Origin of the sequence: Streptomyces sp. NPDC002785 (assembly GCF_040295565.1) — a bacterium.
Lineage (GTDB): Bacteria > Actinomycetota > Actinomycetes > Streptomycetales > Streptomycetaceae > Streptomyces.
The window spans coordinates 1-40,786 of the sequence record NZ_JBEOVN010000049.1; the positions used below are offsets into that span (position 1 = coordinate 1).

General features: G+C 69.8%; 28 protein-coding genes, 8 tRNA genes, 1 other RNA gene and 2 pseudogenes. 23 read left to right on the forward strand and 16 right to left on the reverse strand.

Annotated elements, in window-relative coordinates; genetic code table 11:
* Window positions 1-48: 48 nt before the first annotated feature.
* Window positions 49-136: transfer RNA gene (locus tag ABTZ94_RS14675), tRNA-Ser, on the reverse strand.
* A gap of 131 nt (window positions 137-267) precedes the next feature.
* Between ABTZ94_RS14675 and ffs the strand changes: the two genes are divergently transcribed.
* The 6 genes from ffs (at window position 268) to ABTZ94_RS14705 (ending at window position 9,499) form a co-directional block, all read left to right on the forward strand.
* Window positions 268-364, forward strand: an RNA gene (gene ffs / locus ABTZ94_RS14680) — signal recognition particle sRNA small type.
* A gap of 75 nt (window positions 365-439) precedes the next feature.
* The gene (locus ABTZ94_RS14685) at window positions 440-2,620 is read left to right on the forward strand and encodes a DNA polymerase III subunit gamma and tau (RefSeq protein ID WP_351201029.1); all 2,181 of its coding nucleotides are present in this window, start codon (window positions 440-442) and stop codon (window positions 2,618-2,620) included.
* 103 nt (window positions 2,621-2,723) lie between these two features.
* Window positions 2,724-3,974, forward strand: a complete 1,251-nt coding sequence (gene purD / locus ABTZ94_RS14690; protein ID WP_351201031.1) for a phosphoribosylamine--glycine ligase — start codon at window positions 2,724-2,726, stop codon at window positions 3,972-3,974.
* Between the two features lie 456 nt (window positions 3,975-4,430).
* Window positions 4,431-6,185 carry a M48 family metalloprotease gene (locus tag ABTZ94_RS14695; RefSeq protein ID WP_351201033.1) on the forward strand — a complete coding sequence of 585 codons (1,755 nt, stop codon included), beginning with the start codon at window positions 4,431-4,433 and terminating at the stop codon, window positions 6,183-6,185.
* A 680-nt stretch (window positions 6,186-6,865) separates the two neighbouring features.
* A complete protein-coding gene (locus ABTZ94_RS14700; RefSeq protein WP_351201035.1) occupies window positions 6,866-8,329 on the forward strand; it encodes a N,N-dimethylformamidase beta subunit family domain-containing protein in 1,464 nt (487 codons plus the stop codon).
* 255 nt (window positions 8,330-8,584) lie between these two features.
* Window positions 8,585-9,499: a phosphoribosylaminoimidazolesuccinocarboxamide synthase gene (locus tag ABTZ94_RS14705; protein ID WP_351201037.1), complete on the forward strand. Its 915-nt coding sequence runs from the start codon at window positions 8,585-8,587 to the stop codon at window positions 9,497-9,499.
* Between the two features lie 62 nt (window positions 9,500-9,561).
* Here the strand turns inward: ABTZ94_RS14705 and ABTZ94_RS14710 are convergent.
* The 7 genes and pseudogenes from ABTZ94_RS14710 to ABTZ94_RS14740 all read right to left on the reverse strand — a co-directional run bounded on the left by ABTZ94_RS14710 (window position 9,562) and on the right by ABTZ94_RS14740 (window position 13,249).
* Window positions 9,562-9,634 (reverse strand) — tRNA-Gly (locus ABTZ94_RS14710).
* Between the two features lie 22 nt (window positions 9,635-9,656).
* Window positions 9,657-10,268 carry a response regulator gene (locus ABTZ94_RS14715; RefSeq protein WP_351201039.1) on the reverse strand — a complete coding sequence of 204 codons (612 nt, stop codon included), beginning with the start codon at window positions 10,266-10,268 and terminating at the stop codon, window positions 9,657-9,659.
* A pseudogene (locus ABTZ94_RS14720) lies at window positions 10,265-11,239 on the reverse strand (sensor histidine kinase); the annotation flags it as partial. The pseudogene ABTZ94_RS14720 and the gene ABTZ94_RS14715, both read right to left, overlap by 4 nt.
* A gap of 75 nt (window positions 11,240-11,314) precedes the next feature.
* Window positions 11,315-12,254, reverse strand: a pseudogene (locus ABTZ94_RS14725) (ABC transporter ATP-binding protein).
* Window positions 12,255-12,485: 231 nt separating this feature from the next.
* Window positions 12,486-12,558, reverse strand: a tRNA-Gly gene (locus ABTZ94_RS14730).
* A gap of 98 nt (window positions 12,559-12,656) precedes the next feature.
* Window positions 12,657-12,728 (reverse strand) — tRNA-Gly (locus ABTZ94_RS14735).
* Between the two features lie 185 nt (window positions 12,729-12,913).
* A complete protein-coding gene (locus ABTZ94_RS14740; RefSeq protein WP_351201041.1) occupies window positions 12,914-13,249 on the reverse strand; it encodes a histone-like nucleoid-structuring protein Lsr2 in 336 nt (111 codons plus the stop codon).
* Window positions 13,250-13,632: 383 nt separating this feature from the next.
* Here ABTZ94_RS14740 and purS point away from each other — a divergent pair, with 383 nt between their 5' ends.
* The 8 genes from purS (at window position 13,633) to purM (ending at window position 22,969) form a co-directional block, all read left to right on the forward strand.
* Window positions 13,633-13,893 carry a phosphoribosylformylglycinamidine synthase subunit PurS gene (gene purS, locus ABTZ94_RS14745; RefSeq protein ID WP_351201043.1) on the forward strand — a complete coding sequence of 87 codons (261 nt, stop codon included), beginning with the start codon at window positions 13,633-13,635 and terminating at the stop codon, window positions 13,891-13,893.
* A complete protein-coding gene (gene purQ, locus ABTZ94_RS14750) occupies window positions 13,890-14,570 on the forward strand; it encodes a phosphoribosylformylglycinamidine synthase subunit PurQ (protein ID WP_351201045.1) in 681 nt (226 codons plus the stop codon). Before purS ends, purQ begins: the two co-directional genes overlap by 4 nt.
* Entirely contained in the window at window positions 14,567-16,816 is a 2,250-nt protein-coding gene (purL, locus tag ABTZ94_RS14755; protein WP_351201047.1) for a phosphoribosylformylglycinamidine synthase subunit PurL, read from the forward strand. Before purQ ends, purL begins: the two co-directional genes overlap by 4 nt.
* A gap of 357 nt (window positions 16,817-17,173) precedes the next feature.
* Window positions 17,174-17,812 carry a TetR/AcrR family transcriptional regulator gene (locus tag ABTZ94_RS14760; protein WP_351201049.1) on the forward strand — a complete coding sequence of 213 codons (639 nt, stop codon included), beginning with the start codon at window positions 17,174-17,176 and terminating at the stop codon, window positions 17,810-17,812.
* Between the two features lie 233 nt (window positions 17,813-18,045).
* On the forward strand, window positions 18,046-18,846 hold the full coding sequence (locus tag ABTZ94_RS14765; protein WP_351201051.1) for a maleylpyruvate isomerase family mycothiol-dependent enzyme: 801 nt from the start codon (window positions 18,046-18,048) through the stop codon (window positions 18,844-18,846).
* A gap of 37 nt (window positions 18,847-18,883) precedes the next feature.
* Window positions 18,884-19,705 (forward strand): META domain-containing protein, encoded by an 822-nt coding sequence (locus ABTZ94_RS14770; protein ID WP_351201053.1) that lies wholly within the window; start codon window positions 18,884-18,886, stop codon window positions 19,703-19,705.
* A gap of 603 nt (window positions 19,706-20,308) precedes the next feature.
* A complete protein-coding gene (purF, locus tag ABTZ94_RS14775; protein ID WP_351201055.1) occupies window positions 20,309-21,835 on the forward strand; it encodes an amidophosphoribosyltransferase in 1,527 nt (508 codons plus the stop codon).
* Window positions 21,836-21,895: 60 nt separating this feature from the next.
* Window positions 21,896-22,969 (forward strand): phosphoribosylformylglycinamidine cyclo-ligase, encoded by a 1,074-nt coding sequence (gene purM, locus ABTZ94_RS14780; RefSeq protein ID WP_351201057.1) that lies wholly within the window; start codon window positions 21,896-21,898, stop codon window positions 22,967-22,969.
* Between the two features lie 251 nt (window positions 22,970-23,220).
* Here the strand turns inward: purM and ABTZ94_RS14785 are convergent, their stop codons facing one another.
* Both ABTZ94_RS14785 and ABTZ94_RS14790 read right to left on the reverse strand, forming a co-directional pair.
* Window positions 23,221-23,478 (reverse strand): DUF3073 domain-containing protein, encoded by a 258-nt coding sequence (locus tag ABTZ94_RS14785; RefSeq protein WP_351201059.1) that lies wholly within the window; start codon window positions 23,476-23,478, stop codon window positions 23,221-23,223.
* A gap of 331 nt (window positions 23,479-23,809) precedes the next feature.
* Window positions 23,810-24,901 (reverse strand): Leu/Phe/Val dehydrogenase, encoded by a 1,092-nt coding sequence (locus ABTZ94_RS14790; RefSeq protein ID WP_351201060.1) that lies wholly within the window; start codon window positions 24,899-24,901, stop codon window positions 23,810-23,812.
* A 175-nt stretch (window positions 24,902-25,076) separates the two neighbouring features.
* On the opposite strand from ABTZ94_RS14790, the gene ABTZ94_RS14795 reads away from it, so the two are divergent.
* Window positions 25,077-25,922, forward strand: coding sequence for a DUF8083 family protein (locus ABTZ94_RS14795; RefSeq protein ID WP_351201062.1), 846 nt, complete (start codon window positions 25,077-25,079; stop codon window positions 25,920-25,922).
* 523 nt (window positions 25,923-26,445) lie between these two features.
* Window positions 26,446-26,652: a developmental transcriptional regulator BldC gene (gene bldC / locus ABTZ94_RS14800; protein ID WP_003949541.1), complete on the forward strand. Its 207-nt coding sequence runs from the start codon at window positions 26,446-26,448 to the stop codon at window positions 26,650-26,652.
* A 540-nt stretch (window positions 26,653-27,192) separates the two neighbouring features.
* Here the strand turns inward: bldC and ABTZ94_RS14805 are convergent.
* From ABTZ94_RS14805 to hrpA, 3 genes are all read right to left on the reverse strand, one after another.
* Window positions 27,193-27,435 (reverse strand): DUF6274 family protein, encoded by a 243-nt coding sequence (locus ABTZ94_RS14805; RefSeq protein ID WP_351201064.1) that lies wholly within the window; start codon window positions 27,433-27,435, stop codon window positions 27,193-27,195.
* 136 nt (window positions 27,436-27,571) lie between these two features.
* Window positions 27,572-27,646 (reverse strand) — tRNA-Asp (locus ABTZ94_RS14810).
* Between the two features lie 115 nt (window positions 27,647-27,761).
* Window positions 27,762-31,706, reverse strand: coding sequence for an ATP-dependent RNA helicase HrpA (gene hrpA / locus ABTZ94_RS14815; protein WP_351201066.1), 3,945 nt, complete (start codon window positions 31,704-31,706; stop codon window positions 27,762-27,764).
* Window positions 31,707-31,864: 158 nt separating this feature from the next.
* Between hrpA and ABTZ94_RS14820 the strand changes: the two genes are divergently transcribed.
* The 3 genes from ABTZ94_RS14820 to ABTZ94_RS14830 all read left to right on the forward strand — a co-directional run bounded on the left by ABTZ94_RS14820 (window position 31,865) and on the right by ABTZ94_RS14830 (window position 34,009).
* Complete coding sequence (locus tag ABTZ94_RS14820) at window positions 31,865-32,305, forward strand: hypothetical protein (protein ID WP_351201068.1); 441 nt, start codon at window positions 31,865-31,867, stop codon at window positions 32,303-32,305.
* Window positions 32,306-32,369: 64 nt separating this feature from the next.
* The gene (locus ABTZ94_RS14825) at window positions 32,370-33,164 is read left to right on the forward strand and encodes a DsbA family protein (RefSeq protein ID WP_351201070.1); all 795 of its coding nucleotides are present in this window, start codon (window positions 32,370-32,372) and stop codon (window positions 33,162-33,164) included.
* Window positions 33,161-34,009 carry a cytochrome c biogenesis CcdA family protein gene (locus ABTZ94_RS14830; RefSeq protein ID WP_351201072.1) on the forward strand — a complete coding sequence of 283 codons (849 nt, stop codon included), beginning with the start codon at window positions 33,161-33,163 and terminating at the stop codon, window positions 34,007-34,009. The genes ABTZ94_RS14825 and ABTZ94_RS14830 overlap by 4 nt, the downstream gene beginning before the upstream one ends.
* Before the next feature lie 38 nt (window positions 34,010-34,047).
* Here the strand turns inward: ABTZ94_RS14830 and ABTZ94_RS14835 are convergent.
* The 3 genes from ABTZ94_RS14835 to ABTZ94_RS14845 all read right to left on the reverse strand — a co-directional run bounded on the left by ABTZ94_RS14835 (window position 34,048) and on the right by ABTZ94_RS14845 (window position 34,332).
* Window positions 34,048-34,124, reverse strand: a tRNA-Phe gene (locus ABTZ94_RS14835).
* Between the two features lie 22 nt (window positions 34,125-34,146).
* Window positions 34,147-34,221, reverse strand: a tRNA-Asp gene (locus ABTZ94_RS14840).
* 38 nt (window positions 34,222-34,259) lie between these two features.
* A tRNA-Glu gene (locus ABTZ94_RS14845) sits at window positions 34,260-34,332 on the reverse strand.
* A gap of 354 nt (window positions 34,333-34,686) precedes the next feature.
* Here ABTZ94_RS14845 and ABTZ94_RS14850 point away from each other — a divergent pair.
* The 4 genes from ABTZ94_RS14850 to ABTZ94_RS14865 all read left to right on the forward strand — a co-directional run bounded on the left by ABTZ94_RS14850 (window position 34,687) and on the right by ABTZ94_RS14865 (window position 40,568).
* Window positions 34,687-35,037: a metallopeptidase family protein gene (locus tag ABTZ94_RS14850; protein WP_267004328.1), complete on the forward strand. Its 351-nt coding sequence runs from the start codon at window positions 34,687-34,689 to the stop codon at window positions 35,035-35,037.
* Between the two features lie 169 nt (window positions 35,038-35,206).
* The gene (locus ABTZ94_RS14855; protein ID WP_351201075.1) at window positions 35,207-35,776 is read left to right on the forward strand and encodes a hypothetical protein; all 570 of its coding nucleotides are present in this window, start codon (window positions 35,207-35,209) and stop codon (window positions 35,774-35,776) included.
* 208 nt (window positions 35,777-35,984) lie between these two features.
* Window positions 35,985-38,192 (forward strand): DEAD/DEAH box helicase, encoded by a 2,208-nt coding sequence (locus ABTZ94_RS14860; RefSeq protein ID WP_351201076.1) that lies wholly within the window; start codon window positions 35,985-35,987, stop codon window positions 38,190-38,192.
* A 231-nt stretch (window positions 38,193-38,423) separates the two neighbouring features.
* Window positions 38,424-40,568, forward strand: coding sequence for an FG-GAP repeat domain-containing protein (locus ABTZ94_RS14865; protein WP_351201078.1), 2,145 nt, complete (start codon window positions 38,424-38,426; stop codon window positions 40,566-40,568).
* The last annotated feature ends 218 nt before the right edge of the window (window positions 40,569-40,786 follow it).

The following is a 40,786-nucleotide window of genomic DNA, read 5'->3' on the forward strand; positions in this document are numbered from 1 at the left end:
CCCACTGCGAGCAGCGGGGGCCTTCGACGTATTGCCCGGTGAGAGCAATGGCGGAGGATACGAGATTCGAACTCGTGAGGGGTTGCCCCCAACACGCTTTCCAAGCGTGCGCCCTAGGCCACTAGGCGAATCCTCCGCGGCAAACAATACAAGACGTTGAGGAGTGCTCGCGAACCCGTTCCCCTCCGGCTCCCCTCCGGCTCGTCCGGGGCGGTTGCGGAAGGTGGGGCAGTGGACTCGCAGGGGTGGGGATCGGCTATGGTGGGCTTCAGCCCCTCACGTGGCGCTATCTGACTGAACTCCCCCAGGGCCGGAAGGCAGCAAGGGTAGGTCGGCTCTGGCGGGTGCGTGAGGGGCCCTTGTGTTTCCAGGAGGGTGCGGGGGCGGCGCTTCGCCGGTCCGGGGCCGGTTGTCGGTCCGCCCGGATAACCTCGTATGTGTGTCGTCCCTCGCGCTGTACCGCCGCTATCGCCCCGAGTCGTTCTCCGAGGTCATCGGGCAGGAGCATGTCACTGACCCGCTGCAGCAGGCCCTGCGGAACAACCGGGTCAATCACGCGTACCTGTTCAGCGGTCCGCGCGGCTGCGGCAAGACGACCAGCGCGCGCATCCTCGCCCGCTGTCTGAACTGCGAGCAGGGGCCGACACCCACGCCGTGCGGGGAATGCCAGTCCTGCCGGGACCTCGCGCGCAACGGGCCGGGATCGATCGATGTCATCGAGATCGACGCCGCGTCGCACGGTGGCGTGGACGACGCCCGTGATCTGCGGGAGAAGGCGTTCTTCGGGCCCGCGTCGAGTCGTTACAAGATCTACATCATCGACGAGGCGCACATGGTCACATCGGCGGGGTTCAACGCCCTGCTGAAGGTGGTCGAGGAGCCGCCGGAGCACCTCAAGTTCATCTTCGCGACCACCGAGCCCGAGAAGGTCATCGGCACCATCCGGTCGCGTACACACCACTACCCGTTCCGTCTTGTGCCGCCGGGGACGCTGCGCGAATATCTCGCCGAGGTCTGCGGCAAGGAGAACAGCCGCGTCGAGGACGGCGTGCTGCCGCTCGTCGTGCGGGCCGGGGCCGGGTCCGTGCGTGACTCGATGTCGGTGATGGACCAGCTGCTGGCCGGCGCGGGCGACGACGGTGTGACATACGCCATGGCGACCTCGCTGCTCGGTTATACGGACGGCTCGCTGCTCGACTCGATCGTGGACGCCTTCGCGGCGGGAGACGGGGCCGCGGCCTTCGAGGTTGTGGACCGGGTGATCGAGGGCGGCAACGACCCGCGCCGCTTCGTCGCCGACCTCCTGGAGCGGCTGCGTGACCTGGTGATCCTGGCCGCCGTGCCGGACGCCGGGGAGAAGGGCCTGATCGACGCCCCCGCCGATGTCGTCGAGCGGATGCAGGCCCAGGCGTCCGTCTTCGGTGCCGCCGAGCTGAGCCGCGCCGCCGACCTGGTCAACGAGGGGCTGACGGAGATGCGCGGGGCCACCTCGCCGCGCCTCCAGGTCGAGCTGATCTGTGCCCGGGTGCTGCTGCCCGCGGCCTTCGACGACGAGCGTTCGCTGCAGGCCCGGCTGGACCGGCTGGAGCGCGGCGCGTCCTTCGCGACCGCGGGTACGGGGCCCGCCATGGGATACGTACCGGGGCCGGAGGCTCTGGCCCATGCCCCCGTCCCCGTCGCCCCGGCCGTACAGCCCGGCGCCGGACCCGCTGCCGCGCGTGCGGCGGTACGGGGAGAGGCACCCGCCCCCGCGGCACCGCCCGCCCCCGCCGCGGCGCCCCCGGCACCCGCTCAGCCCGTGGCACCCGTTGCTCCCGCGGCTCCGCAGCCGCCGACCGAGACCCCGGCCCCGGCTCCCGCGGGCGGCCAGCGCCCCGGTGCCTGGCCCACCGCGGCCGCGCCGGAATCGGGCCGTCGTCCCGGTGGCTGGCCGACCGCTTCCGCCCCCGGCCAGTCGCCGGTCCCGCAGGCAGCCCCGGCCACCGCCCCGGCCCACGTCGCGCCCGCGGCGCTGGTGCCCGCCGCCGAACCCGGTCCGGGAATGACACAGGGCGCCGGCCAGGTACGGAACATGTGGCCGGACATCCTGGAGGCCGTGAAGAACCGCCGCCGGTTCACCTGGATCCTGCTCAGTCAGAACGCCCAGGTCACCGGCTTCGACGGCACCACCCTGCAGATCGGCTTCCTGAACGCGGGCGCGCGCGACAATTTCGCGAGCAGCGGCAGCGAGGACGTGCTGAAGCAGGCCCTCGCCGAGCGGTTCAACGCACAGTGGAAGATCGAGGCGATCGTCGACCCGTCGGGCGGTGCGGGCGCACCCCCGCAGACCGGCGGCGGCCGCCCCTCCGCCGCACCGCCCGCGCCGCAGCGTCCGGCCCCCGCGCCCCAGCAGAGTTACGAACCCCGGCCCGCCCCCGCCCCGCACCAGCAGCCAAGTGCCGCCGCCGCGGAGCCCGTACCGCAGCCGTACGCCGCGCCCGAACGCCCGCGGTCGGTCGCTCCCGAGGACGACACCCCGGAGGCGGACGACCCGGACCTCGTCGACTCGGCGCTCTCCGGGCATGACCTGATCGTCCGCGAGCTGGGCGCCACGGTGGTCGAGGAGTTCACCAACGAGTAGCAACGAGCAGCGGGGTGCCCGGGTCGCCCGGCCGGGGTGCCCAGGGTGTCCACCGAGCGGCGTCCGTCGAGGCCGCCGCGCCCCGGCGGCTAGGCTGCACCCCGTGAAGGTCCTCGTCATCGGCGGCGGCGCCCGCGAACACGCCCTGTGCCGCTCTCTCTCCCTCGACCCCGACGTCACCGCTCTGTACTGCGCTCCCGGCAACGCCGGCATCGCGGAGGTGGCCGAACTGCACCCGGTCGACGCACTCGACGGCGCCGCCGTCGCGCGCCTCGCCACTGACCTGGGCGCCGAGCTGGTGGTCGTCGGCCCGGAGGCGCCGCTCGTCGCCGGGGTCGCCGACGCAGTCCGCGCCGCGGGCATCCCCTGCTTCGGCCCCTCCGGCGAGGCGGCCCAGCTGGAGGGCTCCAAGGCGTTCGCCAAGGACGTGATGGCCGGGGCAGGCGTCCCGACCGCCCGCAGCTACGTCTGCACCAGTCCCGCTGAGATCGACGCCGCCCTCGATGCCTTCGGCGCCCCGTACGTCGTCAAGGACGACGGTCTCGCCGCAGGCAAGGGCGTCGTTGTCACCGGCGACATCGAGGCGGCCCGCGCCCACGCCCTGGCCTGCGACCGCGTGGTGATCGAGGAGTTTCTCGACGGCCCCGAGGTCAGCCTCTTCGCGATCACGGACGGCACCACCGTGCTGCCGCTCCAGCCCGCGCAGGACTTCAAGCGCGCCCTGGACAACGACGAGGGCCCGAACACCGGCGGCATGGGCGCGTACTCCCCGCTCCCGTGGGCCGACCCCAAGCTGGTCGACGAGGTCATGCAGTCGGTGCTCCAGCCGACCGTCGACGAGCTCCGCCGCCGCGGCACCCCGTTCTCCGGGCTGCTGTACGCGGGCCTCGCGATCACGTCGCGCGGCGTCAGGGTGATCGAGTTCAACGCCCGTTTCGGTGACCCCGAGACCCAGGTGGTCCTGGCCCGTCTGAAGACTCCGCTGGCCGGTGTCCTGCTGGGCTCCGCCAACGGCACCCTGGACGAGCTGCCCGCGCTCAAGTGGCGCGACGAGGCCGCTGTCACCGTGGTCATCGCCTCGCACAACTACCCGGGTACGCCGCGTACGGGTGACCCCATCGAAGGGCTCGACGATGTGGCGGCGCAGGATGCCCCGCACGCGTACGTCCTGCATGCGGGGACCAGGCGGGACGGCGACACGATCGTCAGCGCGGGCGGCCGTGTGCTGTCGGTGACCGCGACCGGCAAGGACCTCGCGGCCGCCCGTGAGCGCGCCTACACGGCGGCGGGCCGGATCCGGCTCGACGGTTCGCAGCTCCGTACGGACATTGCCCAGAAGGCCGCAGAGGCCTGAGACCGGACTGGACCGGACTGGTCCGGACCGGGCTGGACCGGGGACCCGGCGAGCCGAAACCGGACCCGTCCGGTCCGCTCCGGATCGGACGGGTCCGCTCCGGATCGGACGGGTCCGCTCCGGATCGGACGGGTCCGCTCCGGAGCAGGGCGCGGGGGCCGGGTACGTCATCCCCGAACGGCCCGTCCCCGGCCGCGGCTCAAGACACCCCGGACCCCCCGTCGACACCCATTGACGCGCCGCTGCCTCAAGGACAGCGGCGCGTCAGCACCTTTGCCCAAAGCCATTCCATCGAGTGACGGCTGAGCCATCCGGATGACGCCCGCCGAGGCCCCAACTAGGGTGCGGCGCAAGCATTCCGGCACTTGGCCCACTGGCATTGCGATGTCAGTGACGGGTGCCACAGTGGGGGAGTGAACAACACCGCCGCGGGGGCAGAGGGGGTGACGTCCGGCAGTGTCCGGTACCGGTACAAGTAAGGAGCTGGGTGCGCAGAGTGCGCGTGCCCGCGCTCTGGCTCTGCTGCGCATCCGCAGCAGAGCGACCGCCGCAGCCATCCTGCCGTCGGCGGTGGCCGTCGTGCTGCTCGTCGCCGGCGCACAGGGCCACGCCGTCGGCAGCGGCTGGGACACGGCGCGCTGGGCCGTGACGGCCTGCGCGGCCGTCGTGCTCCTGCTCGCCGCGGCGGTCGCGGTCGCGATCGTGCGGGCGAGGCCGGCGGTCAGTCCGACCGTCCCGCTCCCGGAGGACGCCGCCCCCGATCTCTACCGCCTGGTCAGGGACCTCGCCGAGCGGCTCGGGGTTCCCGCGCCCTCGGCGATGGCACTCACGCCCGACTGCGACAGCTGGCTGGAGGACCGTACACACCCCTCGGCGCAGCCCGGAGCGGATCAGGGAGCGCGTTTCGCGGGCCGGGCCCGCCGTCGGGTGCGGGCGGCGCCCGTGCTGGTCATCGGTTCGCCGTTCCTGTGGTGGATGCGGGTCGCGGAGCTACGGGCGGTGCTCGCCCCGGTCGTCGCGGGCACGGGCCCCTCCGCGCATCCCGACATAGCCGCGGCGCGTCGTTTCGTACGAGGGCTGGACGGAGCGGTTGCCGACGCGGCCACGCCCGTTTCCGGGCCGCTGTCCGGGGTGCGCAGAGTGCCGCGGGCCTTCGTCGGCCGGGTCGCCCTGTTGCTGCTGCGCACCTGTCGTACCCATGCCGTGGAGATGGAGCGGGGCGTCGCCGCCGCCGCGTCGGATCGTGCACAGGGTGTGGATTACGGGCTGCGGATCGTCGCCCAGGAGCAGGTCGGCCTCGCCTACGCGGGCTGGGACCGGCTGCTGACCCGCGTCGCGCTGCCCGCCTGGCAGATGGGCCGCTGGCCGTCCCGGCTGGACGCGGGTGTCGTGTCCGCCCTCACCGAGCTCTCCCGCCGCGACCGGCTTGCCGGCGGATTCACCTCGCGGCTCGGCGAGCGCCCCGCCTGTGACCTCCTGGAGGAGCCGGGTGCGGCCGACGAGGCGGCATCGCTGCTGGCGGCCCGGCTCTTCCACGGCGGGCCGGCGGAGACCGGTCCGGACTGGTCGCCGGTCGACTGGCAGCAGTATCCGGAAGAGGTGGTCGACCGGAAGTGGCGCATTGAGGCCGCACGCCTGCACCGTGTCCTCGACTCGATGGGTACGGCGCCCGCCTCGTCCGACGACGGCTCCTCGGACGATCCCGACCGTCCCGCGTTTCCTGTCGACGCCACAGTGCCCACGCTTGCCCGTGTCGTCGAGCATCTGGCAGGCCGGTGCGGGAGCGGCGAGGAGCTCGCGGCCGGGATCAGCGCCGCGGTGGCCCGTGAGGAGGCGGCGGCCCAACAACCCCCGGTCGGCGGCACATCGAGCCCGGTGGGCGCCCGGAGCGCCGCTCGCACGGGTGGGGACGTCCTGGATTTCTGGGGCCCCGATTTCCTCCCGCTCTTCCCGCTCCAACCACCCCGTACGGGTACGGAACTGCTCGCCGACCATGTCGCGGCGATGGTCTGCTGCGCCGCCGTCGACACGGCGGGCGCGGCGCCCGGACTCGACTGGCTCGACGGTCCCGCGCTGCTGGTCGGCGGCGAGCGCCGGGCGGATCTGGGCAGCCCCGTCCTCAGCCTGGTGGAGGACGGGGACGCGGAGCCGCTGCGTTCCTGGCTCGCCTCGGTCGGCGTGCGCACCGACAAACCCGTCCGTCTCGTCTGAACCACGGACATACGGTGCCGGGCGCTGCCCCGGCACCGCCGAGAGCTGGACTACCCGCGTGAGGGAGCAAGTTCGAGAGACCTTTCGACCAGCGGGACAAGGTCGTGGCCGAGCTGCCTCGGCCTGCGAGGGGACACCAGGTGAAGAGCGCCGGAAAGGCCGTGGCACAGCCGAGCCGCAGGCTCCCTGGAACGAGATCGTGTCCGGGCCGTGGAGGGGAGGCCACTACTGGACGGACACCCTGGGCGAAATTCATCAAGCCGTGGTCGGTGGCAAGTCGAGCTGGTCATCAGCCTGCTCACTCGCCCCGGCCACGGACCTGCCGAGGACGTCGACCACCTGGCCGCCGAGATCCCCGACGGCCCACGCACTGCCGGGCGCTCCATACCGTCCAGCAGTCGGCCCGGAGCGCCGCCCAGGCTGTCCGCGACGGATACGTCACCCTGGTCCGGTGCAACGGTGCAACGGTGTCGCCCGCCGGGCCGAGTCTTGAAGCGACGAGCATGGCCACGACGGCGTCGCCGGGGGCCACCGTACCCCCAATACCCGGAAGCATACGTTCCGTTCACGTCAATTCGCGACGAACGGTGACGGAGTGCATGCGTTATGTGATGTGCTGGGGATCAACGCTGACAGTCGGCACACCACAGTTGTCTCGGGGGACCAGAGAGGGAAGCGGTATGGGGGCGGAGCAGATTCGTCGATGGGAGTCGGGTGCCCTCGCGCACGCCGTCTCCGACCCCTTCGGCCAGGGCCCGCTGCCCTGGCTGCGCGGCAGTGAGAACTACTTCGACGACACCGGACATGTCGTCCCCTGGTACGCGGACCACACCCTGGCCCGCAGCTCCACCGACGGTGGCACCCACACGGCCGACGATGTGCGCCGCCAGATCAAGGGCTTCACCTCCACGGGCGCCGCGGCCCCCGGAGAGGCGATCGACTTCCACATCACCGTGGACCCGCCCCAGCAGTTCTCCGTGGACATCTACCGCATCGGTCACTACGGGGGCGACGGCGCCGCCAAGATCACCACAAGCCCCCGGCTCTCCGGCATCGTCCAACCCGCCCCGCTCACCGCCGACCGCACGGTCTCCTGCCACCACTGGTGGCAGTCCTGGCGGCTGCAGATCCCCACCTACTGGTCGATCGGCGCGTACGTCGCCGTGCTCACCACGGTCGACGGATACCGCTCCCACATCCCGTTCACGGTCCGCGACGACCACCCGGCCGATCTGCTGCTGGTCCTGCCCGACGTCACCTGGCAGGCGTACAACCTCTACCCGGAGGACGGCCACACCGGCGCCAGCCTCTACCACGCCTGGGACGAGCACGGCCGCCTCCTGGGCGAGGAGGACGCCGCGGTCACCGTCTCCTTCGACCGCCCGTACGCGGGCGCCGGTCTGCCGCTCCACGTCGGTCATGCCTACGACTTCATCCGCTGGGCCGAGCGGTACGGCTACGACATCGCGTACGCCGACACCCGCGATCTGCACGCGGGCCGGATCGACCCGGGCCGCTACCGGGGCCTGGTCTTCCCCGGCCACGACGAGTACTGGTCGGTGCCCATGCGCCGTACCGCCGAACTCGCCCGCGACGGCGGCACCTCGCTCGTCTTCCTCTCCGCCAACACCATGTACTGGCAGGTCAGCCTTTCCCCGTCACCGTCCGGCGTGCCGGACCGGCTGCTCACCTGCCGCAAGCGCCGTGGCCCGGGGAAGCCCGCGCTCTGGCGCGAGATCGACCGCCCCGAGCAGCAGCTCCTCGGCATCCAGTACGCGGGCCGGGTCCCGGATCCGCACCCCTTGGTCGTGCGGAACGCCGAGCACTGGCTGTGGGACGCGACGGGCGCCGGCGAGGGCGACGAGATCCAGGGTCTGGTCGCGGGGGAGGCCGACCGTTACTTCCCGCGCACCGCACTCCCCGAGCACGAGAACCGCATCCTGCTCGCCCACTCCCCGTACCGGGACAGCGAAGGAGCCAAGCGCCACCAGGAGACCTCCCTGTACCGCGCCCCCTCCGGCGCTCTCGTCTTCGCCTCCGGCACCTTCGCCTGGTCCCCGGCGCTCGACCGCCCCGGCCACGTGGACACCCGTATCCAGCGCGCCACTGCCAATCTCCTCGACCGCATCTGCAAACGCGACTGACCTGGTTCGCAGATCCCCGCACACCCTTCATCCGATCTCGTCGGGCGTGCAGCTCACATGTAACTCCCCTACAGCTGGGGCGTTTTGTGACGTGGGGCGCTGTGGCGTCGACGGTGTCCTTCGGGCCCCGTCCCGGCAGGGGCCCGGCGTACCGGGCAGGGCCGATCGAGGAATGCGGGCGGCCCCGCTCCACCCCACTCCCACCGCATACGGGAGAATCGGTACGACTCCTGGATCAACCTACGCGGAGGCAGCGTGTCCGGATTTGTAGAAAAGCCCGAGCCAGTGCAGGTCCCGGGGCTCACCCACCTCCACACCGGCAAGGTGCGCGACCTGTACCGGAACGAGGCGGGCGACCTCGTCATGGTCGCCAGCGACCGTATGTCCGCGTACGACTGGGTCCTGCCCACCGAGATCCCCGACAAGGGCCGGGTGCTCACCCGGCTCTCGCTGTGGTGGTTCGACCAGCTCGCCGATCTCGTACCGAACCACGTCCTGTCCACGGAGCTCCCCGACGGAGCCCCTGCTGACTGGGCCGGCCGGACGCTGATCTGCAAGTCGCTGCGGATGGTCCCGGTCGAGTGCGTCGCCCGCGGCTACCTCACCGGCTCGGGACTCGTCGAATACAACGAGTCCCGCACGGTCTGCGGCCTCGCACTGCCCGAGGGCCTCGTCGACGGCTCCGAACTCCCGGCGCCGATCTTCACCCCCGCCACCAAGGCGGCCGTCGGCGACCACGACGAGAACGTGAGCTACGAGGAGGTGGCCCGCCAGGTCGGCGCGCAGACCGCCGCCCAGCTGCGCCGCATCACACTGGACGTGTACAGCAAGGCCCGTGACATCGCGCGCGAGCGCGGGATCATCCTCGCCGACACGAAGTTCGAGTTCGGCTTCGCTCCCACGGCCGACGGCGGTGAGGAGCTGATCATCGCGGACGAGGTGCTGACCCCGGACTCCTCCCGCTTCTGGCCCGCGGCCACCTGGGAGCCGGGCAAGGCCCAGCCCAGTTACGACAAGCAGTTCGTGCGTGACTGGCTGACCTCGCCGGCCTCCGGCTGGGACCGCAAGAGCGAGCAGCCGCCCCCGGCGCTGCCCCAGGAGATCGTGGACGCGACCCGGGCGAAGTACCTGGAGGCGTACGAACTCCTCACCGGCACGCCCTGGCAGTAAGCAGCCCCCGGAACACGAAGAAGCCCCCCGACCGAAAGGCCGGGGGGCTTCTTACTGAACAGAGCGGACGACCAGGTTCGAACTGGCGACCTCAACCTTGGCAAGGTTGCGCTCTACCAACTGAGCTACGTCCGCAAGCGCCGAAGCGCGATGACCACTATACCCATCCTCGCTCGCGTGCGAGACGCACCGCCGCATGACGGTTCTCCGCCCCGAGCTTCGAGGCGGCCGCGGAGAGGTAGTTCCGTACGGTTCCCTGCGACAACGACGCCCGCTCCGCGATCTCCGCGACCGGCGCGCCGTCGGCCGCCAGCTCCAGCACCTCGGCCTCGCGCGCGGTCAGCGGCGAGTCCCCGGCGGAGATCGCGTCGGCCGCCAACTCCGGATCCACATAACGGTTTCCGTCATGCACGGTACGGATGATCCCAGCCAGCTGCCGGGCACTGACAGTCTTCGGTACGAAGGCCCGCACGCCTGCCGCGAGTGCCCTCTTCAGATGTCCCGGCCGGCCGTGACTCGTCACGATCATCGTCCGGCAGCCGGGCAGTTCGGCCCGCAGGGATGTGGCAACACTCACACCGTCGGCGCCCGGCATCTGAAGATCGAGGACCGCCACATCGGGGCGATGGGCCCGTGCCATGGCCAGGGCCTCCGGGCCGGTCGCCGCCTCCGCGACCACCACGAGGTCGTCCTCCAGGGCGAGCAGCGCGGCCAGCGCGCCCCGGATCAGATGCTCGTCGTCGGCGAGCAGCACTCGTACAGCCGTCATCGTCGCTCCTCCTGAAGAGCCGGGGCAAGGGCCGGGTCCGTGCGCGGCAGCGGGGTCGTGGCCGTCAGCCGGAACAACCCGTTCCCCGCCGGACCCGCGTCCAGCGAACCGTCGAGTGCGTGAAGCCGCTCCCGCAGCCCGGCCAGCCCGGAGCCGCCCGGCCCGGCGACGGCCCGCGGCGCCCCGTCGTTCTCCACGTCCAGCACCACCGCGTCCGCCGAAGCGCGCAGCCGGATCGTGCAGTGCCGCGGATCGCCGTGCCGCAGCACATTGGTCGCCGCCTCCCGCACCACCCAGCCGAGCGCCGCATGCACGGGCGCGGGCAGCGGACCGCCGTCATGGCCCTCCACCGCGCATTCGATCCCGGCCGCCCGCAACACGCTCTGTGCGCCCATGAGTTCGGTACTCAGATCGGCCTCCCGGTATCCACGTACGACATCGCGCACCTCCTGCTGGGAGGCGCGGGCGATGCGCATCACTTCGACCATCTGGTCCATGGCCGCCGGCTTGCCGCGCTGGGCCAGCTCCACCGCCAGCTCGCTCTTCAGCGCGATCACGTCCAGATTCCGGCCCAGGACGTCGTGCATGTCCCGGCCGAACCGCAGCCGCTCCTCGGCGACAGCCAGCCGGGTCTCCACGTCCTGCGCCTCACGGAGCTTCCACATCACGCCCAGCGACCAGGCGGACATCCGCGTGGTGCCGGACATCATCCCGCTGCCGAACGCCGTCGCGAGAAGCGCTGAGGTCATCAGCGCACCGCCGCCGCCGAGCAGCCCCACCACGGCGCACACCCCGGCCGAGACGGCGGCCTGCTGCAGCATCGACACCCACCCCGGCACGATGAGCACGAAAGCGCAGGAGAACGGCACCACACAGGCGCTGAACACATATCCCGGATCGGGGAATTCGCGGACACCCGTGTACGAGGCGAGGGCCAGCACCGCGGCCACGTTCGCCACCATCGACGCGGCTGCGACGACGGCCAGCCGCTGCTCCACGGCCGGCCCGCCCGAGAGCGCTCAGCCGCCCGGACATCGTTGTGCTCGTCATGCGGCAGCCACCTTCCCCGACTCCGACACGCTCTGCGCGATATCGAGAAATGCCTCTTCGAGCGAGGCCGACCGGGCATCGAGCCCGAGCAGCGTCACGTCCGACTCCCGCGCCCAGCCCAGCAGTTCATCCAGCGACTCCTGCAGCTGGTGGGTACGGATCTCGATCCGGCGGCCATCGGCCGCGGCTCGCAGCGGCAGCGGAAGCCAGGCAGCCGGGACCCCTTCGGGCAGCTCGAACCGGATACGGGCGGGGCGGGCCGCCGTCACCTCGGCGGTGGTGCCCGCCGTCACGATCCGCCCCCGGTGCATGATCGCCAGCCGGTCGGCGAGCGCCTCGGCCTCCTCCAGGTAGTGCGTGGTGAGCAGGACGGTGATCCCGCCGTCGCTCAGCGCCCGCACCAACTCCCAGGTGTCGCGCCGTCCCTCGGCGTCGAGTCCGGTGGTCGGCTCGTCCAGGAACAGCACCTCGGGCCGGCCGAGCAGGGCCAGTGCGAGGTCGAGGCGTCGCCGCTCGCCGCCGGAGAGCTGCTTGACCCGTACGCCCGCCCGGTGGCTGAGCCCGACCAGCTCCAGCGCCTCACCGGTCGGCCGGGCGCCGCTGGTGCACCCCGCCCACATCCGTACGGTCTCGGTGACCGTCAGCTCGGACGGGAAGCCTCCTGGAGCATCACCCCGATCCGCGGCCGGACGGCGGCGCGCTCGCGGTACGGGTCGTGGCCGAGCACCCGCACCGTGCCGCCATCGGGCCGGGCCAGCCCCTCCTCTTTCCTGCGCCGTTCGTACCGAGCAGAGCGAAGAGTTCGCCGCGCGCCACCGAGAAGGAGACACCGGTCACGGCCTCGAAGCCGCCGGCATAGCGCCGCCGCACATCGCTCGCCTCGATCACGGGATCGATCGCCGAGTCGGTCGCGGAAACGATCGCGGAGTCCGTCATGGAACCGGTCGCGGGATCGTCTGTGCTGTCTGCCACGGTGCCGCCCGCACGGTCGCTGGGAATGTCGTCGCTGGTCATGCCTACAGATTTCCGCCGGATCGGCGCCGCGAGCAGTGCGAGCTGTCACCACTGCTCATGACAAACGTCATGAGCATGAGGCAAGGAGCGCGGGTGGGAATACGACGAAGGCCCTGGTCGATATCGACCAGGGCCTTCAAAAAACCGATCAAGAGCGGACGACGAGATTCGAACTCGCGACCCTCACCTTGGCAAGGTGATGCTCTACCAACTGAGCCACGTCCGCATTGCTGCCGCTTATGGTACTCCCCTTGAGGAGATCCATCGAGCGGTGCGAGCACTACTCTACCCGATTCACCGGAGTGGTCGGTAAGAGCGATGCAGAGCGGGTGACAGGAATTGCACACTGCGCCTTCCCCCTGGAAGGGGGATGTTCTGCTACTGAACTACACCCGCACGCTGCGTGAGGTTCGGCTTTGCGGCCTTGCCCCTCGGCGTGCTCCAGACTTTAGCCGACCCGCAGGGGGGTAGTGCAAGTCGGTGGCCACGGGGTGTCGCCGAGGGGTGTGCCGGAGTGTTGGCGGCCGGTCGCCGACCGGCCCCGGCGGCGGGTCCGGGCGGTCTGTCCGCGGGCCCGGTTCTCAACTGGCTTCGCGGAACGCCTCGTAGACCTTCTTGGGGATCCGGCCGCGGGCCGGCACCTCCATCTGGTGGGAGCGGGCCCAGGCGCGCACGGCCGCCGGGTCCGGTGCGAGTGAGGTGTGCCGGTAGAACGCAGGGGTCTTGCCGCGCTTACTGGCATTTGTCTGCTTTCGACCGGCCGCCATGTACGGCGCCAGGGCCTTGCGCAGTTTCTTTGCATTGGACGGATTGAGGTCGATCTCGTACGACTTCCCGTCCAGGGCGAAGGTAACCGTTTCCGCCGCTGCTCCCCCGTCGATGTCGTCGAAGAGCCTGACCACTACGCGCTGAGCCACGGATATCGGTCCTTTCCTACGGCATCGGCGCGTCTGGGACATGTGCTGATGCCGGCCTTCCGGCTGTCAGGCGGATGCGAGTCGACCGGTGTCGACTGTTTAGGGGCAATGCTGCATTCCCCGGTAATCATTTGTACAGCGGTGGGTGCCGCATTGTGAAGCCCACCCAATTACCTCCGCGTGTCAGCCTTCTATGTGTGCTGCCGATGAGGATTTTTTGCAGGACTTTCCCCATGTGTTGTCACGGCCGATATCTGGGCGTGATCAAGGACTCTCGATATCTACCCGCGTAGAATTTCTGGCCAGGTAGGCTGAGGGAACCTGCGGGGGTCTGGGGAACCCCCCGGAGAAACAGCCGCACCACACCACCACCGGGAGTGCCAGTGGCACGCGTCGTAGTCGACGTCATGCTCAAGCCCGAGATCCTCGACCCGCAGGGACAGGCGGTGCAGCGCGCACTGCCCCGTCTCGGCTTCGAGGGAATCGCGGGCGTACGTCAGGGAAAGCGTTTCGAGCTCGAGGTCGAGGGGCCGGTCGACGACGCCGCCCTCAGCCGTATTCATGAGATGGCCGAGACTTTCCTCGCCAACACCGTCATCGAGGACTTCACCGTGACGGTGGAGAAGGCCGAGGAGCCGAAGTGACTTCCCGTATCGGAGTCGTCACCTTTCCCGGCACGCTCGACGACAAGGACAGCCTGAGGGCCGTGCGGGTCGCGGGCGCCGAACCCGTATCGCTGTGGCACCGCGACAAGGACCTGCACCAGGTCGACGCGGTCATCCTGGCGGGCGGCTTCTCCTACGGCGACTACCTGCGGGCCGGAGCCATCTCCCGCTTCTCGCCGGTCATGGAGACGATCATTGAGAACGCGCGGGCCGGGATGCCGGTCCTCGGTATCTGCAACGGCTTCCAGATTCTGACCGAGGCACATCTGCTGCCCGGCGCGATGCTGCAGAACAACCACCTGCACTTCATCTGCCGCGACCAGAAGCTGCGCGTCGAGAACGCGGAGACGGCCTGGACCTCGGACTACTCCGCGGGTCAGGAGATCTCCGTACCGCTCAAGAACATGGACGGGCGATACGTCGCCGACGAGCGCGTGCTCGACGAGCTGGAGGCGGAGGGCCGGGTGGCCTTCCGCTACCTGGACATGAACCCCAACGGCTCGCTGCGCGACATCGCCGGCATCACCAACGCCGCGGGCAATGTCGTCGGTCTGATGCCGCACCCGGAGCACGCCGTCGAGCCGCTGATCGGAACCGGTCGTACCGACGGCCTCGGTTTCTTCACCTCGATCATCAAGAAGCTGGTCAACGCATGAGCCTGGATACGGTCAAGCACGCGGCCGAGACCCCGGACGTCGAGCAGCCCTGGAAGGAGCTCGGCCTCAAGGAGGACGAGTACGCCCGGATCCGCGAGATCCTGGGCCGCCGTCCCACCGGCGCCGAGCTCGCCATGTACTCCGTGATGTGGTCCGAGCACTGCTCGTACAAGAGCAGCAAGGTCCACCTCAAGCAGTTCGGCGAGAAGGTCCCCGTCAACGACGCGATGCTCGTCGGCATCGGTGAGAACGCCGGTGTGGTCGACGTCGGTCAGGGTTACGCGGTCACCTTCAAGGTCGAGTCGCACAACCACCCCTCGTACATCGAGCCCTACCAGGGCGCGGCGACCGGCGTCGGCGGCATCGTCCGCGACATCCTCGCCATGGGTGCCCGCCCGGTCGCGGTCGTCGACCCGCTGCGCTTCGGTGCGGCCGACCACCCCGACACCAAGCGCGTCCTGCCGGGCGTCGTCGCCGGTATCGGTGGCTACGGCAACTGCCTGGGTCTGCCGAACATCGGCGGCGAGGTCGTCTTCGACGCCTGCTACCAGGGCAACCCGCTGGTCAACGCCGGCTGCATCGGCGTGATGAAGCACGAGGACATCCACCTGGCCAAGGCCTCCGGCCCCGGCAACAAGGTGATCCTGTACGGCGCCCGTACCGGCGGCGACGGCATCGGCGGTGTCTCGGTGCTGGCCTCGGAGACCTTCGATTCGACCGGCCCGGCGAAGCGCCCGGCCGTCCAGGTCGGCGACCCGTTCCAGGAGAAGCTCCTCATCGAGTGCACCCTGGAGATCTTCGGCGAGAAGCTCGTCGCGGGCATCCAGGACCTCGGCGGCGCCGGTCTCTCCTGCGCCACCTCCGAGCTGGCCTCGGCCGGTTCCGGCGGTATGCGCGTCGAGCTGGACACGGTTCCGCTGCGCGACTCCTCCCTCTCGCCCGAGGAAATCCTCATGAGCGAGTCGCAGGAGCGCATGTGCGCGATCGTCGAGCCGCAGCACGTCGAGCGCTTCCTGGAGATCTGCGAGAAGTGGGACGTCATCGCCACCGTCATCGGTGAGGTGACCGAGGGATCGCAGCTGGAGATCTTCTGGCACGGCGAGCAGATCGTCGACGTGCCGCCGCGGTCCGTCGCCCACGAGGGCCCGACGTACCACCGCCCGTTCGCCCGCCCGTCCTGGCAGGACGCGTTGCAGGCCGACGACGCGGGCAGGCTGGCCCGTCCGGCGAACGGTGCCGAGCTGCGCGAGCAGGTCCTCAAGCTGGTCGCTTCGCCGAACCAGGCGTCGAAGTCCTGGATCACGGACCAGTACGACCGGTTCGTTCAGGGCAACACCGTGCTCGCGATGCCCGAGGACGCCGGCATGGTCCGGATCGACGAGAAGTCGAACCTGGGCGTGGCCATGGCGACCGACGGCAACGGCCGGTACGCGAAGCTCGACCCGTACACGGGTGCGCAGCTCGCGCTGGCGGAGTCGTACCGCAATGTCGCCGCCTCCGGCGCCAAGCCGCTCGCGATCTCGGACTGCCTGAACTTCGGTTCGCCCGAGGACCCGGATGTCATGTGGCAGTTCGCCGAGGCCACCCGTGGTCTCGCGGACGGCTGCCTGGAACTGGGCACCCCGGTCACCGGCGGCAATGTGTCGCTGTACAACCAGACCGGCGAGACGGCGATCCACCCGACGCCGGTCGTGGCCGTGCTCGGTGTGATCGACGATGTCACCCGGCGTACGCCGGTCGCCTTCGCGGAAGAGGGCCAGCTCCTCTACCTGCTGGGCGACACGCGTGAGGAGTTCGGCGGCTCGGCCTGGTCCGAGGTCATCCACAACCACCTGGGCGGCATGCCGCCCAAGGTCGACCTGGGCCGCGAGAAGCTGCTCGGCGAGATCCTGATCTCGGCCTCCCGCGACGGCATGATCGACGCGGCGCACGACCTCTCCGACGGCGGTCTGATCCAGGCGGTCACCGAGTCCTGCCTCCGCGGCGGGAAGGGTGCCCGGCTGGTCGTACCGGACGGTCTGGACGCGTTCACCTTCCTCTTCTCCGAGTCGGCGGGGCGCGCGGTCGTCTCCGTTCCGCGCAGCGAGGAGCTCCGCTTCAACGACATGTGCGGGGCGCGGGGTCTGCCTGCCACCCGTATCGGTGTCGTGGACGGCGAGGAGATCGAGATCCAGGGTGAGTTCGGCATTCCGCTGAGCGAGCTGCGGACGGCACACGAGGAGACCATTCCGGGTCTGCTCGCCTGACGCCTGATCCTGTTCGTGGACGGCCCCGCCCGGTTCATGGGCGGGGCCGTCCTCGGTCCGTCGTGTTCGGCGGATTCCGGAGTTCTGGGAATTCCGCCGAGCCGTATGCATATTTCCGGCTGATGGACTTTCGGGGTGCGGATGTGAACGGCCCGCGGAATTCCGTCCAGCCGGTGGGCCGGCGGTGTTCCGGTGGGTGGGCAGGCATTCGCCTCCGGCGGTACGGGCAGGGCTCGGACCGAGGCCGTCACCGGCGCGGGCGGCGCCGTGCTGCTGTGGCCGCACCATCCCGCCCACTAAAATGTACCGGGTAAAGATTTAATCCGAGATTAATTTTCATCCTGGTACAATGATGTCATGACTGAAAGGATGAGCCTGCGCGAGCGCAAGAAGCTCCAGACGCGACACCGTCTGCTGACCGCGGCCACCGAGCTCTTCGCCGAGCGCGGCTTCGACAAGGTCTCGGTCGCCGAGATCGCCGAGGCGGCCGAGGTATCGAAGATGACCGTCTTCAACTACTTCGCCGGCAAGGAGGACTTGGTCCTCGCTCCCATGGAGGAGCACATCGGCGATGTCGCGCGGGTGGTACGGGACCGGGCCCCCGGCGAGTCGGCGGTGGCAGCCGTGCGTCGTCAGTTCCTGGCAGCCATCGAGGCCCGTGACCCTTCCGCCGGGCTGAGCGATGCCCCCGTGGTGCTCGGGCTGTGCCGGCTGATCCAGGAGACCCCGGCGCTGCTCATCCGGGCCCAAGCGTTCTCCATGCGCTCCTTCGACCTGCTCGCCGAAGTCCTGGTCGAGGAGGGGGAGGAGCCGTCCATCGCCCGGATCGCGGCCGCCCAGCTGATCAGCACCCGCAACGTCCTCATCGCCGCGAATCAAATGCGGCTGCTGGCGGGGGAGCCGGCGGACGCGGTCGCGCCGGATGCCGTCGCGCTCGCCGAGCGTGGTTTCGGCCTGCTCGACAAGGGACTGGGCGGCTTCGCGACCAGGTCCTGAGGCTGCCGGCCCGACAGGGCTCAGGGCCGGTCCGGCCCTGAGCCGCCGGACACCCCTTGGACCGACCGGCACATGGGAGGCGGCGTCGCGGTGCCGGTCACGCACATCTGTGGCGTTGTCGTCAGTCAACAACGCTCCGCGTTGCCTCGACCCTCCGCCTTGCAACTGCACGCACCCAGCCCCCCGCTCCTTCTCCCACCCCCATCTGCCGCTCGGTCCTAGACTCCTGGACCATGCCGCCGTCCCAGAAACGAGCACGCCGCTACGACCCGGTCAGGACCCGCACCGCGGTCCTGGCGCAGTTCGCCCATGTCCGGGAAGCCGTCCGCACGCTGACGCCCGAACAGCTCGCGCTGCCGACCCGGCTCGGGGACTGGACCGTGCGCGAACTGGCCGTCCATCTGACCATGGCGCTCTCGCACGTCACACGGACTCTGGAGCTGCCCGCACCCGCCTCGCCCAAGCCCGATCTGACGCTCCTCGAATGGCCGTTCTCGACCGCGGGCCGGGCCGCCCGCATCGCCGACGACACGAAGGCGCTCACCGCCGACCGTCCGGACCTGGATGCGCTGTACGGGGAGGTGGCCGGGCGGTTCGAGGAGCTGGTGCCCGAGGCCCCCGGGGAGCGGCTGCTGGCGACCCGGGCCGGCGCGATGCGGCTGGCCGACTTCCTGGTCACACGTACCGTCGAACTCGTCGTGCACACCGACGATCTGAACGAGGCGGCCGGCCTCGGTATCCCGTACGACCGGCAGGCGCTCGCCGCCTGCACCCGGCTGCTCGCCGACGCCCTGGCGGAGAAGGCGCCGGGCGGCTCGGTCGAGGTGCGCGTCCCGCCGTTCGCCGTCGTCCAGTGCGTCCAGGGCCCCAAGCACACCCGCGGTACGCCGCCCAATGTCGTCGAGACCGATCCGCTCACCTGGATCCGTCTCGCCACCGGGCGTACGGAGTGGGCCCGGGCGCTCGACGCGGCGAAGGTCGGCGCCAGCGGTGAGCGGGCCGATCTCGCCGCGCTGCTGCCCCTGATGAAGTGAGGCGGAACCGGACGACTGCCCGGACCGTCCCAGGGCCATGCGGATACAACGTACGGCCGCCGGAGTCCTGGCCCTCCTCGCCCTTTCCGCCTGCGGTACGGAGACTGGCGCCGGGGCCGGTTCGGGGTCCGGTTCCGGCAGTGGCGCCGTGCGGACCGATCTGCCCGTCACCGGTGTCCGCTGGGATGTCGGCTCGGTAACGGCCGACGGGAAGCGGACCGCCGCCCCTTCCGGCGCCCATGTAGAGATCGACTCCAAGGGCCGGGGCACCGGGAACTACGGCTGCAACCACTTCACCGCCGATGTCCGCATCGACGGCGGGACGATCAACGTCGGGCAGGGCACGAGCACCTCAATGGCCTGCGAGAAGGACGTCCAGCGGTTCGAGGCGGCGTTGTCCCGCACGTTCAGCGGCGAACTCACCATGGCTGTGGCGGAGAGGACCCTCACCCTGACCGCGGAGAACGGCGACTCCATCGCCCTCAGGGCGCAGCCGCCGGTCCCGCTCACCGGCACCACCTGGACGGTCACCACCCTGGTCTCCGGCACGGTCGCCTCCTCGTTGCCCGCGGGTGCGCAGGAGAAAGCGCGGATCGTCTTCGGCAAGGACGGCTCCGTACAGGGCACCCTCGGCTGCAATTCGTTCCGCGGCACCGCGAAGGTCTCCGGTTCCACCATCACGTTCGGCCGGATCGACGGCACCAAGATGATGTGCCCGGCCCCCCGGATGAAGCTGGAGCGCGAACTGCTCGCGGTCCTGGACGGCCGGACGACGTACCGGATCGATCAACGCACCCTGTCCCTCACCGCGGCGAACGGCAAGGGACTCGGCGCATCCGCCACCGAGGCAACGGGCTGACTCAGGAACGCGTCGGGTACGGCAGCAGGTCGGCGTCCGGCCGGCCCAGTCAGCCCGCAGCTCGGCCAGCAGCTCCGGCTCCACGGCGGCGCAGCCGGGCAGAACTGTCGGACGTCGGACGCGAGCCTGACCGAGTGGTCACCGAGAGGCTGCATGGAGCAGGGGCCTGCCAATCGGGCATGTCTCGTACAGCGGACTCCCCGGCCCGGCGCGTGCAACCCACCGCGGACTTCCCGGCGCCGCCTCGCGCGAGGCCCCGAGAAGCCGCATACCGGGCTCTCGGGTGTGAGGCTCGCCACGAAACGGACGTTCGGCAGGACTCCGCGCCTGAGCGCCGATCGGCTCACCGAGCGCCACCATCCGACCCGGCTGATCCCCGTGCCCCGAGTGGCCGGAACCAGTCGGTAACCGGCCGCTGGTCGGGGCGGATGCCGCCCTGCGGCCGTTCCGCGCCCCGTCCCGCACCTCACCGCACCCCGGAAGCGATCACTCCGAGTGATCGCCAGAGCCGACCCCCGAGCCGCCTTTGGGGGCGCTTCCCCGGTGCTCCAGCCCGGTATCCCGAATTCGGACCAGTGGTCGATCTCGCCTACACTCGGTGGCGTGCCCCGTGGTGATGGACGACTCAACCACGACCTGCTCCCCGGAGAGAAAGGCCCCCAGGACGCTTGTGGCGTCTTCGGTGTCTGGGCTCCGGGTGAAGAGGTCGCCAAGCTCGCCTATTTCGGACTGTATGCCCTGCAGCACCGTGGACAGGAGTCCGCGGGTATCGCAGTGAGCAACGGGTCCCAGATCCTGGTCTTCAAGGACATGGGACTGGTCTCGCAGGTCTTCGACGAAACGTCTCTGGGATCTCTCCAGGGCCATATCGCGGTCGGCCATGCCCGCTACTCCACCACCGGCGCCTCGGTGTGGGAGAACGCGCAGCCGACGTTCCGTGCGACCGCGCACGGCTCGATCGCCCTGGGTCACAACGGCAACCTGGTCAATACGGCCCAGCTCGCCGAGATGGTCGCCGCCCTTCCCCGCAAGGACGGCCGCGCCACCCAGGTCGCCGCGACGAACGACACCGATCTGGTGACCGCGCTGCTCGCAGGCCAGACCGATGAGGACGGCAAGCCGCTCACCATCGAGGAGGCCGCCGCGAAGGTGCTCCCCGATGTGAAGGGCGCCTTCTCCCTCGTCTTCATGGACGAGCACACCCTTTACGCCGCCCGCGACCCGCAGGGCATCCGCCCGCTGGTTCTCGGCCGTCTCGAGCGCGGCTGGGTGGTGGCCTCCGAGTCCGCCGCCCTCGACATCTGCGGTGCCAGCTTCGTCCGTGAGATCGAGCCGGGCGAGCTCGTCGCCATCGACGAGAACGGCCTGCGATCCTCGCGCTTCGCGGAAGCGAAGCCCAAGGGCTGCATCTTCGAGTACGTCTATCTGGCCCGCCCCGACACCGACATCGCCGGGCGCAACGTCTACCTCTCCCGCGTGGAGATGGGCCGCAAGCTGGCCGCCGAGGCCCCCGTCGAGGCCGATCTGGTCATAGCGACTCCGGAGTCCGGCACCCCCGCCGCCATCGGTTACGCGGAGGCCAGCGGCATCCCGTTCGGCGCCGGACTGGTGAAGAACGCCTATGTCGGCCGGACCTTCATCCAGCCGTCCCAGACCATTCGCCAGCTGGGTATCCGCCTCAAGCTGAACCCGCTCAAGGAAGTCATCAAGGGCAAGCGCCTGGTGGTCGTCGACGACTCGATCGTCCGCGGCAACACCCAGCGCGCACTGGTCCGGATGCTCCGCGAGGCCGGCGCCGCCGAGATCCACATCCGGATCTCGTCCCCGCCGGTGAAGTGGCCCTGCTTCTTCGGCATCGACTTCGCGACCCGCGCCGAGCTGATCGCCAACGGCATGACGGTCGACGAGATCTGTACGTCGATGGGTGCCGACTCGCTCGCGTACATCTCGCTCGACGCGATGGTCGAAGCGACGACGATCGCCAAGCCGAATCTGTGCCGCGCCTGCTTCGACGGTGAGTACCCGATGGAGCTGCCGGACCCGGAGCTGCTCGGCAAGCAGCTGCTGGAGACCGAGCTGGCGGCAGGTCCTGCGGCAACCGCCGCGTCCGACGCCCTGCGTCGTCCGTGACGGCCCAGCCGTACACCCCTGGCCACCAGCCCCGTATTTCCACACGAAAGATCCCAGGCAATGTCTGAGACAACAGGTGCTTCCTACGCGGCAGCGGGCGTCGACATCGAGGCCGGCGACCGTGCCGTCGAGCTGATGAAGGAGTGGGTGAAGAAGACGCAGCGCCCCGAGGTCGCGGGCCTCGGCGGCCTCGGCGGTTTCGCCGGACTCTTCGACGCCTCGGCCCTCAAGCGTTATGAGCGTCCGCTGCTCGCCTCCGCCACCGACGGCGTCGGCACGAAGGTCGATCTCGCCCGCAAGATGGGCGTGTACGACACCATCGGCCACGACCTCGTCGGCATGGTCGTCGACGACCTGGTCGTCTGCGGTGCCGAGCCGCTCTTCATGACCGACTACATCTGCGTCGGCAAGGTGCACCCCGAGCGTGTCGCGTCCATCGTGAAGGGCATCGCCGAAGGCTGCGTCCTCGCCGGCTGCGCCCTGGTCGGCGGCGAGACCGCCGAGCACCCGGGTCTTCTCGGTCCGGACGACTTCGATGTCGCGGGCGCCGGTACGGGCGTTGTCGAGGCCGACCATCTGCTCGGCCCGGAACGTATCCGTAAGGGTGACGTCGTGATCGCCATGGCGGCGTCCGGTCTTCACTCCAACGGGTACTCGCTCGTCCGTCACGTGTTCTTCGACCGGGCCGGCTGGGCGCTGGACCGCGAGGTCGAGGAGTTCGGCCGGACGCTCGGCGAGGAGCTCCTGGAGCCCACCAAGATCTACTCGCTGGACTGCCTGGCCCTCACCCGTACGGCCGAAGTGCACGGCTTCAGCCACGTCACCGGCGGCGGCCTCGCCAACAACCTGGCCCGGGTCATCCCGGACGGACTGCACGCCAGGGTCGACCGCTCCACCTGGACGCCCGGTGCGGTCTTCGACCTGGTCGGCAAGGCGGGTCAGGTTGAGCAGCTGGAGCTGGAGAAGACGCTGAACATGGGCGTCGGCATGATCGCGATCGTCCCGGCCCAGTCCGTGGACGTCGCCCTGACGACGCTGGCCGACCGCGGGGCCGAGTCCTGGGTCGCGGGCGAGATCACCGAGCGCGGGTCGCACACCTCGGGTGCGGAGCTGGTGGGCGGCTACGCGCGATAGTGCGGAGCGGATGGGTGACCGGGGCCGCGCCCGGTCACCGCTCCGTCGTCGGACGCCGGACGGGCTCGATGCGCCGAAGGATGCCCTCGATCGCCGGGCGGGCCGGTTTCTGCCGCTCGGCGTGGAGATCGAGCCCATCGTCGCCGTCCGCAGACGGGGACCGAAGCCCGCCCGAGCGGCCGGATCGGATCGGGGTAGCACAGAACCCGGTCCGGGACAGGCCCGGACCGGGTTGATGTGTCAGCGCGAGGTCAAGCGCCGCGGCGCTGTGACGACGGACCGGACTGATCGTCCTCGTCCTCGTCCTCGTCGTCGTTATACAGATCCGCGTACTGTGCGTACGGGTCATCTTCCTTGTCGTCGTCCTCGAACGGCTCTGCGTTCGGTGGTTGACTCGAAGGCGATGCGCCCAGCTCATTGGCCAGACGCGACAGGTCAGTCCCGCCGCTGCTGTACTTCAGCTGGCGGGCGACCTTGGTCTGCTTGGCCTTTGCCCGGCCGCGCCCCATGGCTCGACCCCCTCGGTGACGGGGCTCGACGGCCCCAGAGTCTTGACACGCGTTCATGTTTCAGGACGGACTCTCGGCAGAGAGACCGTGCCCGTAGGGCTTTAACGGTACCTGCTTCCGCGGCCATACGGTACGCCGCCCGCATCACGTGCCCCGGAAGAGGACCGGCGAGAAGCCCCGTCCTCGCTGGTCAACTGCGATTTTAACCTCTTCTTGGCATGCGACCCGCCGACCGGCGTGAGACTTGTCTCGCTGGTCGGCGGGTCGCATGCCAAGAAGAGGGCGGCAGGCGAAGAAGAAGCGGGGACGCCGGGCGACGCCCCCGCTACTGTCAGCTACGGCGTGCTTCGGCCATTCGCTGTTCGGCGATCCGGTCGGCCGCGGCAGCCGGCGGAATGCCATCATCCTTCGCACGTGCGAATATGGCGAGCGTGGTGTCGAAGATCTTCGATGCCTTGGCCTTGCACCGGTCGAAGTCGAACCCGTTCAGTTCGTCGGCGACCTGGATGACACCGCCCGCGTTCACCACGTAGTCGGGTGCGTACAGGATCGACCGGTCCGCGAGGTCCTTCTCGACGCCGGGGTGTGCGAGCTGGTTGTTGGCCGCGCCGCACACCACCTTGGCGGTGAGTACCGGAACGGTGTCGTCGTTCAGCGCGCCGCCGAGCGCGCACGGGGCGTAGATGTCGAGGCCCTCGGTACGGATCAGCGCCGCGGTGTCCGCGGCGACGGCCACCGCGGGGTGCTGATCGGTGATGCGGCGGACGGACTCCTCCCGCACATCCGTGATCACGACCTCCGCGCCGTCCGACAGCAGGTGCTCGACCAGGTGGTGGCCGACCTTGCCGACTCCGGCGACCCCCACTTTTCGGCCACGTAGGGTCGGGTCGCCCCAGAGGTGCTGGGCGGAGGCCCGCATGCCCTGGAAGACACCGAATGCGGTGAGGACCGAGGAGTCGCCGGCGCCACCGTTCTCCGGGGAACGGCCGGTGGTCCAGCGGCACTCGCGAGCGACGACGTCCATGTCGGCGACATAGGTGCCGACGTCGCAGGCCGTCACGTAGCGGCCGCCGAGCGAGGCCACGAACCGGCCGTAGGCCAGCAGCAGTTCTTCGGACTTGATCTGCTCGGGATCCCCGATGATGACGGCCTTGCCGCCACCGTGGTCGAGACCGGCCATGGCGTTCTTGTACGACATACCGCGCGAGAGGTTCAGCGCATCAGCGACGGCCTCCTCCTCGGAGGCGTACGGGTAGAAGCGGGTGCCGCCGAGGGCTGGGCCCAGAGCGGTGGAGTGGATGGCGATGACGGCCTTGAGGCCGCTGGCACGGTCCTGGCAGAGCACGACTTGCTCGTGGCCACCCTGATCCGAGTGGAACAGGGTGTGCAGTACATCGACAGGCGCGCCGGTCACATCGGTCACTGTGGTGACTCCCAAGTACGAAGCGGCGGAGACCCTCCTGAAGGTGGGGAGGGCCCCGGATCGGCCGGCCCGGCCGGTCCGACTTGGCAAGAGCGTAAGTCCTACGCGCACGTAGATCTCTGCCAGTGCTGAGGATCACCCCCCGGCGGAGTACGGGCATGACACGATTTGCTGCATGTCGGTGGTGTCTTCAGTGCTCGTCCCCTACGCGTCCTACCTCCGGGTGTACGAGCCGCTGGCCGCCTTCCCGGAGCCCGAACGCGGCCACTGGGCCCGTTACGCAGGGCGATCCCGTATGCCCACGGCCCAGGACGAACTGCGCCGTTCGCTAGCCGACTTGGTGGCCACACCGCCGGTCGGCGTGCCGGCGCACGAGAGTGGGGACGCGTTCGTCGCCGAGATGGACGGTGTGGTGTGCGTCTGTCCGTGGCGGACCAGGCTGCGCGGCTGGCTGGCGCTGGACGAGCTGATGGAGATGTTCCCCGGACCGGTGCTCGACGCGGTGCTGCCGCCGGTGGTGCGCGGGCAGGTCGTCGCGGACCACGAGCGGTGGGCGGAGCGCAATCCGGACGCCAGGCCCTGGATCCTCACCTCGGTGTGGCAGGTCCCGGTGCGCTGGTTCGTGCTCTTCTCCGACGAGGAGCGGGAGTACGCGGAGGCGGGCGAGGACGGCGAGCCGCCCGTGCTGCGCTACCGGACGCCGATGGTCCAGGCCCGGCGCCGGCTGGCCCGGGCGCTGAGGACGCTGCGGGAGGCCGTGGACGAAGGGCCGCTGACCGAGGGGCTGGTGGATGTGGGGCGCTGGCTGGAGGAGTTCCATCCGCGCGCACTGGTCGAGCTGGACTACGCAGGTCTGGTGCACGCACTGCCGGCGGAGCAGCTCGCCGGGGACCGCTCGGCCGCCGATGTGGCCGAGGGCATCGCGGCGCTGCAGGCCGGCGACGCCGAAGGGGCGAGTGAGGCATACGGGCGGCTGGCGGAGCGCTGGCGGGCGGTAAGGAATCGTCAATTCGCGAACTGACGGGACCTCATCCCAGTCTGAACCTGTGACGCGTCCGGCACGTGAGGATGAAGTGGCGGAAGCATGCCTCAGCGATCTTAGGACCTACGTCCCGAACCGGGCCTTTGCCTCAAGCGTGATGGATAGCACTAACTGGGCCCTTGCGTCCTTCCCTACTCCTCGTGCCAAAATAGGACAAGGAGTCTGGGGAGGGCTCCATCCGTCCAATTAAGGGCGGATTGCTCAGCATTGCACGCTATGGGGGGTCTGATGGCTCCTGATCACTCTGTGACTGATCGTCACGGTGGTGTGACTGTCCGCTATGGCATGGTCCATCGGCTTCCGTCGCTGATGAACACCTGGGAGGGCAATTCCATCGGTTTGGCCGACGCGGCTGGACGGATGGTGTAGTTGTAGTGCCGAGGACAAGCCGTTCGTCCTATAACCGACTCGGCCCGCGTCCGCCATTTCGGGCAACGCGGGTCAAGGTGCAGAATTTAGAGGAAAGAACCGAGATGGTTCGGTTCTCCCGAGGAGGCCGCTCATGACCGCTCGCACCCCTGATGCCGAGCCGCTGCTGACCCCGGCTGAGGTTGCCACGATGTTCCGCGTGGACCCGAAGACGGTTACCCGCTGGGCCAAGGCGGGCAAGCTCACGTCCATCCGTACGCTCGGTGGACATCGCCGGTACCGCGAGGCAGAGGTCCGCGCACTGCTTGCGGGTATTCCGCAGCAGCGCAGCGAGGCCTGACACACCCCTGTCGCCGCGCCACAACCGGGCTTCCCGGGTCCCCCAACCCGTGCAGGCTCACCCATAGCTCCAAATGACGGGCGCCCGCCCCAACGGGCGCCATACCTGTGCAATACGGGTGCGTCGTTCGATCGCGCTGGACTCCGCCGGGTCCAGCGCGATCTTTTTTGTGCTCTCACGGCCCCGGAGGCCTTTCCTGCACGCTGCCCCGGGCGAGCCTTCCCTGCGCGCTGCCCCGGGCGGCTCGGGGGTCGTAGGAAACCGGGCGTCCGGTTGGCTCCGGCCGGGGTGCCGTGCGGGCTTGCACGGGTCTGTGCGGGACTGTTCCCGGCCGCCCCGGGGAAGCCGGGCCGGGGCGGTTCGGAAGGCCCCGTGGTGCTCCCGTCCGAGTGGTGCAATTGCACATATTAAATTCGCCAGTTGTAGGAAGGGTGTAAGGTCACTCCTCCTCAAAACTCTTTCGGTGACTCCCGTCACACTGCATGAGTCTTGCCAGGTACGAGCCTGCCACGTTCAAGAAGCGGAATACCTCGCCATTGGTCACCCGGTCGAAGGGCTTTCGTCCTGCGCCTCCCGGCCTTCCTGGGCGCCGCTCCGGCGCCCCGTGCGCGGGACTGGCGGCTCGGGCGGGGAAGTGGCCCGAAAGGCCGTCACGGGCTCCATGGCGAGCCGCAGGAGCTGATGGCAGATCGGGCAGTGGCGAGTGAGGTGGCGATAGCCGGAAGCGGTGGCCCGATGGGCGCGCAGGAGCGCGCGGGTCTCGTACTCGGTGGACACCGCCATACGCGCCGCCTCTCGGTGCACCGCCGCCCCGTGCCGGGAACAGGGGCAGCCCCTGGTGTCTGAGTACTCGTCGGCAGCTGCCGGAGTCAAGACGCGCGAAAGCCCGGATCCAGAAGGATCCGGGCTTTCGTTACTGCGGTCCTGACGGGATTTGAACCCGCGGCCTCCACCTTGACAGGGTGGCGAGCACTCCAAACTGCTCCACAGGACCAGGTTTTCGCTGCTGCCTTGCGGCTGGCTACGAAGACAGACTGTACAGCAGGTCAGCAGGTCCGGTCGACCTCACCGAAGGTGGTGGTTCCGTTACGGCTCCGACCGGGGCCCTCTCACGGGGCCACCGCGTCGATCGCCTTCACGATCCGCTTGTCGGAGACGGGGTAGGCCGTCCCCAGAGCGTGCGCGAAATAGCTGACCCGGAGCTCCTCGATCATCCAGCGGATGTCCAGGACCTCCTGCGGAACGGGCCTGCCCTGCGGCATCTGTTCGAGCAGCCAGGCGTACTCGTCCTGCATCTCGTGGACCTTCCCCATGCGCGTGGTGTCCCGCTGGACGGCCGTCGGCATCTGCTGGAGCCGACGGTCCACGGCGACCAGATAGCGCATCAGGTCGGGTAGCCGGCGCAGCCCGGTCGCTGTGACGAAGCCCGGCGGCACGAGGGCCGCGAGCTGGTCCCGTGCATCTGTGACGTTGTTGACCAGGACGAGGCTGTTGGTGGCCTTCAGACGCCGCTCGCAGGCCTGCCAGGCGGCCAGCACCTGCTGCACCTGCTTGACCGCGTGCTCGGTCAGCGCCACGAGGTCGGCGCGCACCTTGTCGTACAGCTTGCGGAACGACTCCTCGTCCCAGGCCGGGCCGCCGTGCGCACCGATCAGCCGGTCGGCGGCCGCCGTCGCGCAGTCCTCGAAGAGCGCCTGGATGGAGCCGTGCGGATTGCGGGACAGGGCCAGCTTCTGCTGGTTCGTCAGCTTGTCCGAGGCGAACTTGGCCGGGTTCACCGGGATGTTCAGCAGGATCAGCTTCCGGGTGCCGCGCCACATCGCCTGCTGCTGCTCGGCCTCGGTGTCGAAGAGCCGTACGGCCACGGTCTCGCTCTGGTCCACGAGCGCCGGGTACGCCTTGACCGGCTGGCCGGCCCGGCGGGTCTCGAAGATCCGGTTCAGCGTGCCGATCGTCCAGTCCGTGAGGCCCGAACGCTCGATGGACTCGCCAGAGGGCCCCGCGGTGGCCGCGGCGGCCTTGGAGAGGGCCTGACGGGCCTTGGGGCGCAGCTGGAGCTTCAGCGCCTCCAGATCCTTGTCCTCGGCCACCTTGCGGCGCCGCTCGTCGACGATCCGGAAAGTGATCTTCAGGTGGTCCGGGATGCGGGTCAGGTCGAAGTCGTCGGCCGTGACCGGGACGCCGACCATCCGCTGGAGCTCCCGGGCCAGCGTGACCGGCAGCGGCTCCTGCTGCGACATCGGGCCGCCGGAGGCGGACGGGACCGCCCGGTCCAGGAACTTGCCCGCGTAGTTCGGCGCGGGGACGTAGTGCCGGCGGATCGGCTTGGGCAGCGAGCGGATCAGCTCGGTGACCACTTCCTCGCGCAGGCCCGGAATCTGCCAGTCGAAGCCCTCGGCGGTGACCTGATTGAGCACCTGGAGCGGGACGTGGACGGTCACACCGTCCGCGTCCGCGCCGGGCTCGAACTGGTACGTCACCCTGAACTTGAGCTTCCCCTGCCGCCAGGAGTCCGGGTAGTCGTCCTTGGTGACGGCCCCGGCCTTCTCGTTGATGAGCATCGAGCGCTCGAAGTCCAGCGCGTCCGGCTCGTCGCGGCGCTTGTGCTTCCACCAGGAGTCGAAGTGCGCGCCGGAGACCACGTGCTCGGGGATGCGCTGGTCGTAGAAGTCGAAGAGCGTCTCGTCGTCCACGAGGATGTCGCGCCGCCGGGCGCGGTGCTCCAGCTCCTCGACCTCACCGAGGAGCTTGCGGTTGTCGTGGAAGAACTGGTGGTGCGTCCGCCAGTCGCCCTCGACCAGGGCGTTGCGGATGAACAGATCGCGGGAGGTCTCGGCGTCGATACGGCCGAAATTGATCTTACGCTGGGCGACGATCGGTACCCCGTACAGCGTGACCCGCTCGTACGCCATCACCGCCGCCTGGTCCTTCTCCCAGTGCGGTTCGCTGTAGGTGCGCTTCAGCAGATGCTGGGCCAGCGGCTCGATCCACTCCGGCTCGACCTTGGCGTTGACCCGCGCCCACAGCCGGGACGTCTCGACCAGCTCGGCCGACATCACGAACCGCGGCTGCTTCTTGAAGAGCGCCGATCCGGGGAAGATCGCGAACTTGGCGCTTCGGGCGCCCAGGTACTCGTTCTTCTCGGTGTCCTTCAGCCCGATGTGCGAGAGCAGCCCGGCCAGCAGCGAGGTGTGCACCGCCTGCTCCGGCGCATCCTCCTCGTTCAGGTGGATGTCCATCTGCTTGGCGACCGTGCGCAGCTGCGCGTAGATGTCCTGCCATTCGCGGATGCGCAGGAAGTTCAGATACTCCTGCTTGCACATCCGGCGGAAGCTCGACGAGCCGCGCTCCTTCTGCTGCTCACGGATGTACCGCCACAGATTCAGGAACGCCAGGAAGTCGGACGTCTCGTCCTTGAAGCGGGCGTGCTGCTGATCGGCCTGCGTCTGCTTCTCCGAGGGCCGCTCGCGCGGGTCCTGGATGGAGAGCGCAGCCGCGATCACCATGACCTCACGGGCACAGCCGTTGCGCTCGGCCTCGATGACCATGCGGGCCAGGCGCGGGTCGACGGGCAGTTGCGAGAGCTTCCGGCCGAGCTGGGTGAGCCGCTTCTTCGGATCTTTTTCGTCCGGGTCGAGCGCACCGAGCTCCTGAAGGAGCTGGATGCCGTCGCGGATGTTGCGGTGGTCCGGCGGGTCGATGAAGGGGAACTTCTCGATGTCGCCGAGGCCGGCCGCGGTCATCTGGAGGATGACGGAGGCCAGGTTCGTACGCAGGATCTCGGGGTCGGTGAACTCCGGACGGGTCAGGAAGTCGTCCTCGGAGTACAGCCGGATGCAGATGCCGTCCGATGTACGGCCGCAGCGGCCCTTGCGCTGGTTGGCGCTGGCCTGCGAGATCCGCTCGATCGGCAGCCGCTGGACCTTGGTGCGGTGGCTGTAGCGGGAGATCCGGGCGTTGCCCGGGTCGATCACGTACTTGATGCCGGGGACGGTCAGCGAGGTCTCGGCGACGTTGGTCGCCAGGACGATTCTGCGGCCCGTATGGCGCTGGAACACGCGGTGCTGCTCGGCGTGCGAGAGGCGTGCGTAGAGGGGGAGCACCTCGGTGTGGCGGAGGTTCTTCTTGTTCAGCGCGTCCGCGGTGTCGCGGATCTCGCGCTCGCCGGAGAGGAAGACCAGGACATCGCCCGGGCCCTCCGACTGGAGCTCGTCGACGGCGTCGCAGATCGCGGTGATCTGGTCGCGGTCGGAGTCCTCGCCCTCTTCCTCCAGGAGGGGGCGGTAACGCACCTCGACCGGGTACGTACGTCCGCTGACCTCGACGACGGGCGCCTGGCCGAAGTGGCGCGCGAACCGCTCGGGGTCGATCGTCGCCGAGGTGATGACGACCTTCAGATCCGGGCGCTTGGGCAGCAGCCTGGCCAGATAGCCGAGCAGGAAGTCGATGTTCAGCGACCGCTCGTGGGCCTCGTCGATGATGATCGTGTCGTACGCGCGCAGCTCGCGGTCCGTCTGGATCTCGGCGAGCAGGATGCCGTCCGTCATCAGCTTGACGAACGTCGCGTCGGGGTTCACCTGGTCGGTGAAGCGGACCTTCCAGCCGACGGTCTCGCCCAGCGGGGTCTTCAGCTCGTCGGCGACGCGCTCGGCGACCGTACGCGCCGCGATCCGGCGCGGCTGGGTGTGCCCGATCATGCCCCGGACACCACGCCCCAGCTCCATACAGATCTTGGGGATCTGCGTGGTCTTGCCGGAACCGGTCTCCCCGGCGACGATCACGACCTGATGGTCGCGTATCGCCTCCAGGATCTCGTCCTTCTTCTGACTGACCGGGAGCTGTTGCGGGTACGACAGTACGGGCATCCGCTCGGCGCGCAGTGCGAGCCGCTCGGCCGCCTTACCGGCCTCGGTGGCGATCTCGTCCAGCACGGACTGCCGGGCCTCGGGCTTACGGATGCGGCGCGCCCCTTCGAGACGACGGCCGAGCCGGTGTGCATCGCGGAGCGAGATCTGTCCGAGCTGGGACTGGAGATCAGCGAAGGAAGTAGACATACGGACCCCAGGATCTCACCCGGGCCCGAAGAACGGCGAACACATTTCGTGCGGTCCGGGTCACCACACATCGGCACTGCTCGGAGGCGCGGGATCACAGCACGTACCATTTCCGGCAGCTGACCACCCGTTGCCCCTGTCCGGAAAGGCCGGTCGCCGTGTCCCGTACGCAGTGGTGCCGCCTGATGGCGGTGCTCGCGGTCGCACTGGGGCTGTTCTGCGGTCCGGCGACGGCTGTCGCGGGTGATGCGGGGCGTACGGCCGCGGCTGCTGCGGCCGGCACGGAACGTACGGTCGCCGCGGCTGCCGAGACCGGCGCCGAAAGGGCGGCCGCCTCGGACAGCCCCACCCTGACCGCCGCGTCGGCCGTGGACCGGCACGAGGCTCCGGGGTGCGGCAAGGGCCGGAAGCACGAGGACGGTGAGCCCGCTCTGCCGGGCCGGGCCCGTGCGGCGTACGACCAGGCGCCCGGCCTCGCCGCGTGGGGCCTGCCCGCCGCCACCGGACAGGGACTCGTCGGCCCGCCCGTACGGATAAAGCTGCGCGGCCCCGCGGCTGTCGCGCCCACTCCGGTCGAGCTCTCCGTACTGAGGGTGTAGACGGCCGCTCTCCAACCGGCCGTACCTTTTCCCTCCCTCCCACATCACCAGCACGGAGTCCCGCATGTCCAAGTCCACGTCCTCACGTACGCCGTCATCCAGGAAGCCGCTGATCTACGGCGCCGGAGTCGTCCTCGCCGCAGCCCTGCTCGGCTTCGTCTCCTACCGGGCCACCGCCCCCGACCACTCGGGTTCTTCCTCCTCGTCGGTCGCCGATGTCACCGCGGACCCGGACACCGGCGTCCAGCCGGAGCTGGCGAAGCTCGCCCGGCGCGACGCCGGTGACAAGCTCGCGCAGGGCCGGGTGGACGCGCCCGTCGTCCTCATCGAGTACGCCGACTTCAAGTGCGGCTACTGCGGCAAATTCGCCCGCGACACCGAACCGGCCCTGGTGAAGAAGTATGTCGACGACGGCACCCTGCGCATCGAGTGGCGCAACTTCCCGATCTTCGGCGCCGAGTCCGAGGCCGCGGCCCGCGCCGCCTGGGCCGCCGGCCAGCAGGGCCGCTTCTGGCAGTTCCACCGTGCCGCGTACGCCGAGGGGGCCGAGGAGAAGGGGTTCGGCAAGGACCGGCTGAAGGCGCTCGCCCAGCAGGCCGGGGTCGCGGACCTCGACCGGTTCGCGCGCGACGCCGACAGCTCCGCCGCCTCCGCCGCGGTGAGCAAGGACCAGGAACAGGGATACGGGATCGGTGCGACCTCCACCCCGTCGTTCCTGATCAACGGCCGCCCGATCGCCGGAGCCCAGCCGATGGAGACCTTCACCCAGGCCATCGAGGCGGCGGCCGAAAAGGCCCGCAACACCGAGGACGCCAAGGGCGGCGAGGACACCGAAGACGCCGAGGGCAGCGCGAAATGACGGCTGACATCGGCTACTTCGCGGCCTTCCTCGGCGGACTGCTCGCCCTGGTCAGCCCGTGCAGCGCGCTGCTGCTGCCCGCCTTCTTCGCGTACTCCATCGACTCCACCTCGCGGCTCCTGGCCCGTACCGGCATTTTCTACGCCGGTCTGGCCACCACCTTGGTCCCGCTCGGCGCCGCGGGCTCGTACGCGGGACGGCTCTTCTACAGCCACCGCGACGCGCTCGTCCTCGGCGCCGGGTGGCTGATCATCGTGCTCGGTATCGCGCAGATCGTGGGTCTGGGTTTCGCCTCGCGCCGGATCGCCGCCCTCAGCGGCCGGATCCGTCCGACCACCGCCGTATCCGTCTATGCGCTGGGCGCCGTATACGGACTGGCCGGTTTCTGCGCGGGCCCGATCCTCGGCAGCGTCCTCACCGTGGCGGCGGTCAGCGGCAGCCCGGTCTACGGCGGACTGCTGCTCGCCGTCTACGCCCTCGGCATGGCGGTCCCGCTCTTCCTGCTCGCGCTGCTCTGGGAACGCTTCGACCTGGGCCGGCGGGCCTGGCTGCGGGGTCGTCCCTTCCGGCTCGGCCGCTTCGAGCTGCACACCACGACGCTGCTGTCGGGGCTCTTCTTCATCGGTCTCGGCGCGCTGTTCCTCGCGTACGACGGGACGACGGCACTGCCCGGACTGCTGGACGTGGACGAATCATTCGCCGTCGAGCAGTGGGCCCAGCGCATCGGAGAGCATGTGCCGGACGCAACGGCCCTGGTGGCCGCGGTCGCGGTGGTGCTGCTGGTGCTGGCGGTACGGGCGTGGCGCCGCCGGGGCGTGAAAGCGGCGGACCGGGAAGAGGCCTGACACGACGAAGGCCCCGTCCGGGGGACGGGGCCTTCGGGTGGTGGCTGGGGCCGGGATCGAACCGGCGACCTATCGCTTTTCAGGCGATCGCTCGTACCAACTGAGCTACCCAGCCACGCAGCTCATACAGGCTGCAGCGGTCCTGACGGGATTTGAACCCGCGGCCTCCACCTTGACAGGGTGGCGAGCACTCCAAACTGCTCCACAGGACCAAGCTGTTGTGCGACTAAGTGTCGCACAGGATGGTGCGTGCCCCCAACGGGATTCGAACCCGTGCTACCGCCTTGAAAGGGCGGCGTCCTGGGCCACTAGACGATGAGGGCAGAACTACTCGTACCGCTGCTTCTGTGTCTGTCACCCTAAAGGGTGGTGGAGACGTGAGAAGCATGTGGCTCTGCTTCCCCTCTAGAGGTTCCGCTTCTCCTTCAACCTCCGGGGTCTCAGAACGGTCAAGCCCTGACCGGCGCCCTTGGGCACGTCGGAGACTGTACTACGGCGTTTCGGCGTCGGCCAAACCGAATAGGCGAAGGGGTCGCTCCGGCCGGGTTCTCCTCCGGCGCACAGCGGCCGGCCTCGTCGTCGGGCCGGGGCCGCCCGGGGCCGATCGCGCCCCGGGCCGCGCACGGCGGGCGGTTCGGACCGGGGCGCGCCGGGCGTCCGTACGGGACAATGGCGGGGTGCTGGAGATGACACGCGAAGAGTTCGAAGAACTGGTCGCCGAGGCGCTGGACCGGATCCCGCCGGAGCTGACGCGGCTGATGGACAACGTCGCGGTGTTTGTCGAGGACGAACCGGACCCGGGCGATCCGGAGCTGCTCGGGCTTTACGAGGGCACGCCGCTGACCGATCGCGGCGAGTGGTACGCGGGGGTGCTGCCGGACCGGATCACCATCTACCGCGGGCCGACGCTGCGGATGTGCGAGTCGCGCGAGGACGTCGTCGTCGAGACCGAGATCACGGTCGTCCATGAGATCGCCCATCACTTCGGCATCGATGACGAGAGGCTGCACGCACTCGGCTACGGATGAGCGCGCAAGCGTGGTGCGGGCGGTGTGCGGGCAGCGCGCAGGAGGCGTGCGGGAGGTGTGCGAGCCGGGCGCGGGGCGTGTCCCCGGCGGGGCAAAGGGAGTTGGGCACGGCGCCCCCGCTTCTTCCCGTACCGCTCCGCCTCTCCTCGTACCCCCGGAGGTGCCTCCCGTGCGCCAGTTGTCCGCTCCCGTCCGATGGGCGGCCGTCATCGCAGTGACGGTCGCCGCGTCCACAGGCTGCATGAGCGTCGGCGATGACGGAGGGAAACCGGCGCCGTCGCCGTCGTCCGAGCCGAAGGGGAGCGCGGCGGGGCCGGACGGCGGCACCGTGGCGGGCACGGGTGGCGCCCGCACCGGTGATGGCGGTGCCGAGGCGCATTCCGAACGGGAGGTGGCCGAACCTCCGGAGCCGAGCGGCTCCGCCGGCCCTTCGGGCTCGCCCGGCGGCGTGCGCCCCGGCGCGAAGCCGGGTGACCCGGGGCCGACAGGGGGTGGCGGGCTGCCGGCGCCCTCGGCCCCGCAGCCGGGGCCTGGGGTCCCGCAGCAGCCCGAATCCCCGCCGCCGTCCGAGTCGGCCACACCCGAGCCGCCCGCCTCCCCGGAGCCGGAGCCCTCGGAACCGTCGCCGCAGCCGTCCGCCTCGTCGGCGGCTCAGCTCCGCCACCACGCGATGAGTGCGCCCAGGAAGCCGTGGGCACTGCGGACGCCGGACGTCTCGCCGCAGGCGGGGCCGGTGTAGCAGGGGCCGAAGGAGGGCGGTTTGCGCAATGTGGGGGGGAGTGCGTATGGTGGTAGATCGTTTGATCCCATTGCCCGGCGCCGAAACAGAAGCGCGCCGTGTGGCGCGTACTCTCCCTTGCCGTGGCTGGACCGCATTGAGGCGGTCGAAATTGCGAATCACGGAGTTACGGGCGCGTGCCGAGACTCCGGAAGGTTTCGCATTTCGCATGTCAATTTCCAGTTCTGACCACACCGTCATGCCCGAGAACATCGAGAACGACGAGCTCGTCGAGGCCGCAGAGGCCGTCGTCGCCGAGTCCGCCGACTCCATCGAGGTCGACGCCTCGCAGGCCGACACCGACTCCGACTCCGCCGCCGCCGACGCGGACGCGGACGCGGAGCCGACCATCACTTTCGCCGACCTGGGCCTGCCCGAGGGCATCGTCCGCAAGCTCGCGCAGAACGGTGTGACCGCGCCCTTCCCGATCCAGGCCGCGACCATTCCGGACGCCCTGGCCGGCAAGGACATCCTGGGCCGCGGCCGTACCGGCTCCGGCAAGACGCTCTCCTTCGGTCTGCCGACCCTGGCCACGCTGGCCGGCGGCCACACCGAGAAGAAGAAGCCCCGCGCGGTCATCCTTACCCCGACCCGTGAGCTCGCGATGCAGGTCGCGGACGCGCTGCAGCCGTACGGCGATGTGCTCGGCCTGAAGATGAAGGTCGTCTGCGGCGGTACCTCGATGGGCAACCAGATCTACGCGCTGGAGCGCGGTGTCGACGTCCTCGTCGCCACCCCGGGCCGGCTGCGCGACATCATCAACCGGGGCGCCTGCTCCCTGGAGAACGTCCAGGTCGCCGTCCTCGACGAGGCCGACCAGATGTCCGACCTGGGCTTCCTGCCCGAGGTCACCGAGCTGCTCGACCAGGTTCCGGTCGGCGGTCAGCGCATGCTCTTCTCCGCCACGATGGAGAACGAGATCGGCACGCTGGTCAAGCGCTACCTGGACAACCCGGTGAGCCACGAGGTCGACAGCGCCCAGGGCAACGTCACGACCATGACGCACCACGTCCTCGTCGTGAAGCCGAAGGACAAGGCGCCGGTCACCTCCGCCATCGCCGCCCGCAAGGGCCGCACCATCATCTTCGTCCGCACCCAGCTGGGCGCCGACCGCATCGCCGAGCAGCTGGTCGAGGCCGGCGTGAAGGCGGACGCGCTGCACGGCGGCATGACGCAGGGTGCCCGTACCCGCGTGCTCGCCGACTTCAAGGACGGTTACGTCAACGCCCTCGTCGCGACCGACGTCGCCGCCCGCGGTATCCACGTCGACGGCATCGACCTCGTGCTGAACGTGGACCCGGCCGGTGACCACAAGGACTACCTGCACCGCTCGGGCCGTACCGCCCGTGCCGGCAAGTCCGGTGTCGTCGTCTCGCTGGCGCTGCCGCACCAGCGCCGTCAGATCTTCCGCCTCATGGAGGACGCGGGCGTCGACGCCTCGCGTCACATCGTGGGCGGCGCGGGTGCCTTCGACCCGGAGGTCGCCGAGATCACCGGCGCCCGTTCGCTGACCGAGGTCCAGGCCGACTCCGCGAACAACGCCGCCAAGCAGGCCGAGCGCGAGGTCGCCGACCTGACCAAGCAGCTGGAGCGCGTCCAGCGCCGCGCCGGCGAGCTGCGCGAGGAGGCCGACCGCCTGGTCGCCCGAGCCGCGCGCGAGCGGGGCGACGACCCCGAGGTCGCGGTGGCCGAGGCCGCCGCCGAGGCGGAGGCCGCGATCGAGGCCGCCGTCTCCGTACCGGAGCAGCCCACCGCCCGTGACGACCGTCGCGACGACCGCGGCAACTTCGACCGCCGGGACAACCGCGGCGGCGACCGCGGCGGCGACCGTGGCGGCTACCGCGGTGGCAACGACCGTGGTGGCGACCGTGGTGGTTTCCAGCGTCGTGACGACCGTTCGTCGGGTGGCTTCCGCCGCGACAACGACCGTCCGTCGTTCAACCGTGACCGCCGTGACGACCGTGGTGGCGACCGTGGTGGTTTCCAGCGTCGTGACGACCGTTCGTCGGGTGGCTTCCGCCGCGACAACGACCGTCCGTCCTTCAGCCGTGACCGCCGTGACGACCGTCCGTCGGGCGGCTTCCGCTCCAACGACCGCCGTGACGACCGTGATGGCCGTTCCTTCGACCGCCGCGACAACGACCGTCCGTCGTTCAACCGCGACCGTCGCGACGACCGCCCCTCGGGCGGCTTCCGCTCCGGCGGCAGCGACCGTCCGTTCAACCGCGACCGTCGTGACGACCGTCCCTCGGGCGGCTTCCGCTCCGGTGGCAGCGACCGTCCGACCGGCCGCCGCGACGACCACCGTGGCACCGGCACCAACACCGGTTCCTTCGGCCGCCGCGACGACAAGCCGCGCTGGAAGCGCAACGGCTGAACGCGGTGAGGACCTGCTGAAGGTCCGCTGAAAGGTCCATGGAAAGCGGGCCCGCTCTTTACGAGTGGGCCCGCTTTTCTTTTCACTTCTCTCACATGAGCAACCGCTGTTAATATCCGGCGACTTGCACAGGGGTACGGCCGGGGGGCTTTGCGCGATTCCTTTGCGGCGGGCCGCCGCTGAACACCTGTGTCCTCCACGCCTTTCGGGCATTTCGGAGAGGATTGACTCTTGGTACGCCTTGCTTCTTCAGCCACCCGTGCCGTCGGGCGCCGTCGCGCCGTCCTGGCCGCTCTCACCGCGGTCGCGGCCGGTCTCGGCGCGATGCCGAGCGCCAGTGCCGCGGACACGCCCACTCCCGTGCAGACGGACGGGGTCTGGGGCATCGACTTTGCCGGCGGAACGCTGAACACGGTGGAAGTCGCGGCGAACGGCCTGCAGTACGCCTACGCGCGCCGGATCGCCCCGGACGGGACGACGGCCGGCGACCGGACCTCGATGGGGTTCGTCGGCACCTACGCGACCGGCGACCACATCAAGCGCGTGCCCTGCGACGCCGGTTCCTGCGTACCACTGCGCGCCACCGGGAACGGCCATCTGGGCCGCTTCAGCGTCGACAACGGCCAGGAGTATGCCCAGATCTGGCTGACGGCGAACAGCTACCACTCGTCCGACGAGCCCGGTGTGACGGGCGGTCAGTTCGTGGACGCCACCGGACGGTACTTCGTCTACAACGCGGCATCGACCGGCAAGCAGTACATCGACTACGTCTCCGAATACCGCACGACGAATGTGCGGATGACCCGGCCCGTCACCGCCGCCTCGGTATGGGGTTCTGTGCTGTGGACGGCGAGTTCCACCGCCGGAGCCGTCACCGCGACCGACCTCGAACGGAAGAAGGTCGTCGAGACGGTCGCCACCGGTGCGCCTTGTGTGGTCAAGGAACTTCAGACTGTCGGACGCTGGATCTACTGGAACTGCGGTACGGGCGGTGCGGCCGGTGTGTACGACCGTACGGCGAGGAAGAGCTTCACCGTGCCGTCCGGTGCCGTGCTCGTAGGCGACGGCTATCTCGTGCGGCACGACCGGTCCGCCGGGAAGCTGGTGCTCACCGACTTCCACACCGGCAAGGCCGCGGCGCCCCGGGAGATCGCGGATCTGCCCGCGGGCAGCACCGTCGACCAGCGCAGGCTGACCTGGGCCGTGGACAAGTTCGGCGGAGACATCGCGTACGTCGGACCGGACAAGGCGATCCGTATCGTGCGGAGCGAGGCGCCTTCGCAGCCGCTGGCGGGCATCGAGTCGGATCTCGGCGACGGCTCCATCGACATCAAGGGCGTCGAAAACGGCCATTCCCCGGCCTGGAACAGCACCTGGCAGTTCAACAAGCCCGTGACCTGGAACTTCGTTGTGAAGGACGTCCGCGGGCGCACGGTCCGTACCTTCTCCGGCGGGCCCGGGGCCGAGGTCGAGGTCAACTGGGACGGCCGGACGGGCACGGGTGGCTACCCGGCCAACGGGGTCCACACCTGGACGCTGACCGCCAGGGCCGCCGAGGGCGACGGCACGTACACCACCAGCGGAAAGATCTCGGTCGGCGGCGGCCTCCCGGGCCACCACGACCAGGGCGGCAACGACTTCGGCGAGCTGGTCACGCTCAACTCCGCCGGTGCGCTGACCCTTCACTACACCGAGGGCAAGGGCACGTTCGACTGGAAGCGCTCAGGCTCCGGCTGGCCCAAGGGCACGCTGGCCGTCCCGTTCGGGGACATGGGCAGCGACCGGTGCTCCGAGATGCTCGTACGGATGCCGAACGGGGAGCTGCGCCGGTACGGCGGAAGGTGCGGCAACCCGTACACCCCGAACAGCAGCCACACCTCGCTCGGCACGGGCTGGAACGCGTACAACGTCCTGACCGCGCCCGGCGATCTGACCGGTGACGGCCGCACCGATCTGCTCGCGCGCAAGGCGTCGACCAGCGACATCTACCTCTTCGCCAACGACGGCCGCGGCAAGCTGAAGGCCGGGGTCAAGATCCGTTCGTCCTGGACCATCTACACGAAGATCGTGGGAGCCGGAGACCTCGACGGCGACGGGTACGGCGATGTGCTGGCCCGTCACAAGGACGGCACGCTCTACCGCTACGACGGCACCGCCAACGGGAAGCTGAAGGAACGGGTGAAGGTCTTCTCCGCGTGGGGCGCCTCGTACAACACCATCGTCGGGGTGGGTGACATCACCGGTGACGGCAGGGCCGACCTCGTCGAGCGGGACAGCTCCGGCAATCTCTACCGCAACAACGGCAACGGCAAGGGTTCGTTCGGCTCACGTACGAAGATCGCCACGGGGTGGCAGGTCTACAAGGGCGTCTTCTGACGCGTAGGAGGAAGCGGATGCGACCGGGGACCGGCCGGGCTCTCACCTCCATGGCGGCGGCCGGCGCCGTGCTCGACGCGCGGATCGGCTGAGCGATGAGCACGAGCGGGGGCCGGGTACGGGGCTGAGAGCCTGTCGGGTGGCTGATCATGCGTGATGCGTGACGGTCGTGATCTGCCTTCCGGGCATGGCGACGGCCCCGGAATGATCACGTGGTG

Bases quoted from the DNA above. Each gene is read 5' to 3' on its own strand.
- ABTZ94_RS14785 (WP_351201059.1), bottom strand. From the start codon at position 23,478: ATGGGGCGCGGCCGGGCAAAGGCCAAGCAGACCAAGGTCGCCCGCCAG.
- ABTZ94_RS14770 (WP_351201053.1), top strand. From the start codon at position 18,884: ATGCGGATACAACGTACGGCCGCCGGAGTCCTGGCCCTCCTCGCCCTT.
- ABTZ94_RS14795 (WP_351201062.1), top strand. From the start codon at position 25,077: ATGTCGGTGGTGTCTTCAGTGCTCGTCCCCTACGCGTCCTACCTCCGG.
- bldC (WP_003949541.1), top strand. From the start codon at position 26,446: ATGACCGCTCGCACCCCTGATGCCGAGCCGCTGCTGACCCCGGCTGAG.
- purL (WP_351201047.1), top strand. From the start codon at position 14,567: ATGAGCCTGGATACGGTCAAGCACGCGGCCGAGACCCCGGACGTCGAG.
- ABTZ94_RS14860 (WP_351201076.1), top strand. From the start codon at position 35,985: ATGTCAATTTCCAGTTCTGACCACACCGTCATGCCCGAGAACATCGAG.
- purM (WP_351201057.1), top strand. From the start codon at position 21,896: ATGTCTGAGACAACAGGTGCTTCCTACGCGGCAGCGGGCGTCGACATC.
- hrpA (WP_351201066.1), bottom strand. From the start codon at position 31,706: ATGTCTACTTCCTTCGCTGATCTCCAGTCCCAGCTCGGACAGATCTCG.
- ABTZ94_RS14760 (WP_351201049.1), top strand. From the start codon at position 17,174: ATGACTGAAAGGATGAGCCTGCGCGAGCGCAAGAAGCTCCAGACGCGA.
- ABTZ94_RS14765 (WP_351201051.1), top strand. From the start codon at position 18,046: ATGCCGCCGTCCCAGAAACGAGCACGCCGCTACGACCCGGTCAGGACC.
- ABTZ94_RS14830 (WP_351201072.1), top strand. From the start codon at position 33,161: ATGACGGCTGACATCGGCTACTTCGCGGCCTTCCTCGGCGGACTGCTC.
- ABTZ94_RS14805 (WP_351201064.1), bottom strand. From the start codon at position 27,435: ATGGCGGTGTCCACCGAGTACGAGACCCGCGCGCTCCTGCGCGCCCAT.
- ABTZ94_RS14700 (WP_351201035.1), top strand. From the start codon at position 6,866: ATGGGGGCGGAGCAGATTCGTCGATGGGAGTCGGGTGCCCTCGCGCAC.
- ABTZ94_RS14715 (WP_351201039.1), bottom strand. From the start codon at position 10,268: ATGACGGCTGTACGAGTGCTGCTCGCCGACGACGAGCATCTGATCCGG.
- ABTZ94_RS14825 (WP_351201070.1), top strand. From the start codon at position 32,370: ATGTCCAAGTCCACGTCCTCACGTACGCCGTCATCCAGGAAGCCGCTG.